Source organism: Paenibacillus sp. FSL R5-0766 (assembly GCF_037971845.1).
In the GTDB taxonomy this organism is placed as follows: domain Bacteria; phylum Bacillota; class Bacilli; order Paenibacillales; family Paenibacillaceae; genus Paenibacillus.
Genome location: NZ_CP150227.1, coordinates 5824463 through 5882133, shown reverse-complemented (window position 1 = coordinate 5882133; position 57671 = coordinate 5824463). Strand labels below are relative to the sequence as shown.

The window sequence follows — 57671 nt, the reverse complement described above, 5'->3', positions numbered from 1 at the left end:
TGATCACGGAGTGACCACATGAGCATCGAGGGTTTCATTTATACAATCCTGTTACAAACGAGAGGAGTTAACCTATGAGTTACGTAATTGGCGTCGATCTGGGAACCAGCGCGGTCAAAACCGTGTTGGTCAATCGCGAAGGAAAAGTGGCATTTGAAGCATCCGAGGCATACCCGTTGTACCAGCCCAAGGCTGGATACAGCGAACAAAATCCCGAAGATTGGGTAGAGCAGACCATTGTTTCCTTGCGTAAATTGCTGGAAGTGTCTGGCGTGCAGCCTTCGGAAATCGAGGGATTGAGCTTCTCCGGTCAGATGCACGGACTGGTCTTGGTAGATGCTGAAGGCAAACCGCTACGAAATGCAATCCTGTGGAACGATACACGTACTACGGCTCAGTGCCGTCGCATCGAAAAAGTGCTGGAAGGCAAGCTGTTAAGCATTGCCCGGAACCGTGCACTGGAAGGTTTTACCTTGCCAAAAATTCTGTGGGTTCAGGAGAACGAGCCTGAATTGTTACAGCAAGCATCCTTGTTCCTGTTGCCTAAAGACTATGTGCGTTATCGCCTGACCGGGGATTACGCTATGGATTATTCTGATGCAGCGGGAACTTTGCTACTGGACGTTGCAGGCAAACAGTGGAGCAACGAGATTGCAGAAGCATTCGAGCTGCCAATCTCCCTTTGCCCACGTCTTGTGGAATCGTTTGAGGAAGTGGGCACGTTGCTGCCTGAGATTGCGGATCAAACAGGTCTGGCGGCTGCAACGAAAGTATATGCAGGTGGCGCGGATAATGCATGTGGTGCCATTGGCGCAGGTATTCTGAGTGAAGGACAGACGATGTGCAGCATCGGGACGTCCGGGGTTGTGCTTTCCTACGAAGAGCGCAAAGATCTCGATTTCGAAGGCAAAGTACACTTTTTTAACCACGGCGAGAAAGATGCCTTCTATATTATGGGTGTAACACTTGCTGCAGGATATAGCTTGTCCTGGTTCAAGGATACGTTTGCAGCGGACAAATCATTTGATGTGCTCTTGCAGGGCATCGATCAAGTTCCGGCGGGCAGCAACGGATTGTTGTTCACACCATATATCGTTGGGGAGCGTACACCTCATCCGGATGCGAATATCCGTGGCAGCTTCATCGGTATGGATGCAGGGCACAAGCTGGAGCACTTTGGACGTGCGGTGATGGAGGGCATTACCTTCTCGCTGCGCGAGTCCATTGACATTCTGCGTGGTGCAGGCAAAACAGTTAATGAAGTCATCTCCATTGGTGGCGGTGCCAAGAACGAAGCTTGGTTGCAAATGCAGGCGGATGTTTTTAACGCCACGATTGTGAAGCTGGAGAGCGAACAAGGTCCTGCGATGGGGGCAGCAATGCTGGCTGCCTATGGCTGTGGCTGGTTCCCGTCCTTGCAGGAATGTGCAACAGCATTTATTCGTCCAGCGAAGTCCTATGAGCCGAACCCGGAAACAGTTGCCGTCTATGATGGACTGTTTGCACTGTACCAGGAAGTCTATGGACAGACACGTAGTCTCAATGATCGTTTGGCTGAATACCGTTAATTCATTTATTTCACTACATTAATCTTGTGATTACCTTAAAAAGCATCCGCGAAAGCGGGTGCTTTTTTGTCGTTCATCAAGATTAACCCCATGAAAGGTTTCTTTGGCCTGCATATCCGCATTCCGGCTCTGCATAGATTGGAAATAGAGGATTGTGATTCGTCCAGACATCGTGTGTCCGACATTTTAATAGGTTAAAGCTTGAGCATGGGGGTGAAGTTTTGGATGAACATGAGGAACATGGAAGACCACATATTACCTTGTCGATGATCGTTCGTAATGAGGAGAATCGCTATCTCAGGCAGGCATTGGAGAGACATCGTCCCTGGATTGATCGCGCAGTAATCATTGATGACGGAAGCACAGATGGGACGGTCGCGCTGTGCAGGGAACTTCTGGACGGTATTCCACTCGTATTAGTGGAGAACGCTGCTTCACGTTTTGCAGACGAGGTAAGCTTGAGAAAACAACAATGGGAAGAGACGGTGGCGACCAATCCGGAGTGGATTTTGAATCTGGATGCGGATGAGATTCTAACCAGTGACTTTGGTTTGGTACGGGATCTGCTGCTCAGTGGCAATGAAGATGCGATCTATTTCAGATTGTTTGATATGTGGAGTGAGACGCATTACCGGGAAGATGAGTTCTGGCAGGCGCATGCCTATTATCGGCCATTTCTGATTCGTTATCACCCGGGGATGAGCTATGAATGGAAGGAGACCCCCCAGCATTGCGGTCGTTTTCCGTTAACGATCCAGCATTGGTCCTATGGATGTCATGCTCCCCGGGTGAAGCACTATGGTTGGGCGCGGGAAGAAGACCGCATCCGCAAATATGAACGCTATCAAGCACTGGACCCTGAAGCGAGATACGGTTGGAAGGAACAGTACGAATCGATATTGGATCAAGAGCCACGACTGTTGGCATGGTTCGAATAAGGAGAGGGGGCGTGAGTACATTGAAGAAAGACCCTTTACGCAAATCGCAAGAAGAATCCCAACCTCAAATAGAGCCGAATTCACATGAGAAAGAGAATCAGAATGAGAAGCAACATGAGAGCGCAAATGAGAATCAGAAAGAGAGCCGGAGTAATGATCAACCGCCCAGACGTTCTGATCAATCGCAGGAAACCCATCAATCGGAAAAGCATGAAGAGCTTAGCCAGGAAAGAATACTGATCGCCAGCCCGGTTCGTCAGACCACTCCGGTGCTCCGTGAATTTCTGGATTCTTTGCATGCACTGGAACGAACCACAGTGAAGACGGACTATCTGTTTGTTGACGATAACGTGGAAGAAGCCGCATCGAATATATTACGTGAATTTGTGCTTCAGCATGAGGGGACGGTTATTCAAGCAGATGAACATGGTAGCGGTAGTCCTGACAACAAAGGGGTGTACAGCAAGGATGAGGGAGGACACTATTGGCAGGATGAGCAGATTTGGCGTGTAGCCGGTTTGAAAAATCGCATATTGCAATATGCACGCGACAATCACTACGATGCGGTTTTCCTGATTGATTCTGACTTGGTGCTGCATCCGCGGACGCTGGAGCAACTTGTATCGAGTGGCAAAGACATTGTATCCAATATCTTTTGGACCCGCTGGCAGCCGGATGCCAGGGAAATGCCGCAGGTATGGCTGCAAGATGAGTATGCTTTGTTTCGCCGCGGTGGCAAAACATTAGACGGAACCGAGACGGAGGACGAGGGCACGCAAACGACTGCTTTTCTAACTCAACTACGGATCCCGGGTTGTTATGAAGTTGGAGGGCTGGGGGCATGTACCCTTATTCGCAAAAATGTTCTGGCAGCTGGAGTTTCATATGACCAGATTCCCAATGTATCCTTCTGGGGCGAAGATCGTCATTTCTGCATCCGTGCTCAGGCAATGGGTTTTCGTTTATTCGTCGATACTCATCTTCCGGCGTACCACATCTATCGTTTGTCCGAACTGCCGGGGGTATCTGCATTTAATCGCAGGGCCAGACGAGGGGAGGAGACGATCAGTATTACCTTGTGTATGATTGTGAAAAATGAAGAAGCTTCCCTCGCCAGATGTCTGGACTCGGTCAACGGCATTGCCGATGAGATTGTAATCGTGGATACCGGTTCGACGGATCGTACCCGTCAGATCGCTTCCAGATATACGGATCGTATCGTTGATTTTGAATGGGTGGATGACTTTGCAGCAGCACGCAACTATGCCTTCGATCAGGCAAAGAGTGAATATATTCTGTGGCTGGATGCTGACGATGTGTTCGAACCGGAAGATCGGGCGAAACTGATCGCCTTGAAACGTTCGCTGGACCCGGATGTTGATAGTGTCACGATGGATTACAACCTGTCATTCACAGCAGATGGCAAGGTAGCCTACAGCCTGCGCAGGAATCGTCTGGTGCGTCGGGATCGGCAATTTCGCTGGATTGGGGCGGTGCATGAATATCTGGCTGTAGCGGGCAATCTGCTGCATAGTGATATAGCGGTTACCCACAAGAAAGATAAGGAGTATACCGATCGGAATCTTCGGATCTATCGCAAAAGGGAACAGGCCGGAGAGGAATTCGGGCCGCGTGACTTGTACTATTTCGGTAATGAGCTGAAGGACCATGGACAGCATGAGGATGCGGTGAAGTACTATGAGAAGTTTCTGGACACCGGACTGGGCTGGGTGGAAGATCAGATTGCTGCTTGCCAGAAAATTGCGGATTGTGAAGCTGCACTTGAACGTCCGGAGCAGGAAGTCACGGCGTTGTTCCGATCATTTGCCTATGATTTGCCAAGAGCCGAGATTTGCTGTCGATTGGGTGGTTATTTTGCCGACCGTGAAGATTATCGCAAGGCCTTGTTCTGGTATGAACAGGCGACTTGTGCTGTACGTCCTGATGATCCTATGGTAGTGCTGAATGAAGCAGCCTGGACCTGGATGCCGCATCTGCAACTATGTGTGTGTTATGACCGGATGGGGAACCGTGCCAAGGCCCGGGAACATAATGATATCGCACTTGCCTATCATCCAACACATCCGAGCATGTTATATAACGATCGTTACTTTAAAGATTTGGAGAAGGATAACGTATTGGAAAACGCTTAGTATTTTCAGTCGAAATGCGGCCTCTTTCGTGGAATTGAATGGGTGAATCAGCCCATGTTCCATGGAGAGGTTTTTTGCGTTGTGATAAAAGTACATCATAGAGTTGGTGACAGACGGATTCACATTGAAAAATGGATTAATGTATTTCATCCAGGAGAGGATATGCTTTACAATAATGAATAACGGAAAAGCGGTAAACATGTTTATCTGTCTTCGGCTACCGAATTGATGAAGCAAGGGGAACTGGATATGAATTTGACGGAAGTACTATTGGAGTCAAGGCTGGTCGCGATTGTGCGCGGTATAAGCCGTGAAGCGGCAGTAACTGCTGGACAAGGTATGACAAGTGGTGGAATCCGACTGATGGAAGTCACACTGAACACACCTGGAGCACATGATATTATTGCAGACTGGCGTGAGCGACATGAAGGAAAGGCTTTTGTTGGAGCGGGTACGGTACTGAATGTGCAGATGGCGAAGGAAGCAGTTGCTGCAGGCGCACAATTTCTGGTGTCTCCCAATGTCGATCTGTCTGTCATTGAATATGCTGTAGAACATGGTGTCGAGATCTGGCCTGGAGCCATGACACCTACGGAGATTGTCGCTGCTCATGAAGCGGGAGCACGAGTTATAAAGCTGTTTCCGATGGCAAGTCTGGGCATACCGTATCTGCGTGAGATCAAAGCTCCACTGAATCATATTCCACTGCTGGCAACAGGTGGTGCCACACTGGAGAATATTGCTGACTATTACGCAGCAGGCGCTGCTGCAGTGGGTCTGGGAAGTGCACTTTTGCCACGAGAAGCCCTTGCCTCAGGAGATCATGAGCAGATTGCAGCATGTGCACGGAGATTTGTGGAAGCAGCTGAAGTCTAGGATTCCAGCGTCAGATGAGGGATATGTATATTTGGGTATATATATGAAGGTGCCTTTAGATTAGTTGTTGGATTAATCTTTATCATAAAAACCCATGTCGCTTAACGTGCCGTTCATTCTATTGTTTTATGATGGATGTATGCCAGAATTCGGAGAGGAGAGATGCCCTGTGAAAGCTAAAACAATGATAGGCGGCATGCTCGCCGTGGCCGCAGTAACGGCAGGTGGATTATGGAAGGCAGCGGTAAAGAGCCAGACACCCAAGAAGATTCCAATCACACTCACACCCCCAATGCCATTTGAGGATGTGACCTTTGACAGTGGGGGAGGTCGGGTGCATGGCTGGTTCATCCCTGCCAGAGCCGACATTCCGAAACCATGGCCGCTCGTTATTATTGCACATGGCTGGGGCTCCAATCGCTCCCGTGTTCTTCGTTATGCACGGCCGATCTGGGAAGCAGGATATGCCCTGTTTATGTATGATGTCCGCAGCCACGGAGCCAGTGATCCGGTTCGTGCTGCATCTGCCTACTTGTTCCGAGATGATCTGCTCGCGGCGTTGCAGTATACGACTGCACGACCAGAGATTGATGCGGATGCCATCGGAGTGCTTGGACATTCTTTGGGTGGACTAGGTACGATTCTTGCAGTGACGGAGGGAATTCCTGTATCAGCAGTGATTACGGACTCGATGCCATCGCAATTTGAGGTAATCGTCAGTTCAGAGCTGAGACGCCGACGGCTGCCCTTGTTTCCACTGGCCCAGTTAATTCCGAGAATCTGGTTCTGGCGACTGGGTGAATCTCTGAAATCTTATCGTCAGCGTGATCCGGTGATCATGCTGAATGAACGGCGCAGGGGGATGCAACTGCCGATGCTTATGGTGCACTCCAAGGGAGATAATTTCATTCCCCCGAGTGAGCTTGAATATTTTATGTCCAAAGCCGATCCACCTGTAGAACAGCTATGGGTCAACAGCGGAGGACACAGTTGTTCCGAGGAAGATCCCGCCTTCTGGGATACCGTTATTCCCTTTTTGAAAACTCATGTCCAAGGTCAGAAGAAGTCGAACGATTCGTCTATAGCGAGTAGTTAAAAAGATAGAATCAGCCTACATAAGAGTGCAGGCTAACAGATAAAACGCCAACGTAGTTGGTGTTTTTTTGCTGTTATTAGCAATATGCAGAAATTCACATTTGTAAAATTGCCCCGAAAACGACGTTTAAAAAGGAAGCTTATGGTATCATAGAATAGACTGGCAATATTCATGCGAGGTTATTTGCTATGCATCTTTGTATGAAATTGAAGGGAGAGGTCCAGATTTGAGTTTGAATTGGAAGTTTAATGTACGTTTCAAAATGTTCACAGCGAAAGCTGCAACGGCAGCGATGGCAACACTGTTACTTGCTTCGCAAACACCAGGTTTTGCAGGCAGTGCATCAGCCGCGCAAGCAGAACAGTTGACTGAAGCGACAACGGGGGAAAATGAACAACTAGACGCAACGAGCAATGACGTGCCCGAGGGAGCGAAAATCTCATCCAGGCAAGCCAGTGAAAATATACTGAAGCTATTTCCTTTGTTAAAGAAAGCAACGATCTCATCTGCACGATTCGATTCACCTAATTCTTATCCACCGCCAGACTACAAGGCATGGGAGATCGGGTTCCAGATTACGCAAGGCAATCATACGTCAGGATTCAATGCAACCGTACATGCAGGCACAGGGGAAGTGTTAAGTGTACATTTGCCGTCGGATATCCTGGATAAACATGTCTCGGAATCAGGTGTGAAGTTAACCAAAGCTCAAGCTGAAGAAAAGGCCGTGGCACTGTTGTACCAAGCGATTCCAGGTCTTAAGGACAGTGAATATGCTCCGCTTGGAGATCTGTATTCTTCCATCGAACAAGAGTCATTGTTTGGCAGAACAGAGTATCGATACGGTTACCAGTTGAAGCATGACGGGTTATTATCTGACGCAGAGACAGTCTACATAAATGTGGATGAAAGTGGTTTGGTGACAGGTTACTCACGAGGTACTACCTCAGCGAAGTATCCTTCATCGAAACCGGCAGCTTCGGAAGAGAAGGCGAGACAGCAGTTTGAAGAACAGTTCGATGTGGAGCTGGCCTATATCTCCAAAGATCGTCTGTCTTCCAAACAAGGTCAGCAGTATTATCTTGGCTACACACCAAAGACTATCAGTATCGTTCCGATTGAAGCCAATACGTTGGAACGAATTAATACATTAACCGGTAAAGCTGTAGATGAAGATTCTTTGCAGCAGGATACGAAGTTGAAAGGTGATGTAACTCCGTTTGTCCCGACCAATGGTACGAGGTTAAATGTACAGCAGGCCGCCAATCGGGTGACTACGAACTTTGATATTCCCAAGGGTTACAAGCTGGAGCACAGCCAGTTAAGCAAGGGATTATATGCAAGTCCGAACAATCAGGTATGGAGTCTGAGCTGGAGCGATCGAAGTGCCAATATGTCCTATATGTTCATGCGGGATATCTCGGCACAGGTAGATGCAGTTACTGGACAGATCTACAGTTATACGATGATGCAACGAATCGGACCGGAGATGGAACAGGAGAAGCCGGCTGAGGAGAAGGCAGGCAAATTGGTAACCCGGAAACAGGCTGAGAAACTGGCGATGGACACAGTGATTGCGCTAGTTCCAGATGCAACGGAGCAGTTCCGCCTATCTAACGTCATTGAGGTAGATGATGCACGTATCTTTATGTTCCAGCGTTACCTGAACGGAATTCCGGTTAAGGATGACACGGCACAAGTACAGGTGCTGAACAACGGAACGATTAACGAATTCTATACGCGTATTGCCGCAACGCCTGAACAACTGCCAGCAGAGAAAGAACCAGCTATCAGTTATGAAGAGGCCAAGGCACTCTATCTGGAGGAGTTCAAGCTGATCCTCGCATATTCCCGTTATGGCGGATATGGTATGAACGGTGGTCAAGTCATCCCGGCGGGGGTGAACCTTGCTTATATACCTACACGTGATGAGAATTCGATCTATGGCAACTATGAAGCGCTGGATGCGAACACAGGAGAGTGGAAGCTTTTATACGGGGACACAAGCTCTGCAACCAAGGGCGAACCTACGGATATCTTGGGTCATGTGGCCGAAGCAGCTCTACGCAATATGACACAACATGGCGTATTGCTTGCTGATGAACAGGGACGCGTATTCCCGGATCGTGTGATCACCCGGGGAGATTGGTTTAACTATCTGGCAAGAGCGATTAATCCAAATATGGATCTGTACTACAGTGGTGACGGAGATGACAAGTTATACGCTGATGTGACACCTGACAGCCCGTATTATAAGGCAGTTCGGGCATTAATCGATCAGCGCTGGCTTGCCGGAGCGGACCCTGAACAGAATTTAAATCCGCAGGAAGAGATGACACGTGAAGAATTGGCAGTGCTGCTTGTACGTATTTTACGCTATGAGAAGCTGGCTGGATTCTACACATTGCCATCGGATCTTCCCAACATTGCGGATGCCAGTGCCATTACGAGTAAGGGAGCGGTTTCCCTGAGTTTGAAGCTGGGATTGCTTCCTTCCATTGAAGGACGATTCATGCCTGCACGCAAAGTGACGGTAGCTGAAGCGTCACAGGTATTGGAACGGCTGGCGAAGCTTCAAGGTAAGACAGATACGTTTATGAGTGGTAATCGTCTGTATTAGACGAGGAATCACACATATCATGCGCAAGCGGATCATAGGATGAAGATAACGGTTTATCGTGATTGATTGAACTGAAGATCAAAGGGACCTTCCATAGAAGGTCTCTTTTGATTTGCTTTGACAAAACTAGAAGAATGACGACAGAGCCTTTTGTGATACAATAGGGCGTGAGAACTTTGCAAAGAAGGGTGGGTTCCTTTCATGGGTAAGAACGGGAAACGAATTATCACCATACTGCTGGCAGGCTGTCTGATTGCTGTAGCATTACCACGTACGGTTGATCTGGATCAACTGTATGCTGCATCAGGAACATCAGATATATCCACGGCAACAGATTTGCGCCAGACCTTGCTTACCGCAATGTCACAGCGAACGGAGGAACTTGTTTTTACATACAAAGGCAATGTGAAAGGCCTCAAAAAACAATTACAAACCTCCATCGATGAGGCAATGAAGAGTGACCCCTATATCCAATATACCGTTAAAAGTTATGCATTTAATTATAAAGGCTCCAATGTGTCGGCTGAGGTGCATGTGACTCTCTCCTATCGGGAGACCAAGGAGCAGACCGATTATGTGAATCGTAAAGTCACAAACGTGTTGAAAGAAATCATTAAACCCGGCATGACGGATCATGAGAAGGTCAAGGTCATCCATGACTGGATTGTGCTTAACCTTTCCTACGATACCTCTCTGAAGAAATATACGGCCTATGACGGGCTTGTTACAGGCAGTACCGTCTGTCAGGGATATTCACTGTTGGCATATCGGATGCTGGAGCGAGTAGGTATCGATAACCGGATTGTGGAAGGTACAGCGGGCGGGCAGCTTCATGCCTGGAATATCGTGAACCTGGACGGCAAGTGGTATCACATGGACACGACCTGGGATGATCCTACCCCTGACCGCAAAGGGAAGGTTAGCCACAGCTATTATTTGCTGAGTGATGATGAGATGGCACGTGACCATATCTGGACAGGCAAAAGCAAGTACCCTGCTGCGCCAGCCCCATATCGGGAAGCTTTACTGAAGCTGGTGAAGGCTGGAGATAGCAAAAAGGCTGCCTATCAGAAGCTGTACCACGCTCTGGACTATTCCCTGTATGATGAACAGGACGCTGTTAAAGGCCATGCTGCGCTGAAGACCAAAGTTCAGAGTAAGCTGAAGGAAGGCGGAACCTCGCTCACGTTTAGGTACAAGGGTACGGAGGCTGGACTGATTGAAGATTTGCAGGATTTGTACCAGCTTGGCATGAAATCGATATCTTATTATGTGTCCAAAATGGAAGGTACTGCGGATTTGCGCGTCAAAATTAACTGGACACTATAACAACCATTTGAACAGGATGCTCCGCTTGAGGAGTATCCTTTTTTGTGTTCAAAAGCGAGGATTTTAGTGTTGTCTATTTTTTGTATATGTCGCTTTGCTATTCTAATCTTCGGCGTATGCCAACACTACGTACGAGGAGGATATGCAAACAATGAGGAAAAAAGTGAGCATAGTGATCATTGCTCTGTTACTGGTCACGCAAATGGTGCAGGGTTGGATATTTACACCAACAATGCATGCTCAGGATGAATTAACTAATTTGCCAGCCAGTGCAATCAGCGATACAACATCAGAAGAAGGTTTGGCAGGTTCGGAAGAGGTCAACAACGTTGACGTTGCTGCCACTCCGGAAGAAGAGGGGGAGGGAAACCTCAACCAGAGCAGTATAGCAGTGGCAGCTGCAGGTCCGGTAATTACAGATCAATTGATTACCAGTGTGCAGATGTACAATCAGGAGCCAGAAGACAATGGGAATGGCACGATCGAAGTCAAAGGAGATAAAATTGAGGATATTCGACCACGCATTCAGGATGAGGTGGCTGTAGTCTTTGCATGGGGACTTGCAGATGACAACCACAACTACAGCGATGGCTCTACGTTCACCTTTAACTTGCCCGATAAATTCATCATCGGATCGCAGCTTAAGGGTAATCTGGATGGCGGTGTAGGGGAGTATGTGGTGAATCCAGATGGCACAATCATCTTTACCTTTAATGAACTGATCGAGCATGCGAAGCTGGAAGGCAACTTCTACGTGTGGATTAAGTTCGATGAGAGCAAGATGGAAGATGGTTTGAAACAACAGATAGACTTTAGTTCCGTAGGGCAGGGCATCATTGATGTGCACTTTGCCAACACAGCCATAGATAAGTTAAAGAAATCGGGAACCGCAAACAAAAACAACTTCAACTCGGATGAAATTAAATGGACCGTAGATTTTAACCAAGGCGAGAAGGCTATGAAAAATGCTGTTCTTGCAGACACGTTCCCGGCAGAGCTAGAGCTCAAGGGCAATATCGAAATTCGCGAATTGGAAGTGCAATTGAATGGATCTGTTAAAGAAGGTTCAGGGGTACGCACAGAATCACAGTTTCCAATTCAATTGGGAGACACAGATAAGGCCTACCGTGTGACTTACACGACAAGTGTTAAAGCACCAACCACTGCTCCGTTCACCAACGTGGAGTATCAAAATCAGGTTGCGCTTACAACAGATCAGAGCGAGCACAACGAAACAGATATTGGCCGAGTTCGTGTGAGTTTTAATGAGCCTTTGAACAAGTCAGGGCAAGATAGTGCGTATGATCCGGTGACACAGACGATCACATGGAAAGTGCAATATAACTACAATCAGCAAGAAATCATGCAAACGAATGCATGGATTGAAGACCGCTTTGATACGGCAAAACAGCAACTGATCAACAATTCCGTCAAAGTGTATCAAGTGGACATTAATGCAAGTGGAGCGGCTTCGAACAGAACACTGATCAATCCGAATGAATACACACTCGAAGCGATGGGTACAGGGTTCGATGATGGCTTCAGATTACATTTTAAGAATGATATTACAAAGGCCTATGAGATCGAATATGATACACAATCCATTCATCGTGTTTATACAAACGACACCATTACGAACACAGTGAACATGTATGATGGTACTTCCAAAACAGGCCGGAGAGACATTCAGGAAGTCATTTTTGCAAAGAGTGTAAAAAGTGAAAACTTCAACACAAAAGAAATTGAATGGCAGATGGTTGTGAACCGTGATTTGCAGGACATGACGGATATCGTCATCACCGACAATTACGAAGGTAGACATATGAAACTGATTCCGGGTAGTCTTCAAGTGAGCGGTGTTAACAAAGGCGACTTTGAACTGACTACAGACCCGGCTGATCCAACGTATGAAAAAGGATTCTCACTTCGCTTGAAGGACGGGGTAACGCTCAGTACGGAGCATGTTATTACTTACAAGACAAGCTTTGATCCGACAGCAGGTATGCCAACGAATGATGAATATCGCAACTCGGCCAAGATCGATTGGGAAGAGTCTGATGTAAAACAGACTGCGATTACAAAATCTGCTGCGGTCAAACCGCAAGACTACACGATTCAAAATGGTAACAAAAAGGGTGAATATAGCGCCAAAGATAAAAAGATCACCTGGACAATCGATGTAAACTACAATTTGTTTGATATTCAGGATGCAATCCTTAAGGATGCTTACACTGGAGACCAAACTTTCGTAGACGGCTCATTGAAGGTTCATGAGTTAGAGTTACAGGGAGCCAATAATGTTACTGCTGTAGGTAGCGAGGTTCCGCTCACACCTGGTCAATTCCAGCTGAACCCGGACGGTAAAGGTTTTGTGTTAGATCTGGGTAACATGGGCAAAATGGCTTATCGCATTCAGTACCAAACAAGTCTGGATGGACCATATTCTGTCGTAGGCGCATATGCCAACCAGGCTGTTCTGACGGATGGTGAGGGTGGTGCAATACGATTTAATAGATCAGCCAGTGTTACACCTGCCAACGGTGGTGTATACGTCCGCAAAACAGGAAAGCAAGAAGGTACAACGGACAAAGCATCATGGACGGTAAATATCAATCCAAGTCAATCTTTCATTCCTGCGGGTAATCAATTAACAGATACCTTGTCAGAGAACCAGATTCTATTGGCTGATTCATTGAAATTATATGCAACCAATTTACCTGCCAGCAATTCAGGCAATGTATCCACCAAAGCTGGACTTGTTGATCCGGCTGATTATGAATTGGACGTGGAGGGCAATACATTTACCTTCACCTTCAAGAAAGATATTCATACTGCATTCATTTTGGAATATCAGTCTTATATTAATGCCGATCATGGCGCTCGAATTGAGAATAAGGTTGAATTTGCAGGCCAATCTTCCTCGGTAATCGGAGAAGGTAATCAGTCGGGAATCAAAGTTTCCTTGGCTGGAGCAGGTGGAGGAGCCTCTACCGGTCTGGGGAAAATCAGAATTCACAAAGTCAGTGATACAGGAGTTCCGCTGGAGGGTGCAATATTTGCAATCTATAATGCGTCTGGAACTACGCTTCTGGAAACATTGAAACCAACGGACGAGAATGGTGTGGTCGAAAGCTCCAGAAACTATCGATTAAACAATCTAACCAACGGTATACCTTATAAGTTAAAAGAATTATCTGCACCGGCAGGATACTTGGTTGAGCCTGAATATGGCTCTGCCTCAGGTAAAATGATTGAATTTAAGGATGCGGATATCGCTTTTGAAATTGAAAATAAAAAGATTCGTCAAGGCTTTGAATTAACCAAGGTAGATGCGGTGGACTCCTCCAAGACACTTAAGGGTGCAACTTTTGAATTGTACTCCAAGGACGGCGCAACGCGAGAGAAAATCGATGAGTTAACGACAGGGGAAGATGGGAAGATCGCCAAAGGTGGACTGTCGCCAGGGGATTATGAGCTGGTAGAAGTCGTGGCACCTGAGTTTTATCAATTGGATGCTACACCAATTCCGTTTACCATTGTAGAGAATCAGACGGAGAGTATTACATTGACGAAGTCTAATGCAATGGGTACAGGTGGTAAACTTGTCGTTACCAAAGTAAATGCCAAGGGTCAGTCCGTATTAAGCGGAATTGAATTCGAATTGCGTGATCGTTCCAACAGTGTCATCGATACAAAAGTAACCGACCTAAATGGGGTCATTGAATTCGATGGTTTGGATTATGGTTCATATACATTGGTAGAGACCAAGGCAGAAGGCTTTGTTATTGAACAGCCGGAGACCCTTGTATCTATTATCAAACCGGAAACTCAAATAACCATTGAAAATAAAAAAAATGATCGTTCTGTGAAATTGATTAAAACCAATGCGGGGCGAACTCAGTACCTTCAAGGAGCTGTATTTGAATTACGGGCCCAAACTGCATTGATGGATGCAAATGGGAATTGGGAGTTCCACAAGGTAACAGGTCTGGATGAAGCTACATTGACAACTAATCAACAAGGTGAAATTGTACTTGAAGGCTTGGATATCAATAAGTATCAGTTGGTTGAAATAAAAGCGCCTAACGGATACATGTTGGAAACAACACCCGTACCATTTGAAATTACGAACATACAAACCGAAGCTGTAGTTGTGGAAAAAACGAATCAAGCTATCCCGGTATCGGGTGGTGGGTCTAGTGGACCTTATAATCCGGGAACACCTACTACGGGTGTAACACCAGATCCAGAGAAACCAGTAACTCCGGAACCAGGAAAACCAAATCCGTCGGTTCCAGGCACGGTTGTAACTGAACCTACAGAGTCTGGGGGAGGAAGCGAAAGTCCGACAGATGAAGATTCCGGGGTAGTGACACCGACACCAGGCGATTCGAACGGTGACGATACTGCACCTCCAGTTGGGGATACAGATGCACCGGATGGGGATGGTGCACTTGCACCTCCTGCTGGAACGGATACAGATGGATCACAGGGCAATGGAAATTCTGCATCACAGCCAAACGGAAATTCTGGATCTCAGGGAATGCTGCCACAAACAGGTGAAGAGAGCACAATGGCTTACACTGCTGTGGGCATGATGCTGATGGCGCTAGGTAGCGCGGGATTCATGTACTTCCGCCGCAGACAACAGCTTCATCGCTAGATCGAAACACGCAGTATCTAAAATTCATCGTGTGAGATAGAAATACCCTTTAGCAATCACTACGAAGACTTAGCGTCGACGTGTGAATATGCTAGAGGGTATTTTTTGGTGATATTTAGGGAGGATCAGGTCCCCGTAACATTTGGTTTCACTGCAATAGCTCTTACAATTAGGCGATGTGTTGGATTGACGAGTGGATCACAGGTAATCAAGGTAAGGACCTGTCCAAGCCCGGGATCCTCCAGCACAGATAAGTCAGTTGGCTCCACAACGGATATCTGATCTACCTTGTATTGGATAATCGTTCGATCTGCCAGGGTGACTTCCATAGAATCACCAATCTGGAGTTCTCCCAGACGATTGAACAGCCGTCCTTTTTTGTGGGCGCGATGAGCGGCTATGGCAGCATTACCTTTGTTACCGATACTAGTGGTTTCGACAAGATGGGTTGCAGCTACCTTCATGTTGTCCTCCGTTGCACCTTCCAGAATCGGTAAGCGGACATCAATCTTGTCAATCGATAGTATCCCCAACGTATCCGAAGAGGCGTCTTGCACTGTATCTGTACTATCCGTAGTCGGCTCGGCGGAAGCTACATCCTGTATGCCTTGTTCGAAGGAGTGATTAAGCTTAGACAAGCCGTTTTGCAATTGCTCCAGATCGTTCATGACACGGGTTTGCTGCCAGTCATAATACGTTTCCCGCAGGAAAGGAAAGCTGATGATCAGGATGCCCAGTAGAACGAGCAGAATAGAGAATTTTTTCATTATACATCAACTCCCGTTGTCCAAGAAAAATAGTATACCTTTCTCTATTCTACTTACGGATCTATACAAAATATGGACAGGGACGAAAGGACGTACAGAAATGTTCGAAGGGGGAGCCGATCCAACACAAAACCTCCCCGTTTCGCTACAGTAGGAAGACTGCAACGCCCCGGGGAGATATTATTATATAGTGTCAATTGTATCAGCTGTATAAGTTAAACTAACCATTTACATGAGAACGTAAAGGACAGAAACAACCTGATTCTTCGTTAGTGCTTATCAGTTGGTGAATCCGTAGGTGTGAAATCACATTCCTGCAGCGGCACCACTTTGGTCTTTTTGATCCATTTGTAACCGAGCCACAATACCAGGAACAGGGGTACGCTCAAGTAGGCAACGATGGCTCCACTCCAGTCGATCTGATCACCTGTGAATGCCTGATAGTTCTGTCCGATGATCACGATGATACACAGGACAAAAGCAAAGATCGGCCCAAACGGGAACCAGCGTGCACGGTAAGGCAGATCGCTCAGATCCCTGCCTTGTGCAACGTATGCACGACGGAAGCGATAATGACTGATAGCAATACCCAGCCAAGTGATAAAACCACACATACCGGATGCATTCAACAACCAGGTGTACACAATCCCATCGCCGAACAGGGAGGCAAGGAATGCCAACATACCAACGGCTGTTGTAAGCAAAAGTGCATTCATTGGAATGCCTTTTTTATTCAGCTTGCCCAGGAAACGCGGGGCTTTACCGTCACGGGCAAGGGCATAGAGAACCCGGCTCGAAGCGTACATGCCTGAGTTACCTGCAGAGAGTACAGAAGTCAGAATAACGGCATTCATGACGGAAGCTGCAATGGCGAGGCCAGCTTTCTCAAATACCAGTGTGAACGGGCTGACACCGATATTTTCCAGATCACCTTTGAGCAGATTCGGATGCGTATACGGGATGATCAGACTGATCACGGTAATCGCCAAAATGTAAAAAATCAGAATGCGCCAAAATACCTGACGAATTGCACGAGGTACATTTTCGCGCGGGTTTTCACTTTCACCGGCGGCTACCCCGATAAGCTCGGTACCCTGGAATGAGAATCCCGCAGCCATGAACACACCAAGCACAGCGAAGAATCCGCCATGGATGGGCGCATCACCGATGGTGAAGTTGCTGAAACCAACGGCCTCTCCGCCCATAATACCAAAGATCATGAGCACACCAACGGCCAGGAAGATGATAACAGTAGCGACTTTGATAATGGCGAACCAGTACTCGGACTCTCCGTAGCCTTTGACGGACAACACGTTCAAGGAAAAGATCAGCACGAGGAACAGTAAGCTCCATAACATGGACGAACTGTCGGGGAACCAGTATTTAATGAGTACTGTAGCGGCAGCAAGCTCTGCTGCAATGGTTACCGCCCAGTTGTACCAGAAGTTCCAGCCCATGGCGAACCCGAGAGCAGGATCGACAAAACGTGCGGCATACGTATTAAATGAACCGGAGTCCGGCATAAAGGTAGCAAGCTCACCAAGGCTGGTCATTAGGAAATAAACCATGATGCCAACGGCCGCATAGGCAATTAATGCTCCACCAGGGCCTGCGGTTGAGATGGCGGTACCACTTGCGAGAAACAGCCCGGTACCAATCGAGCCACCGAGGGCGATCATCGTCATATGGCGTGCGCGTAATCCTTTTTTCAGGGAAGGTCCAGTTGTTGTTGGGTTGCTGCGGTCTTGCATGGAAACACTCCTTCATTCGATATACTGATGTTTGCGATACTTGAATTCATAACCAAAAAGACCACAGGCATCAGCCTGCGGTCTTTAATATTTCAATGTCCGCACCATGTCCCAGATGATTAAGATAGCTCAACACAGAAGAATTCATACCTCCATAAAAGGAAATGTACTTCCGTGACAGTTCTGCGCCTTTCGACAGCAGCCCCAGCTCACCGGACCGTATAAGGAACGTCCAGTAAGCTTCGGCGGGTACACCTTTCGGCTGATCTCATAAGCGGCTCCTTAGCGCCTCCATCAGCGTACTGATCGCACCCGCGACCTCTACCTCACCATCAATGGATGAGGTGTATCTATTGTCTATGAAATTATGAACAACACAACTTAACACCGTGTGTCCTGTTTAGTAAACAGACAATCAGTATAACGCGCATGGTTTTCCAGTGCAATAACAATTGTTGGATGTGAGGTCTGAGAGACGACTATTCCTCTTTTTTGTTACGACCAGCCATCTGCTGCCATACCGTTCCAGCGGCCTGTTCGCCCGATTCGATCCGCTCCAGAGCCATCTTGGCCTGCAGGCTGACTTCAAATTCGGGATCATCGGCTGCCACTCGCAACGCTTGCTCTGCTTCTTCAGTTCCGACCTCATAGAGAAAACGTGCTGCACGCCAGCGTACAAGTTTACTTTTATCGGATAACGTAGCTGTCATGGCTGGAGTGGCGGCAGGATCACCGATATCCGACAAGGTATCCCCGGCAGTACGGCGTACCGCAGGAGAACTGTCCTGGAGTGCTTCATACAGCAATTCCATCGCTTCCGGTGTACGAATGTCACCCAGGTATACGACAGCCAAGCGGCGTATCTGCATTTTGTTGTCATGCAAGGCATGGGCTACGAGAGGCAGTCTTTCTGCCGTAGGCTCCATGCCGTCAAATGCCGCATAACGAACATTCCAGTCCTCGTTTCGCAGAGCCTCTTCAAGTTCGGCTCCATCCAATTCACGGCGGCGCTCGACGAACTCTTCGGATTTGGTACCATGTTCAATCGCCTGTTTGATGACCTGCTCCAATCGTTCCGGCGGGTAAGCGGCTTCCAATTCCTGCTCGACTTCACGTGCAATATCAGGCAATTCACCATATCGAACACCGTAATCACTCAGTTTGCGTTCTTTGATCATCGTTGCACTGGCGACTTCTGTTACGGCTTTGACAAAACGATCTGACAACGAGATTCGTTCTTCCTTGACCCCGGCCTTGACTCTAATTTGCATCGGTACGCCTCGGAAGAATTGTACAAATACCTGTGCTTCTCCGAAGTGCTCGCCTGAACCATCTTCGGATTCAATCCAGTCCAGATCAATGCCTTGCTGTCCAAGGCGATTTTGGACTTCGCCCAAGATAACGGACCAGTCGGCATTTCCTTTACGATCAAGTGCGACAAAGTCTGTTGTGTGGAACACACTCTTTACACCGGGAATATGAAGCATCTGGCGAATGAACGCCGGAGCAGATCGTTCGTTGTCCAGTGTATATGTTTTGCGAATTCCGTCCTCCAGACGTTCATCGAGATGTAACATCATCGTATTTGGACTCGGTGTTGGTTCAATGGAAACAATATTCATCAGTGTAACCTCCTATAGTACCAGATTCATCTATAACTTCCCGTAAATTAAATCACACGGGTATTTCTCTATTTTACATCAATGTGAGGAATCTGCGAAATCATCCAGAAGTGAAGGGGACCTTTCTAACACTTAATGTGAAGAAGTACGAAATTTGTTAACACTTCTTTCATGTTCACGCACAAACATTTTTAAACGAAAATTGGCACAATAAAGATAAGAATCAACTGGAGGTTATACCTATGGAACCCATTACCGTGCTCTCGGATGGAAAACGTCGTATTGCATATGAGAATATTATTCAATTGTTCAGGAACTGGTTTGAGGACTCAGCATCTGGTTCTGCGATAGAAACACATCGGGGAAGTTGGGAAAATGCCCGTTACTGTATTGTTGATTATCAAGTTGCCGAAGAAGCGGTGTCAGCAGCAAACGCCATTCGGGCTTTTATGCCACAACTTCCGTTACTGGTCATTACGGATTTCCAATCCCTTATTCGGAAGCGTCACCTGCAAGAGATTACAGGTACAGGTGAGATGAAGATGATTCTCTGGAACGAGCAAGACCCGAATCAACTAATCAAGGATATGGAAAGTTGGTTGCTTTCTTCGTCTGTTCACAAATCAGAAATAGCCATACCACCCATCTTATCCATGAGATAAAAGAGGGATATGGCCAAAGATGTTTAACTTTTTAATCGTTACGATCGTATTAGATCACATATTTATAGCCTGTTCCCCAAACCGTTTTAATATAACGTGGGTTCTTGGGGTCAGGCTCAATTTTTTTACGCAGACTTGAGATATGAACATCAATGGTACGATCCAGATAGGCGCGTTCAGAGCCTTTGATCCGATCCATCAGTTCATTTCGGGTGAACACTTTACCGGGATTGCGGTACAATTCCTTCATAATCTCAAACTCAATATGAGTGACCTCGATTTCAACGCCATCCACAAACAGAGTTCTTCTGTACTCATTCACATTCACATGTCCAGTAACCTCTGCCTGCTTGTCTTCTTTTACCGGTTTATCCTTATAGGAAATGATTGATCTTCGCAGCAGTGCTTTAATCCGGGCATCCAACTCTTTCAAACTAAATGGTTTGCACAGAAAGTCATCCGCACCATTATGCAATGCGCGAAGTCGATCATTCAGCATGGTGCTTGCCGAGATCATCAGAATGGGCACAGTGGAGTGCTGGCGAAAGGCTTCTACGAGATCATTTCCATCCATTTCAGGAAGCATGAGATCCGTTACAACAATATCCGGCTGGAATTGTGGAAACAGTTGAAGTGCCTCGCGGGCATGATGAACCCGTTCAGTGATGTATCCCTCCTCCTCAAGAAAGAAAGCAATCATGTCGGCCAGATTTTTCTCATCTTCTATAAGAAGTACTTTGATAGTCATAGGGTCACACTCCTGGTGAAAATAATATGTTAAGAAAATGCTAAAAAAACAAGGTGAATTGCGAATAAATGCCGCAAATTTTTTAATGTTTCTATCCCAAAATATAGGATGTATATGTAGAGAAGAAATAAGATTTTGAAATGAACTTCAATATTCTAGCATGAATGCAGTTTGGTTGCCGATCAATCAGAATTTCCCAAAGCTACACCAAGTATTAATTACAGTATAATGGATCAGAACGATTTGAGGGGAAAAAAAGTAGATTGTATCCGCTTAAGTTTATAGGGGGAACCAACGTTGTTGTTGAAAACAGAAGAAAAAATGATCCATGAGGGCAATTGCTTATGGATCTTATAAAGGCAAAACAGCTGCTGGAGTGGGTCGTACTGAAGCTAAGGATACCATGGTTTGGAACCAGCATACTGATCATTCTTGGCTCACTAAGTACTATTTTTCCACTTACCTTATTTTATGGTGTGCAGTTTATGATTGGTAGCGCGGCAGCACTCGTTGCTCTTCGTTTGCATGGGGCCATCTATGGTTTTGTCACCCTTACAGTCATCCATCTGCTGAATACCGTTTTTGTCGGCTTTGTGCCGCACAATTTAACTGTAATGCTTGCCCACTTTTTGGAATTAATCTGGATGCTCGTTTGGCAGATCCGCTGGAAGAATGGCAGCTTAATCAAGGCTAATGCTGTCTTTTGGGTAGTCATGTTACTTCCTGTTATCTATGCCGGGCATTTTATGTTGGGTTTAAATATAGACGATTTGAAGTATGAGTATATGTATATTGCTGTGATTGGTATGGTGAATGCGTTGATCGCGGGTATTGTGGTGGACTTCTGGATTACTACGGGTGAACACAAATCCAAGCTGATGGGAACCATTCCACTAACAAGAATTGCGTTTAAATACGTAGTCGCCTTTGTCGTATTTGTTTCTCTCGTACTGTTATCCGCAGATAGCCGCAGACAATTGGGTCAAATGAATGATGCCATATTACGTGATATGAAATATGCAGCGACTGCGGTTGTTCAGGACATTGATGAAGAGTATGTAACCTCCGAGAATATGGATCAAAATATGGCGCGTTATCATCATCTACTGGGTGTGAATGTGATTCTGCTGGATCGGAATGATACAGTCGTCGCTTCTGGATTGAATACACTTCAAGCAGGCGATTACCTGGACATGGACAGATTCCGTCTTCTGAAATCAAGGGAGAACCTTTTTCTGTTAAGTTCCGCAAATATCCATTACAGTGATGTATTGAATCACTGGAAACAGGCATCTTTCATCTATGAAGCGGAGATGACAGCTGTAACACCTTATCGGGTATTCATTGAGACCAGCTCAACCAAGTATTATCCTCGAATAGAATCGATCTATCTTACCACGCTGCAATCCCTGTTCATCATCATTGTGGCTTCCATGATCGTAGCGGCTCCTCTCAGCAGTAAGGTTGTTAGTCCACTGTTAAGACTAACCAGGATGACAGGTTCTCTTCCGAGGTTGCTGTTTCGAAATGGGAAGATGGAGTGGCCAACGAGCCATGTAACTGAAGTGCAGATTCTTATTGGTAATTTGCGTAAAATGGCTGATGTACTGCTGGAACAATTTGAACAGATTCGTCACGATAAGTTAACGCTGGAGGACAGGGTCATAGAGCGGACCAAGGAACTCAAGAATAGTGAAGAAGTCAAACGTGCCATTATTGAATCGTCGATAGATGCGATTATCGCTGTGGACTCCAATGGGCTGATCGTTGAGTTTAATCCGGAGGCCGAAAGAATGTTTGGATTGCGTCGGGAAGAAGTGATCCTGCACAAGGAAGCACCATCTCTTTTTCAAGGGGCCAGCTGCAAGGAGATCAAGAATTTGCTGGAGCGATATGAATATGTTGAAGGTAAAAGATACACTATCGTTGAAGAAATTTCAGGTATCCGAAGGGATGGTTCCGTTTTTCCCATCGAGTACAAAATTGTTGAGATCCAGTTGGGCAAAAATGAGACATTATATAACCTATTCATTAAGGATATTACCGAGCGGACCAGAGCAGAAGAAGATCGTGTACGTCATGCCCTTGCGCTGGAGAAGCTGAACTCGGAGTTGTTCAATGAGAAGATTGCCATCCAGGAACAGCGAGATATCAGTGAGCAATTCATTGAATCCGTACGGGAAGGGCTCGTGATGTCTGATCGATCAGGGACCATAACCATCGTCAACCGAAGGATAGAAGAGATGTTTGGTTTAGGTGATTTTATGGGCAGATCCATTGAGGATTTGGCGCAGGCGATTGATACGATGGTATTAACGGACAACTTCAATCTGATGGAACAGACGAGAGCATTCCTGAATGGAGAAACGGCGTTTATCGAGACCGAATTTATATTCAATAATGTGGATAAAAGTGTATTTTCCTTGTACATGAAGCAGATGGATGTCCCGGGTAAAAATCATGGGTTTCTGTTGGTGTTCCGTGACCGGACAGGAGAAGAACGGCTGGATCGGATGAAAAATGAGCTGATCAGTGTGGTATCTCATGAACTTCGAACGCCTGTAGCCACCATTATGGGATATGTGGAATTAATGATGATGTATGACCTTCCGGCAGCTCAACAGCGGGAATTCATGCAGACCATCTCTTCGGAGGGCAAGCGGCTGAGCAGTTTGCTCGATGATGTACTCGATATTCAGCGCCTCGACAACGAAGGTATGACTTACCACATGACGTATGTACCGCTGGTGGAGTTGGTAGAAGGGGTTGCCGAACAGTGGAATATGAAGTCTGCCCAACGGATCTACGTGCATACGTTTAATGGAGACTTCTTTGCTTATGCTGACCAGAACAGGATGGTTCAGGTTCTGCATAATCTGGTGGGCAATGCAGTTAAGTATTCTCCGGGAGCCGATCGTATTGATGTTACGTTATGGGAAGAAGAGGAATGGTTATGTCTTGATGTGCGTGACTACGGAATAGGTATTGCGGAGCAAGAGAAGGACATGCTGTTCAACAAATTCTATCGGGTTGATAATTCGGATCATCGGCAGATTGGTGGAACAGGAATCGGGTTGTACATTTCCCGTAAAATTGTAGAGGATCACATGGGTACGCTGACTTTTATATCTGCACCGGACAAAGGAAGTACGTTCAAGGTTCGACTGCCCAAGCAGGACGTATTGGTGTAAATCTATTGATGGATGAAGCAATGTATTTCACTTTTTTATGAATAATGTTTATGTACGAGACCTACGGATAGAGCCTTTGCCCTTCAACGCGTGAGCGTGATAAGGGGAAAGGCTTTTTTTGTTTTTCAATTTCCCCGGATAAAAAAACAACTTCTTTTGCAAACTGTCTATAGAGCCATAATTTGCATCCCATGCAAAAGGAGGACGGCAGGTATATGTTCCGTAAACAAGAGAAAACACTCATTATCGTCTGTCTGGTTGCAGCTGTGGTTGTGCTGTATGCCGTTGTGAAGAGCATCATCCGAATTATGAGTTATTGAGATACGTGTTCAAGCAGAGTAACTGCTGTCGTACATAACGATTATGTGAAAGAGGAGTGTAACCATGTCATCCCTGGACCCTGTTTTGCTCAGCCGGATACTAACCGGCCTTACCCTGTTTGTGCACATTATTTTTGCCTCTATTGGTGTAGGTGTTCCACTTATGATTGCCTTGGCCGAGTGGCGAGGACTCCGAACCAATGATATGCATTACACCTTGCTGGCACGCCGATGGGCACGAGGTTTTGTCATCACTGTTGCCGTTGGCGTCGTTACAGGCACCTCGATCGGATTACAGCTTAGTCTGCTGTGGCCGATGTTTATGCGGGTAGCGGGTCAGGCAATTGCCCTGCCACTGTTCATGGAGACGTTTGCCTTTTTTATAGAGGCGATCTTTCTAGGGATTTACCTCTATACGTGGGATCGTTTCAAAAAGAAATATACGCATATGCTGCTGTTGATTCCGGTAGCTCTCGGCTCATCTGCATCTGCGATTTTCATTACAACGGTGAACTCCTTCATGAACCAGCCTCAGGGATTCACCCTGATTAATGGCATCATGAAGGACATTCATCCAATTGCTGCCATGTTGAATCCGGCAACGCCAACCAAAGTGTCCCATGTACTCGCTTCCTCGTACACCTTGAGTGCCGGTGTCCTGGCGGGCATAGCCGCCTTCAGTTTGCTTCGGGGACGAGATCATGTGTATTACAAAAAAGCACTGAAACTCACGACGGTATCTGCGCTCGTATTTGCCATCAGCACTGTCATGATCGGCGATTCCTCGGGTAAATTCCTGGCGAAGTATCAACCTGAGAAGCTGGCTGCTGCAGAATGGCATTTTAAGACGATGAAAGAGGCACCACTCGTCTATGGGGGGATTCTGGATGAGAACAATGAGGTGAAATACGCCATTGAGATTCCTTATGCTCTTAGTATTTTGGCAGGTAATCGTCCCGATACAGAAGTGAAAGGTCTTGAAGAGTATCCTGCGGATCTGAGGCCACCATTGTCTATTCACTATATGTTCGACCTGAAGGTCACAACCGGAGTGATCATCCTGATGATTCCTGTGTTATATGTACTGCGGCGGTGGTTACCAGGGCGCAAGCCCTATCCCAAATGGCTGCTGCTTGGCATTGTCCTGCTGGGGCCTCTGGCCATGATTGCCATCGAGCTGGGGTGGATGTTTGCTGAAGTTGGCAGGCAGCCTTGGATTTTGCGCGGGTATATGAAGGTGTCGGAAGCAGCCACGACGTCAACTTCGGTAGGATGGATGTTAGTGTTGTTCATCTTGCTGTATCTGATCCTGTGTTTCTCGTGCATTCGCGTACTCAGCAAGCTGTTCCGCAACAAGGAAGCAGAGAAGGAACTGGAGACGCTGGGGCTTGAAGGAGGGATCGTGCATTGAGTTTCGAAATTGCAGGCATCGCAATATTGTGGACGTTTTTATTCGGTTACCTGATCGTTGCTTCGATTGATTTTGGCGCCGGGTTCTTCAGCTTTTACAGCATATTGACCGGGCACGAGAACAAAATTCATAACATCATTCAGCGCTACCTGTCTCCCGTGTGGGAAGTGACGAATGTGTTCCTGATCTTTTTTGTGGTTGGACTGGTCGGATTTTATCCGGACAGCGCCTTTTATTACGGGACAGCCTTGCTGGTGCCGGGTTCCTTGGCCATTGTACTACTTGCGATCCGAGGCGTGTATTACGCCTACAATACCTATGGAAATCATGGGCAGAACAGCCGGATCTATATGGCATTGTACGGAGCGACGGGATTGCTGATTCCGGCGGTATTTTCCACCATTTTGGCGATATCCGAAGGCGGGATCATTGAGCAGGTGGGCGATCAGGTGTTTTTTCGCTGGCGTGAATTTTTGACGAATCCCTATACCTGGTCGGTTGTTTTGCTTGCACTGGTCAGTGTGCTGTACATCTCGGCGATGTTTCTATCCTATTATGCAAAACGGGCAGGGGATGAGCCGGCATATGAGGTGCTTCGAGAGTACGCGCTGCTCTGGAGTTTGCCTACCATTTTTGCAAGCTTTCTGGCTTTTCTGCAGATTAACAAACAGAATCCCGCACACTTTGAGCAGATGGTGAATATTTCGTGGATGTTCATCGCTTCGTTTATTTGTTTTGTCATTGCCGTGTCGCTGGTGTGGAAAAGTAAATATCTAGGTTGGTGCTTTGTTGCTGTCATGCTTCAGTTTGCCTTTGCCTGGTATGGTTATGGGCGATCCCACCTCCCGTACATTTTGTATCCTTACATCAATATTTACGACAGCTTTACGAATCGTACGATGGGGATTGCGCTCATTACAGCGTTTAGTCTGGGGTTACTCGTGCTCATTCCTTCGCTTGTGCTGATTATGAAGCTGTTCCTGTTTGATGCCAATTATGTGCGCGGTAATTCTGGTAAAAAGAAAGGATGAGTCTGTTCATGGTCATTACTGAGGGAGTCACGGGGATACCCGGTATAACCGGATTGAGCTTTTTTGAGACATTCACCATTATGTACGCCCCTCCACTGATCATAGCGGCTGCTATTGTCTTTCTGTTTGTATATCTGGCCGTATATAAGAACCCAAAGGATTGATTGGTACGTCCATTCCCGTTTGGGGTAATCTTTTGTTAAGAAATGAGGAAGGGAGGAGGGCCCTTTCATGCCGAAAATCCGTTATAACAATATCGATAATGTAAGTACGGACAAAACGCTGAAGGAATTCAAACAATGGAGGGAGCAGCGGCGCAATAAAGTAAAGGACTACTCCTACACCGTGCCCAAACACCCGCCTGAACTGGATTATCTCCATGCCAACCGGGATGACACAAGTATTACCTGGATTGGTCACTCCACGTTTTTCATTCAATATTATGGATTAAACATCGTGACTGACCCGGTGTGGGCCGAAAAAATGGGATTTCAACGAAGGCTCGGTGCCCCCGGCATTCCGATTCAGGATATTCCACCTTTGGATGTGATTCTGATATCCCATTCCCACTATGATCATCTGCATCTGGCTTCCTTGCGTAAGCTGATTACAGCCAAGACGTTGCTCATCGTACCCGATGGTCTCAAGCGCAAGATGATTCGCAAAGGATTCCATCGATGCCAGGAGATGAAATGGTGGGATCATATGACACTTGGCGGAGTCAAAATAACTTTTGTTCCTGCACAGCACTGGACGCGCCGAACGTTGTTTGACACTAATACATCCCATTGGGGCGGTTATGTATTGGAATCGAACCATTCGGCAACGACTTCAGCAGCGGAAAGTGCTGCAACAACGGGCAATCAGGATGAATCATCCAAGGAATCAGGGAAGAACGAAACATCCAAAACATCAGGCGGTCCGCCTGTGTTGTATTTTGTGGGTGATACAGGTTACTTCAAGGGTTTCAAAACGATTGGAGAACGCTTTGACATTGGTGTTACCCTGATGCCCATCGGTGCCTACGATCCGGAATGGTTCATGACTTCTCAGCATGTGACACCTGAAGAAGCGCTGCAGGGGTTCGTTGAATCCGGTTCACAGCTCATGGTGCCCATGCATTACGGCACATTTAAGCTGGCGGATGATACGCCCAAGGAAGCACTGGATCGGCTGGAAGTTGAACGTGAACGTTTAGGCATTGGTAAAGAGCGGATTCGGGTGCTTGGTCATGGCGAAACACTCCGCATTCACCACGAGGAAGGTAAACGGGGCTAACAAAAGTGAGCCAAATATGTTAATGTAGGAATATGCCTGCATGAACAGTACATTTACCAAATCTTTAATAAGTAAAAAGCGGCCAATTTTCGAATTTGCCGCTTTTTTGTGTTATAATATGGTGCCAGAATAGGCATCGGGATATTGAATCCATGATTTACGCAACTTGCTATTCATGCAGTATGCAGATTAACCAATAAAGGATGGTATGCTTAATGATCAGTACAAGCGGCATCACGCTCCGCTACGGAAAACGTGCACTTTTTGAAGATGTAAATATCAAATTCACACCAGGAAACTGTTACGGCCTCATCGGCGCCAATGGAGCCGGTAAATCAACATTCTTGAAAATTTTGTCCGGTGAAATTGAATCAAACTCGGGAGAGGTGCACATCACCCCGGGCGAACGTATGGCCGTTTTGAAGCAAAACCACTTTGAATATGATGAGTATCCGGTTCTTGAAACGGTAATTATGGGTCATAGTCGTCTCTATGCCATTATGAAAGAAAAAGATACGCTGTATGCCAAAGCGGACTTCACGGAAGAAGACGGCCTGCGTGCAGGTGAGCTTGAAGGTGAATTTGCCGAGTTGAATGGCTGGGATGCTGAGCCGGATGCAGCGGCACTCCTGATCGGTCTGGGTATCGACCGTGACATGCACGATAAAAAAATGAATGAACTAAGTGGTAACGAAAAAGTTCGTGTCCTGCTTGCACAAGCATTGTTTGGTCGTCCAAACAACCTGTTGCTCGATGAGCCTACCAACCACTTGGATCTCGAATCCATTCAATGGCTTGAGAACTTCTTGATGGACTATGAAGGTACTGTTATTGTGGTATCCCATGACCGTCACTTCCTGAACAAAGTATGTACACACATTGCGGATATCGACTTTGGTAAAATCCAGCTGTACGTAGGTAACTATGACTTCTGGTACGAATCCAGCCAATTGGCACTTGCGTTGCAACGTGATGCCAACAAGAAAAAAGAAGAGAAGATTAAAGAGCTTCAAGCCTTTATTCAACGTTTCTCGGCGAACGCCTCGAAATCGAAACAGGCAACTTCCCGGAAGAAACAACTCGACAAAATCACGCTGGATGACCTTCGTCCATCGAACCGTAAATATCCGTTTATCAACTTCAAACCTGAGCGTGAAGCTGGTAAACAATTGTTGACCGTAGATCGTATCAGCAAATCCATTGATGGTGTGAACATGCTGAATGATATCAGCTTTGTCGTGAACAAAGGGGATAAAATCGCATTTGTTGGCCCGAACGGGAATGCCAAGTCACTCTTGTTTGATATTCTTATGGGTGAAACGGAGTTGGATAGCGGCGAATATACTTGGGGGGTAACTACAACTCAAGCTTATTTCCCGAAAGACAACTCCAAATATTTTGACGGTGTAGACATGACTCTTGTGGATTGGCTCCGTCAATATTCCAAAGATCAGGATGAAACGTATCTGCGTGGATTCTTGGGACGTATGTTGTTCTCAGGTGAGGAATCCTTGAAAAAGGCAAGTGTACTCTCCGGGGGCGAGAAAGTTCGTTGTATGCTGGCGAAAATGATGCAGACTGGTGCTAACGCATTGATTCTGGATGAGCCTACGAACCACTTGGATCTCGAATCCATTACAGCGCTGAACAATGGTATGATTGATTTTGACGGCACCATGCTGTTCACTTCCCATGACCATCAGTTCATTCAAACCATTGCTAACCGGATTATCGAAATTACGCCGAATGGCATCATTGATCGCCAAATGAGCTATGACGAATATCTGGAAAGTGATGAAATCAAAGAACTGCGCAATAAAATGTATCCGGTAGAAGCTTAAACCAAGCATCATCTACGGCACATTATTATAGGAACACCAAAGAACCGCAAGCCTCTGTGAAGAAGGCTTGCGGTTCTTTTTGTAATTCAATGGGTTTCTCTTCGGCTTTAAGACCTAAGATCCACCAGTACGGCGACGTTGGTTGTTAGGCTTCTTGTTGTTTTGACTCTTCATCGCTTTAGGTCCGCCTTCAAAGTAGGCGCTGGATTGGTTACCGGAATTTGCTTGTTCTTTCTTTTGCGCCAGCTTTTGGCGTATAGCATCCTGCAAACTGACCTTTTTCGGTTCGTTATTTTCGCTCATCGTTATTTCCCTCCCGGTCTTACAGTGAGCCGTCCAAATTGGACGGGATGTACCTATTTTATACGTTTTACAAAAGCCCTACAAGGGCAACCTGATAAAATGCTCAAAACCTTTGGTTTTACCCGGGCCAACATTTTTTCTCATTAACTACAGCCCTGCCGTCTGGCAACTTTTTTTCGGCTTGCCTACAGCAATGCAGCTTGGCAACACTGTTTCTGTAGACCCACACGCTCCACATTTGTTAACATGGAAAAACCGTAATACGAAACGTTAAAGGGGTGTCGCCCGGTTTGAACGCTTATGAAGAAATTCGAAAAGGGGAGCGAGGGGCTTGGGTTAGTATTGCAGCCTATCTCGTCTTGTCCGCTTTTAAGCTGATCTGTGGATATTTATTTGCTTCCAGCGCCTTGCTGGCCGATGGTTTTAATAACCTTACGGATATTGTGGCATCCGTTGCTGTATTGATCGGGCTTCGGATCTCCCAGAAACCACCTGATTCGGATCATGCCTATGGTCATTTTAGAGCGGAGACGGTTGCTGCCTTGGTGGCTTCGTTTATTATGGCTATGGTTGGGCTGCAAGTATTGGTTGAAGCCGTTCGCTCCTGGTATGAAGGAGCCTTTGTTGCTCCAAATCTGTGGGCGGCAGCGGTGGCTGTAGTCTGTGCCGTTGTGATGTTAGGTGTATATCGTTACAATAACCGTCTGGCTAAACAAATTAATAGTCAGGCTCTGATGGCTGCGGCGAAAGATAATCGATCGGATGCCTGGGTCAGCATAGGTGCTGCAATTGGAATTATAGGTGCGCAGTTCGGACTTCCATGGCTGGATAAAGTAGCTGCCATTGCTGTAGGTCTGTTGATCTGCAAGACGGCTTGGGAGATTTTCCGGGATTCTACACATCGTCTTACGGATGGATTTGACCAGAAGGAACTGACGGATCTCAGATCCTCCGTAGCACGCGTTCCCGGTGTTGAGATGATCAAGGATGTGAAGGCACGTGTGCATGGCAGTCATGTACTTGTGGATGTAGTCATTGAAGTGGACGGAGGCCTGAGCTTGATTGAAGGCCATCAGATCTGTGACCGTGTTGAAGAGCGGTTGAAGCGATCGCATAACATCATGCATGTACATGTTCATGTGGAACCAAAGACGGAAGAAGTCACAAGGAACTCATGAACAGAGAGTGAACATCTTGGAAAATCAAAAGAGGACAGCCGCGATTGTGCGTGCTGTCCTCTTTACTTATCATTAGAACGATTATACGATGTTATTGAATGGCAACGTGGATCCACGCTTTGCCTTTCCACGTGTATACTTGTACCCACTCGCCGCCATCGAATCCATCAACAACTTCACCTGTTGTATCGATGACTTGGGAGCCTAATGCACCGATTGGCTTACCGTTAGGTGCATCATAGAACCAAGTGCGCTCCAGAAGGTTCAGCAACATCGTTGGTGCCAGTACTTCATCGCCTGGTTTTACGAGTGGCTCTTCAAACATTTTGTCATCTGTAGTTGTAGCTGGCGTTTCAGTTGTAGTTGAAGTACCTTCTGCACCTGTAGTGTCTGTTGTTGTGCCTGTTACAGTCTCAGCAGTACCTTCTACTGTTTCTACAGCAGGTTTGTTCACTTCAACAGCTGGAGTTGTTGTGGTCGTTGTCGTAGCTTCTGTTCCTTTTTCCGGATTCACCGTTCCAGTAACCGCTTCCTCAGCACCCGCAGCAGCAGCCATCGAACCCATCAACGTTAAAGCAGCGGCAAAACTTACGATTTTTTTCATTTTGTTTTTCCTCCTCGGTAGGTATGTAAAATGTTGTCCTGATTACAAGTAACCAAGCAAGCACCCTTATGAATCACAAATTATAACAATATTTTCTTGCATTCTCCAGTGTCAAGTGGCTTATATGTGGGTATATAGCAAGCCTGTAAATATCATACTTCGGTGGGATAAAACCGGGTTGGCTATCTCAAAAAGGTCCTGATTTTTTGGGATTCATACGAGAGCGGATTGGAATAAAGCAGAAGGGAGTGCAATACATAGTATAGAAAAGTTGAACTATGCCTGAACGCACAAAAGCCAATCGGCTTGGTAGCACGATCGGCTTTTGTATGTATTCGTTTAGTAAACACTCAGTCATATCAGAGCCTGAGGTTATCGCATTCGGCTGCGTCCCGTAATCAGGGAGATTACGAACAGTACAACAAATATGAAGAAGAGTACTTTCGCGATTGAAGCAGCTGCTTCAACAATACCGAAGAATCCAAAAATACCTGCTACCAGTGCAATAATTAGAAATAATACAGACCATTTCAACATAAGTATTCATCCTTTCGTTACTTGATTGTGCAGTGAGTTGTGTTCACCTCACCGCCTTGTGTAGTCTAACTTTAACCGAGTGCTAACCGCTTGAAACATTGGTTTTTTTTCCAAGCGAAGGCATATATGAAGGGATATATAATATTGTTTCGTCCGGGAAATCGCCGGGTAACTATAGCAATAACAAACTGATGCACATATGGAAAGAGAGGTTCTTCTATGATCTATCAAATTAGCGTGGCCCTGATTGCAGTGGCATTTGCAGTACTGGTATTCTTTTTAATTCGTACCTTGAAATCCGCTCAGGGTTCTCTGGACAATGTCTCACAGACATTGCAGGAGGTACAGAAAACCATTGATGAACTTAGTTATGAAGTGAAGCAGACGGTAAGACATGCCAATGATATTACGGTGGATGTACAGCACAAAATGAAAAAAATTGATCCTGTTATGGAATCTGTTGAGAATCTGGGTGAAGTATTGAATGAAGTGACGGCAGCAGCCAAACAAGTCTCCACAACACTGATGGCGAAATTTCAGACCAAACGTAACAACGCTGAACAGACCAAGCATGCTGAATCGGTTCATGTAACTGCACCGCCTGCTACATCAACGGATCGTACCCTGCAATCCTATGAAGCTACATATAATGGTGAAGCTAAGGGCGGGAAAAACTGGATGAAGTATATTGATCTTGCAGCGAATGTATGGCAACGGATGCGTAAGTAACATGACCGCTTTGTAACCCATGAAGAAGCCTTCAGAGCGGTGATGAACCTGATGAAAGGGTGAGAATCATGATGAAACTACTGCTTGTGATGTTTAGCGTAATTTCTCCCTTTTCCGTTCAACCGGCAGCGGTACCCGCTGCTCACGATATGCAATGGACGGCAATGGAAGAGAAGGCGTCAGAGGTAACTCTGGCTGTTGATCGATCCGAGACTTTCCAGCATTTTCGGACTCTGAATGGCATTTCTCTGGATGACACCATGGATGATTTGTTGGCCAAGAAGGGCCAGCCGGGGCATAAACAGGAAGATCCTTATCTGGGGTGTCCTGAATATCACTTTCATGATGTGAAGGTTGGTTTGTGTGAAGATACGGATGTTATTCAATATGTGCATATCGATGCATCTGAGAATCACATCATGTTAAACGGAAATAGAATTGAGATGAGTATTGAAGCGATCCATCATGCTCTTGGGAAACCTTATTATGTGGCAGAGGACGGAGAAGTGTTTCTCCGTGGAGACCAGGCTCTGAAGGTATATATGAAGCCAGGATCTCAGCAGATTGAAGGCATTGATCTTTTTGATGATACAGTTTCCTAGGATTGGTAATTACCAAATCGTTTCAACCCTATATAGTATGGTTATATACTAAGTAGCGCAATACAGAAGATTAAATCAGAGGAGAGTGGAAACGATGAATTCAACCAATGAGCAAGCTTATGCAAAAGTGGTAGAAAACGGAGTCCAGGCGGTAGAAGCGGTGAAAGAATTGCAGATTACCGGATACCTTCCTGATCAAATCTTTGTTCTCGCCCATGAGAAGGATCGTACAGATCGAATTGCCGATACAGCAGATGCCAAAGAAATTGGCATAAAGGAAGAAGGCGTATTTGATTCCTTGGCGAATCTGTTCCGCTCACGTGGTGATGAACTCCGAGCCAAAATTGTTTCGATGGGCTTTACCGAAGCCGAAGCGGACTTCTACGAGAGTGAACTCGACAAAGGTAAAGTACTCGTTATTGCTAAAAAGAAAGATTAACCAAATATACTTGCAAGTTGAAGTTTGCTGAACATGGACAAGCTTGTGAATCATTTATGTAAAATGCTTAATCAAAAACATAGATAAGGAATGGGGCTTTCCCCATTCCTTATCTATGTTTTTGCAAGTTTGGAAGCGGGATCAGGACGCTGCAAAAACAGGGTAACGAGCGGGGGATTTCCCCTGCGATGGTGCCATTTACTGATAAAGGATGTTCATAAAGTCCGCTTTTGATTACGAAGGATGCCTATCGGCATCATCAGCATCGAATATGGAATTCAGCCGAAATGTCCGTTGCTCACGTAGTTTTCCCTACGCTCCGCTACTCCATTTCTAGCTTTATCCCATCTTCTCGGTACTGAAAACCGGTCTTTTTGAACACGTATTGATAGAGTTTTGTTGTTTTTACGATTATAGTTATACTAGGAATTATTATGTCTACTGCCGTTTTGTATGCAAAATTTGTATAATCAACGTTTGTTTTAACCTAATAAGAATCGACAAACCCGGACGCCACAGATAAGGAGATATCAATGAGAATACTTATTGTTGACGACAATCCGACGAATGTCATTATCATTCGAGAAATTCTGAAAAAAGAAAACTATCGTGACATTGTAACGGCGAGTTCCGCCATGGAAATGTTTGAAGTGTTAGGAATTGGGGAGGAAAGCAACGAACTTCGTCCAAGACCGTCGGATATCGACCTGATTTTGCTAGATATGATGATGCCTGAGATGGACGGTATCGAAGCCTGCAGTATTGTGCAGAAATTTGAGAATCTGAAGGATATACCGATTATTATGGTGACTGCCATCGGAGACTCCAAGAAACTTGCCGAAGCATTGGATGCAGGTGCATCCGACTATGTGACCAAACCGATTAATAAAGTCGAACTGATGGCCAGAATTCGACTCGCACTTCGTTTGAAACAGGAGAAGGATTGGCATAAAGAGCGTGATCAACGTATTCAGGATGAGCTTAAGTTGGCAGCAATGGTCCAAAATGCTGTATTAAGTCCGGCAATTAGGGACCCGTTGTTCCAAGTGCATGCCATCTATAAACCATCCTTTGAGCTTGCGGGTGATCTCTATTCTTGGTACCCCCTTGGGGAAGGCCGTTACGGAGTACTGCTGCTCGACATGATGGGACACGGGATATCTTCATCCCTGTTTACCATGTTTATCGCTTCTGTGTTGAAAGATACGGTTACCACTTATGTGGATCCAGAGAAGGTCATTCAGGAGTTGAACCGTCGTTTTAACCAGCTTCATCTGGAAAAACAATTGGTGCAGTATTATTTCACGGCCATTTATCTGGTCGTTGATACACGGATGAAGCGCATTGATTATGTTAATGCAGGGCATCCACCTGCTTTATTTTTCCGAAACGACGGCAGTGTCACCACATTTGACAGCGTCTGCTGTCCTGTTGGTTTATTTGACAAGATGGATATTGAACCACAAACGATCCATTACGAGGGTGACGGGCATATTGCACTCTATACGGATGGATTATTGGAAGCTGTTCAGGGTGGGCAGGAGGAACAACATGAATTCCTGATTGAAAAACTGACCGGCTCACATCAATGGAATGAAGCTGCCATGCAGGCCATGTTTTTTGACGACGAAATTCCCCAGGAGCGGGATGATGATAAATGTCTGGTCTGGATTACTTTGGATAAAGGAGCGGGGGATGAATGAAGATCAGGAATAAACTGCTGATTGGTTTTACCGCTCTGATGGCGATCTTGATTGTGCTCACATTTGTGAGTTATGAACGGCTGAACAGCAGTAATCAACAGGTAGATCAGATGTATCAGGAACGATATCTCAAAGTAAGATTCACTTCTGCTGCACGCGGAGAGGTTAATGATATCGCTAAAGTGCTGGCTAACTTGTTATTGAATCCAAACAACTCGACTGCAGCAGCAGACGCTGACCTGAAGGAGATGAAGGATCGAGGCGATCGCAACCTCGTAGAAGTGAGAAACCGAGCAGACAGTGCACCTGAACATCAACTGGTAGATCGTGTGAATACTGCGTGGACCGCTTATACCTCCTATGCAACGAGACAGATTAGCCTGATGTCCCAAAGCAGGGTAGAAGATGCGAATAACTACCGCAATTCAACAGGACTTGCGGTGCAAAAAGAAGCTGTGGATAGTTTGAATGCTCTGTCCCGTTATCAGGACCAAGAGATTGATGCCGAGATCAAGAACGCTAATGCAGCGTATACGAGAGCCGTACAGATCACGATAAGTATCATGATTGCAGGGTTGTTGCTTGCATTGGGTGTCATAATGTGGGTGCTGCCGAGTATTACACGGGGTCTGAACACTGTATCTATGATGATTACCAGCTTTGGTAAAGGGCGTTATCGAACCATTCGGCGCATTCAGGTCAAATCCAAAGATGAGATTGGTCAGATTGCCAGTGTGTTCAAAGATGTATCCAGTGATCTCGAAGAAAAACTGGAAATCGAGAGGGCTTATGTACAGGCTCAGCAGGATCAAAACTGGATGAGTTCGAACATCGCAAGAGTCCCTGAGCTGCTTCGGGGGATTGGCTCCATTCGCCAAATTTCACAGATGTTTATCAGTGAATTCACACCTGTGCTTGGCGCTCAGTTGGGTGTCGTCTATCTGATCGATGAGGAGAAACATCCCGACGAACTGAGACGCTACGGTGCATACGCATTTGAAGAGAACGAAGATGTTGGTAAAGAAATGTATCGCATCGGTGAAGGCCTAATTGGTCAAGCCGCGCTGGATATGACACCAATTATTCTGGAAAATACGCCTGAAGATTACGTGCATATTGGTTCAGCTTCAGGCTCAACACGTGCTGCGGGTATCATGATCTATCCTGTCGTGTTTGAAGATGAACTGATTGGTGTAGTTGAAGTGGCTTCCTTTGAAGGTTTCAATGAACTTCACAAGCAGTTGTTCACACAACTGATTATGAACCTGGGCGTAATTTTGAACAACGTTCGACGTCGTTTGCGTGTGGAGGAGTTGCTGCGTGAATCCCAGGCACTGACTGAGGAACTGCAGGTTCAATCGGAAGAATTGCAGACACAGCAAGAAGAACTTCGTCGTTCCAATGAGAATCTGGAGGAGCAGACAGAGGCGCTTAAACGTTCCGAGGAATTGCTGCAGCGTCAGCAGGAAGAACTGGAGCATTTCAATACGGAGCTCATTGCCAAGACGCGGGCGCTTGAAGAGCAGGTACGTGAAGTTGAAGAGAAAAATGACGAAATTGAGAAAACGAAGACACAGTTGGAACAGCAAGCTACACAGTTGTCGATGACAAGTAAGTACAAGTCCGAATTTTTAGCGAATATGTCACATGAACTCCGTACACCATTGAACAGTCTGCTCATTTTGTCCCAGTTATTGTCGGAGAACAAGGGTGGAAATCTGACTGACAAACAGCAGGAATATGCGCAAACCATCTACATGTCAGGCGCGGATCTGCTGAAGATGATTGATGAGATTCTGGATCTGTCCAAGGTGGACGCAGGTAAGATGGATATCAATTATGAGACAGTTCGAATGGAAGAGCTGACCAGCTTTGTTCAGCAAAACTTTGGACCGATGGCGAATAAGAAGGAACTGAACTTGAATATTGAGTTCGACAGCGATCTACCGGAATGGGTATACACTGACAGTCATCGCGTCAAACAGATTTTACGGAATTTGTTGTCGAACGCATTTAAGTTTACCAATCGAGGATCGGTTAGTCTGATTGGACGACGGATGAAACCGGAAGAGCTGCCGGGTTATATGAACACCAATCAGGAATATCTCGGATTTAGTGTGAAAGATACGGGCATTGGCATTCCATCGGACAAGACTGATCTGATCTTTGAAGCGTTCCAGCAAGTAGACGGGACCACAAGTCGGAAATACGGTGGAACTGGCCTGGGATTGTCCATTAGCAGAGAACTGGCACGTTTGCTTGGTGGCGCAATCCAGGTGGAATCATCCGAAGGGGAAGGTAGTTGCTTTACCTTGTACCTGCCGGATAATCATGAAGAGGAAGCCTTGGCAGAGGAAGGTGCTTCAAGAGAAGCGGCTGTTTCCTCAGAGGATCTTTATGAACAGTCCATCGAAGCACGGACCATGTTTTCAAGTCATCAGTCCATTCTCTCTCCTGATCCGGAGCGTAGCGTGGGTACAGATCTGTCTCCTACCCATACTCCAGATGTCACGCAGATCGAAGATGATCGGGAGAATATCATGGAGAGTGACAAAATCCTCCTCATCATTGAGGATGATGTGAACTTTGCACATATTTTGATGGATATGGCGAGAGGAAGAGGCTTCAAAGCACTTGTTGCCCTTCAAGGTGATAAAGGACTAGAAATGGCACGTCAGTATCTGCCGGATGCCATTATCCTGGATATTCAATTGCCGGTGATGGATGGTTGGACCATTCTGGGCGAGCTGAAGAGCAGTTCGGCAACACGCCACATTCCGGTTCATGTGATTTCAGTCATTGATGATATGAAGCAAGGTCTGATGATGGGCGCCATTGCGTATCTGAAAAAACCTTCGAGCAAGGATTCACTGGATAAAGCATTCTCGCATATCAAATCATATACCGAGAATCAATTGAAACGACTGTTGATCGTCGAAGATGATGAAACTCAGCGTAAAGCCATTATTGAATTGATTGGTCATGATGATGTTGCAATCACTGCTGTATCGACAGGTAGTGAGGCTTTGAATGAATTACACAGCCAGCGTTATGACTGCATGGTACTGGATCTGATGTTAACGGATATGACCGGGTTTGAGTTGCTCGACCAGATTCGCGATGATGAATATCTGAACGATCTGCCGATTATAATTTATACAGGCAAAGAACTGGATTCCAAGGAAGAAATGAAGCTGCGCAAATATGCGGAATCCATCATTATCAAAGATGTGAAGTCACCGGAACGTTTGCTGGATGAAACTACATTGTTCCTGCATCGGGTAGAAGCCAATTTGCCGGAAGACAAGCGTCGAATCTTGCAGAAACTACACAACAAGGAAACGTTGTTTGAAGGCAAGAAAATATTGCTTGTAGATGACGATATTCGTAATGTATTTGCCCTTTCAAGTGTTCTTGAAGGCTATCGGATGGATGTGACGTTTGCTGAGAACGGACGAGAGGCTTTGGAGATTTTGGACAAAAATCCGGAGTTTGATCTGGTACTGATGGATATGATGATGCCAGAGATGGACGGTTATGAAGCGATGACACGAATCAGACAGATCCCGCAGTTTGAAAAGTTGCCGATTATTGCGCTTACGGCCAAAGCCATGAAAGAGGATCGCGGCAAATGTATTGAGGCCGGAGCATCTGATTATGTGAAAAAACCGATCCAGACAGATCAATTGTTATCCTTAATGCGCGTTTGGCTGTATTCGTAAGTTCATTATTCGTATGTTCATTGTTTGGGTAATGAAAGACAATACAACGAATACGCAAGTAACAAATGAAGAAGTGGAGAGAACTTATGACACCGTGGGAACCTACCGAGACGGGGGCAGATTTGGTCCGTATGCCGCAAGATGAAGAGCGCGAGCTGATCGAGATTGAGTTGCTGTTGGAAGGCATGCACCGTTTATATGGATATGATTTTAGAAACTATGCACTGCCATCCCTGAAACGAAGAATCTGGCATCATGCACATGCTGAAGGTGTTAAGAGCATATCCGGCTTACAGGAACGTGTTCTTCATGACCGTTCCGCGTTTGACCGTTTTGTACAGAACTTATCCATCCCTGTAACGGAAATGTTTCGAGATCCTTCGCTTTTCCGAATGTTTCGGGAGCAGATTATTCCTATCCTGAGAACCTATCCGTATATCCGAATATGGCATGCGGGATGCTCTACGGGAGAGGAAGTTTATTCCATGGCCATCATGTTGCATGAGGAAGGACTGTATGACAAGGCGAGAATCTACGCAACGGATATGAATGATCGCTCTTTGCAACAGGCCAAAGAAGGCGTATACGGTATTGAAAAAATGAAACTATTTACTACAAATTATTTGGAGGCAGGGGGTACCAGAGCCTTCTCCGAGTACTATACAGCGAAATACAATTCGGTGATATTTCATCCTTTTCTACGGAAGAACATCATTTTCGCCGAGCACAACCTGGCAACAGATCGGTCATTTAACGAGTTCAATGTTATCTTTTGCCGTAATGTCATGATTTATTTTAATGATGAACTGCGGAACCATGTGCATGGGCTGTTTCATGAGAGCTTGAGCCACTTTGGTATTCTGGTTCTGGGGTCGAAAGAATCGATACATTTTACAGAGTTCAGTGATACCTATGAGCCGTTAGACCGGACCGAAAAAATATACCGGAAGATCAAATAGGGGGTTAGGGTTAGCCATGGGGCTCAATGAACCAATCCACATATTATTGGTAGATGACCGCCCTGAGAACTTGCTTGCTCTTGAAGCAGTTCTGGAATCGGAACAATATAAACTCGTTAAGGCAACTTCCGGAGAAGAGGCACTCCGCTGTCTGCTAAAAGACGAATTTGCGGTTATCGTTCTCGATGTGCAGATGCCTGGAATGGACGGAATTGAGACAGCAAAGTTAATTAAGGCACGGGACAAGTCCAAGGATGTGCCGATTATATTCATCTCTGCCAATAGCAGAGAAGCGGAGCACTTGTTTGCCGGATATTCAGCCGGGGCCATTGATTACATGGTTAAACCATTTATTCCTCAGATTTTGAAATCCAAAATCGAGGGCTTTGTGGAGATGTTTATCACCAATAAACGTTTGAAGACACAGACCATGCTTCTTCACCAGAAGACACAGGAATTGGAGAAGATGAATCAACAACTCATTCAGGCCAAGGAAGAAGCAGAAATTGCAGCCAATGCAAAGACCGAGTTCCTGGCAATGATGAGTCATGAGATTCGTACACCGATGAATGGAGTTATCGGCATGGTTGATCTGCTGATGGAAACGGAACTGAGGGAAGATCAGAAGGAATATGCAGATATCGTTCGTCGCAGCGCGGATGCACTTGTCACGGTCATCAACGACATTCTTGATTTTACCAAGATGGAATCCGGCAAAATGGAACTTGAAGAGCATCCTTTTGAAATTGTCTCCTGTATTCGGGAAGTGCTGGGATTGTTTGCTGCAGAAGCAGGCAAAAAGAATCTGGAACTGGATTATTTCCTGGAAGATTCTGTCCCTGAATTAATCTATGGAGATATGGCAAGGCTCCGTCAGGTTCTCTTGAACCTTATTGCAAATGCGATCAAATTTACCGATCAGGGTGGAGTGTATCTGATCGTGTCGGTTAAGGAAGAAAAGGATGGGCAAATGGCATTGGAGTTTGCCGTTAAAGACACCGGGATAGGTATCGCTTCAGACAAAGTGGATCGCCTGTTCCAGCCGTTTTCCCAGTTGGATACATCCATGACACGTAAATACGGTGGAACTGGCTTAGGACTGGCAATATGCAAGACTCTGGTTGAAATGATGGGTGGACAGATCTACCTGGATACAACAGAGCAACGGGGAGCAACGTTTGTATTCACAATTCAGGCGAAACGTTATGTAGAAACTGAACTGGTCCAGAGGAACGGGGAAGAGAAGGCAACGGATGTTAAAAATGAGAATAAATATCCTACGGTATTAATCGTGGATGATCATCCTATTAACCAGAAGTTGATGGCGATTATGCTCGGTAAGCTTGGGTTGCTCTCAGACATTGCTGAAGATGGGCAGAGCGCACTTGATATGGTAAACGGCAGCCGTTATCCCTATGACTATGTGTTTATGGATCTGCAGATGCCTGTTATGGACGGTTTGGAATGTACACGACGGATTCGAGAGAGCCTGTCCCAATCCAATCAGCCAATCATTATAGCGATGACTGCTAACGTGATGGAAGGTATTCAGCAACGCTGTATTGCTGCCGGCATGGATGATTATATTAGTAAACCGGTGAAAATGGGCAATGTAAAACAGAAGATAGCCCAGTTTCAGAAACAACGACAAATGTTAGACCCAGCTCCCTCAGCAATGAATCAGGCCAATTGAAACATTTGCCAAACTCCTTTCTGTTTCACTTGTGCTGAAGTTGGGTTATTAGGTAAGGAAACCATTGATCAGGAGAGAGATGTCTAATGAATACAAATAAAAATGAAAAATTCAATGCAAGAACTGAAACTCAGGACGGCGTGTGCACGGTGTATCTGACTGGCGAACTGGATTTGTCGGTTGCTCCTGACTTCCGCTTGGTGATGGAGCCGCTCGTGGATAACAAGGAACAGGATCTTGTGATTAACATGAAAGAATTGAAGTATATCGATAGTACAGGGATTGGTATCCTGTTATCAGTTCTGAAGGCAAGACATGGAATGGAAGCTCGCTTTGAAGTACAGGAAGTTCCTGCGCAGATTCAGAAACTTTTTGACATGACGGGCATCGCCAAATTCTTTGTCACACAGAAGAATTCCCAATAGGAAAGGATCGAAAAAGGAATGAATGCAGAAGTTCAAAGAGTCACCCTTAATTTACCGGCGACAGCTGATTACGTTGATATTGTAAGACTTAATCTTTATGGAGTAGCATCTAAAATGGGATTTTCTTATGAAGACATTGAGGATATGAAAGTTGCTGTATCCGAGGCCTGTAACAACTCTGTACTGTATGCCTACTCACACGAAGGTGGCATGGTTGAAGTTGTATTCGAAGTGGAAGGCGAAACATTGTCCATTACTGTCAAGGACGAAGGTGCCAGCTTCGAGAACATGAATCCTGCTGTGTCACGTGCTGGTCTTCACGACAAAGAACTGACAGAAGCACAGATTGGCGGACTTGGGTTCTACCTGATGCAAGCCTTGATGGACGATGTCAGTGTGGAAAGTGAGACGGGCAAAGGTACGAAAGTAGTACTCGTAAAACGTCTTGCAAGAAGTGAGGAGAAAGTATGAATGAAAAAGTGACTCCCCCAGAGTCCATGTCTGAAGCTATAGGTTTGATCTGGGAATACCAGCAGACCCAAGATAATGAAATTGCAACAGTTCTCATCCGCAAATATGAACCAATGGTTAAGATGGCAGCAGGTAAAATTGCTCGGAATCGCCCCGATCTATACGAAGATTTGTATCAGACCGGGCAGATGGCCTTGATTCGATTGCTTAAGCAATACGATATCAACCTGGGTATTCCGTTTGAACCTTATGCCATGAAGAGTATGATCGGTCATATGAAGAACTACTTGCGTGACAAATCCTGGTATATTCAGGTGCCCCGGAGGATTAAGGAAAAGGGAGCCCTTGTGCAACATGCCATTGATGAGTTAACCGTCAAGTTGGAGCGCTCACCCGGTGTGAACGAAATTGCTGAATACCTTGATTTGACTGCAGAAGAGACGATTGAAGTTCTGGCTGGTCGGGAGTGTTACCATTATGTATCACTGGATTCTCCTTTATCTCAGGATGACAGTGCAGCAACATTGGGAGAACTGATCAGTGCAGATGTTAATGACTATGATTCGGTCGAAAAACGGATGGACTTGCAACAGGCATTGGGACAATTGAAGGAACAAGAGCAGCAGGTACTTATTCTAGCATTCCAGGATGGCCAATCTCAGCGGGCAATTGCCCAGAAGCTTGGTGTTTCACAGATGAGTGTATCTCGGATTCAGAAGCGAGCTACAGAGAAATTGAAACAGATCATGTCGAATGCTTCAATGTTATGAAAAATGGAACCCAAATGTTGTTGAGTACGGCATAGAGAAGGACACGTAATTCCATTGGAATACATACGTGTCCTTTTTGGGATTAAAAAGGTTGTATGCAATAAACATATGTGCAGGAGTGGATATTGTGATTGTGAACCAAATCAAGCTGGAAGCTCGTCGCGACAAGTTATCTTGCTCAGACCATTGGCAATGGTGGGATTGGGTTGCACCTGATACGGATAGCATGAAAAATGCCTTGGAGGAGCTGACCGAGTCATTTCCCGATATGCAGTATTGGCTTCATAAAATTCCGGAAGTGGAATCGAATTATCTGTCCGTCCGTTTCGTGAATGGTACTGAGCCCGTCATATTTGGCTCCTTGTTGTATGCGATTAAAAATGAGAGAGATGACAAAAGAAAAGATAATCAGATGTTCTTTTATGTCGATCGCACCAACCTGGTTACCTTGAATATGGATGAAAATACAAGAGGTATTATGAAGACAGATGAACGTGCGAATATGTTGCAACAATGTACAGTCGCGAGGGATGGCATGTTCGTACTTTTTCGAGCAATACTGCATTACTATCATGTGGGTATGGATCACTTTGAGATGAACCTGCGTGATCTGGAACGGAAGATGGAGTCTCGTAATGCACGTACCTTGATGGACCAGATTCTCGCTGCCCGATTTGAATTGTTATACTGGAGCAATCTGTTTATCCCGTACTCGGAACTCATGGCCGCTGCCCATGAAGCTTACCTGAGTGAGATGAAAGACAATCGTTTCTTTCTACAGCTTCAATATCGTGTGGAACGTATGGAGCGTCTGTTCAATCATTACGAGAAAGAGATCGATACGTTAATTTCCATTGATAATGCGATCTCAGGAGTTCGTGGGAATGAGATTATGAAGACGCTAACCATAGTTACCGCTGTGTTCATACCTGCCACGGCAGCTGGCGCGATATGGGGGATGAACTTTGAGAACCTGCCCTTTATCGACAAATCATGGGGAGTTGTACTGGTCCTTGTCGTTATTATCTTAAGTATGATCAGCATGTATGTATGGCTGATGATGAAAGGATGGACAGGAGACCTGCTCAAAGTGAAGTCTTCACAGCCTTCCGCTGAAGAGATCGAGAAAAAAGGAGCAACTGAAACGCGTAGGGGATAGCCTATTGGCTAGTCCTCTTAGTTTTTGTAATCTTCAATGTAACCAAGTAAATCAGCAATGTATTGTCCAACAATCGGCATATTGACAAATTGACTGAGAATGAATGCCAGCAAACCCAGAACAACAAAGGTACCTACAGTTAGGCCGAGTCCTCTTGCCATTCCTGCTGTAAAGTTAGTAATGATCCGCTTCTTGGGACTGCTGTAATTCTCAATAATATCCTTGATCTGTGCTCTCTCCAGACTGTCCGCAATCTGGTCCAGACGGGTGTTCAATCGTTTTACCTCATGACGCAATTCAAAAGGATGCTCGCTTGTATCATACTGCTGTTCCGGTGTTCCTCCCGTAATTGGAGTATTACCATTGATTGTAACTTTACTCATATTATTCGTCCTCCTCAACTCGCATTGGATAAAAAATAGCCAGCTGAAGTGCAGCTGGCTATTGGTCTCTCGATCTGTATCGCCTTACAGGCTGGTCGAGTTAAGTTCTTTACGTGCATCTTCCTTCGCTTCAACGGAAGCGGCAGCCACTTCATCAGATGCACGGGATGCTTCGTTAGCCACATCAGCGGACGCTTTTCTCACAGAGTCCATTACATCATTGCGGCCTTGATTTACCGTTTTTGCAATGTCGGAAGTTTTGGAAGAGACCGTTTTAGCCAGTTCAGTTGCTTTGTCACTTACAACAGTTGCCACTTCTTTGGTTCGGTCAGTAACGATGCCCACTTTCTCGGAAAGGTCACCACGCAATTCACGTCCCGGTTTAGGCGCAAAGAGTAGTGCTGCTGCAGCTCCCAGCAAACCCCCGATGAAAATACCTTTTGCGAAAGTTGAACCCGTCTGTACAGGATATTGCTCTTCTGCTTTATTCATGTCTAATCACTCCTTCTTCAATTTAAGAAACAAATACGAAACAACGAACACCTTGTTGCCCGAATCAGGCAGCCTGTCTTAGCAGTCTGGACACAAGCCCCAGCAAGAAAACAAAGAGCGCTGTACCAATGATGGCAGGGATGATGGCAAAGTTACCGATAACTGGTCCCCAGTTACCAAGCAAAAGTGCTCCCAGCCAGGCTCCGGCAAATCCGGCGATCATTGCACCGATTATGCCTCCAGGCATGTTGTGACCGGCAAGTGCATCTCCGATCAAACCGATGATGACAGCCATCACAATGCTGATAATGATGCCCCACATAACAACCGCCTCCTTTAAACTTGATGTAGGATGTTGTCTGTTCGCGTTTGCTTACTTCGTATATAAACCCCGTGCAACCCTGTGAAACAATAAAGATCAGGATGAATGAACTGGAAATCAGAGGAATTCATTCTTTAGCGACTTTGTTTAATACCTTTAACCATGCAGAAGATCCATGCCAATCCAGCAGTAAATCCAGTAAATACATCCGTAGGATAATGAACGCCCAACATGATTCGGCTGAGGCCAATCAAGAAAATAAAACTGATACCACATAGAACAGGAAGCCACACACCGAAAGAGTTATGTCGCTGTCGTTCAATGGCCCAGATTACAAAGAGCATGCCGTAGAAACCCATGGAGATCATGGCATGTCCGCTCGGAAAGCTGTACCCGTGAACGACCAGCAGATGATCCAGTTCAGGTCTGCTTCGTCTGAAAAATTCCTTCAATAACGTGTTCAGAACCCACATCATGGCAAAACTTCCTGTGAGCGCATATCCATATATAACAAACCTTGGACTGCGTTGTATGAAGAAAAGAAGAGCAAAACCTCCGGTAGCCACAGCAGAGATTTTGAATGAGCCCAGTGCGGTTATGAATGCAGTGTAAGGGAACAGATAAAGACGTGAATCTGAATTCAGATAAAATAATTGCTGAATTTGATCATCCAGACGAATAATAACATCAGCACCCAACCAGGCACCCAGACCTGCCAGGATGAATACAACCGATGCGCTGAGGGCCAGACCAGTCAAACCCCAGTTGAGGAGTGGACGTAATAACGTGCCTGAATTTGAACTGAATGAGTCTGCTGAATACGTTTTGCGCGGCATAATGAGTTTCTCCTTCAGTTATTGTAGTAGATGAACATAGATGATAAAGCTATACCCGAAATGCCTGTCGAAAAAACTGTAAAAACGTCGTTTTTGTACTATACTATTTAAGATATCCCATGCGGCGTCGTGACGCAAAGCAGAGATGAAATCGGGAGTACAAAGGAGAGAACTCGCATGGAGAGTGCCTTGTTAATTAAAGAATACCGTGCAGGCGTTATGGAATGCGCCCATTACGGACACATAAGTATTACGGATGAGTATGGCCGAATCGTATACTCGGCTGGTGACCCTCATTTCAGAGCGTTCACTCGCTCATCTGCGAAACCTTTTCAAGCCATTCCAGGTATTCGGGCAGGAATTGCCAGTCACTATGGCCTATCAGCACAGGAGATTGCTATTATGTCCTCTTCGCATCGTTCGGAACCGGAACACATTCGGGTGCTGGAGCAGTTATCCGGTAAGATCGGATTGGGAGAAGAATGTCTGATCTGTGCACCAAGTTATCCGCTTAATGAAGAAAGCCGTAATCAATGGTTACGTGCACAAGGAGAGAAACGGCGCATCTTGCACAACTGCTCCGGCAAACATCTGGGAATTCTGGGGTACAGTCAGATGAAGCAGGTTGATCTGGGCAGTTACGCTGAACCGGATCATCCGGTGCAACGAGAAATTCTTGAAACTTTTGCCGACCTGGCAGGTATTGAGGAAAAAGAAATTGAGCTTGGGACGGATGGCTGCGGCTTTCCGGTATTTTCTTTGCCGTTGTCGGCATTGTCGAATGCTTATCTGAAGCTCGCTTGTCCGGATCTTATTGCTGATCCTTCCACAAGAACAGCTGTAGAGACCATAACATCAGCTATGAATGAACATCCGTTGATGGTAGGTGGCACGGAGCGTGTAGATTCAGTGCTGCTGGAAGACGATAACATTGTAGCGAAGGGTGGATTCAAGGGGGTATTTGGTTTTGGCCTGAAAAAAGAAAGACTGGGAATCACCTTCAAGGTGCTTGATGGTTCCGAGGAAGAATGGGCCTTCATTACCCAATCCATCTTGAAACAGATTGGTTATTCCAATGAGAGAACCATTGCACGTTTGGCTGAAGTGTTCCCTTCGGACATCCGAAATGATGCGGGTACCCTTGTAGGTCATGCAGATAGTGAATTCATTCTCCACTCACTTGAAGATAGCGTATAACCTTAAGAAGGGGCGTGATTAGAGTTGCCGGACCCCGGGTAAAGATGACATACCAACTGGTATTCATCTATACAATTCATATACACGCATGGACTGCCGCGGTAATGTGGCAGCTCTAAACCCTTGGAGGTGGATGAACATGATTAAAGTGGTGACATCGGAAGAAAGGCACACGTCGGATCGAGGTTGGATACACAGTGAATTCAGCTTTTCCTTTGCGGATTATGATGATCCAAGCAACGCCCATTTTGGCTGTCTGTTGGCTCATAATGAAAACACGCTGATGCCGCAAGAAGGCTTTAAGAAACATCCACATCATGATCTTGAACTTGTTAGTTATGTCATATCAGGTACACTCAAACATACGGATAGTATGGGAACAGAACAATTGCTTGAACCGGGTACGGTCCAGGTGATGAGTGCGGGTACGGGAGTGGAACACTCTGAAACCAATCCGTCAGCGGATGAACCGGTACGTTTCCTTCAGATGTGGTTCTTGCCATCGGAGCGTATGCTGAAACCATCTTATGCGAATCGGAGAATAGAGAGGCAGGAGCATTTGAATCGTCTATGTCCGATTGTATCCGGGCAAGGGGGCGAGGAAAGCGAAGGCGCATTGTCTATTTCCCAGGATGTCACCTGTTACTTGTCGCATTTGGAGTCCGGGAAAAAGTTGGTGTACCCGCAACACGAAGATCGACGGACACATCTTTTTCTGATCAGTGGCCATGTAGAGATTCATTGTTCAGATGGCAACTTCAACCTCAAGCCGGGGGATGCCGCACGAATTCGCAAAAGCTGTGATCTGCAGATCACGAGCACAGACAGCGAACCTGCCGAATTTGTTTTGGTTGACCTGCCTTAAGGATGGGATGTATTCCGTAAAAGATAGTCTGGAAATATAAATATGTGGAAAAGGACCTGTTCCCACGGTGATGTGGAAACAGGTCCTTTTTAGGCTTGCTTTTGAAAGGACTTCATAGAAGTCGCAAATGATCAAAAGCAACACTTTGCTAAGATTTACGAAGATTACCCAGTTCCGAAGCGACAGCTTCCACTTCAGAGATACTGAGATGTTCCTTGCTCAAAATCATTTCATACAGGTCAAACAGATCTTCATATTTCTCAAGTGGGAATGAAGAAGCTTGCATGGCGGCACCGCTTGCCATACGAAGTTTGGTTTTGATCGCTTCAATCATATATTCCATATTGGCTGCTGTTGCTTGTGTTAAATCCATCGTTAAGTTCATCCCTTCCGTATCGGAAACTCTTGTTATTGTATCATGATTGGAAGCGCTCAGGCTAATGCTTTTGCGGGGAAACCAAGCATCGGTTACAATGATGGATACAACAACAGGGTTTCATGGAAACTTAAGTGTACTGGAGGGAATACAGCTTGGCAGTGTATAAGCGAGAAATGGTTCGCCATCAGGGAAGGGAAGTCCGCAAAGGCGTGCCCGCAGAGAGTCTGGTATTATTTTTCAAAAACATCGTTCAACTTCATTCTCCAGCTGAAATCACGTTTGTCTGCATTGGTACGGATCGTTCCACCGGGGATGCTCTGGGTCCACTGACAGGAAGTTTACTGCAAGAGAGTGGAATGGAGAACGTGATTGGCACGCTGTCTTCCCCTTGTGATGCAGATACGCTGGAAAAGAAATTGGCACTAATTCCTGCACACCATGCCATCATAGCGATTGATGCATGTCTGGGTCCAAAGCATGCGGTAGGTACATACTATCTCTCGAATAACCCACTCATTCCGGCCCAATCGGTTGGAGGCAAGCTACCTCCTGTTGGACAATACAGTGTAGCAGCGGTGGTTAATGCGAATGGACCAAGGCCCTATTCCATTTTGCAGATGACCTCGCTTCACCTGGTCATGGGGATGTCCCGAACGATTGCAGACGCCGCAATTGAAGCATGGAAATGGAGACAAACGTTTCATTCATGATATGTAGGCTTAATAATATACAACCTGAATTATATCATTCGCGCAGAGAGAGGGATTTATATGGAAAAAGTGATGTGTGATGGAACGACGATTTGTTATGCCGAACAAGGTAAGGGAGAAGCACTCATTTTGCTCCACGGATACTGTGGCAGTTCATCGTATTGGGATGAGGTCGTACCTGAACTGGCACGTAGCTATCGCTGTATCGTACCTGATCTGCGTGGACACGGAAAAACAGATGCACCTGTAGGAAGTTATACCATCGAACAGATGGGCAACGATGTATTACAGTTGATGGATGAGTTGAATGTGGAAAAAGCGGTCCTTCTGGGACACTCGATGGGGGGATACATTGCGCTCTCGATTGCACAACGTCACCCGGAGCGTTTGAATGCATTTGGTCTGATTCATTCGACAGCCTATCCGGACAGTGAAGAAGCCAAGGAAAAACGCCTTCGTGCTGTATCCACCATTCAGACCGAAGGTATCGTGAATTTTGTAGATGGACTGGTTCCCGGACTGTTTGCACCGGAACATGTGGAATCGTTATCTAAGCATGTAACACGTGTGAAGGAAATTGGATACCAGACTGCTCCTCAAGGTGCTGTTGGTGCTGCACTTGCTATGCGGGAACGCCCGGATCGCCGTGATGTGTTATCGGCTACACCGTTACCTGTATTGCTGGTTGCAGGAGAGAAGGATGCTGTTATCCCGCCAGAACGTACATTTACAAGTGACAAGCCACATATCGTGCAAGCCGTGATTGCGGGTGCGGGTCATATGAGCATGTATGAAGCTCCTGAAGAGTTAATTCAGGTCATTAAACAATTTATGGCTGGATTATCGAAGTAATTGATGAAGTGATTTATGTTGATTTTATTAAAATATAGTTTGGTTTCTGGATGATTCAACCTCTTGTGGAGGAGGAGTACCCAGTTCCATTTCAACCGAGCCCCTGCCACGTCCCTTTGGGATAGGCAGGGGTTTAGTGTGTTCATGGCCAGAGCAAAGACACGTGTGTCTTGTTTTTGGCTTTTTGTCATGGCATGAATTAAAATAAATATAAAGGAACGATATGAGAACGATTGAATGTATAGGGTCGAAAGATGAGGGGGCATACAGCATGTTCAGAAAAGATTATCTGCTCCGCATGATGGAGGAAATGACTGAAGCAATAGGCAAAGTGTTCACGCTCAAACAGCAGCGTAAGCACACCGAGGCATTGTCTGAACTGGATGAGTTGATGCGCAAGCAGTTTGGGTTGAACTTATCTCTACTGAACTCATTGCCAGCAGAGGATGTTATTGAAATGTTCCGTTTTCGCGGAATGATTGAGGTAGATAATCTGCAGCAAGCCGCGAGGCTGATTGAAGAAGAGGCTTACATTTATCAAGAGAAGGCCAAAGTGGAAGGTATCGATGATCAGGAGAGAATGGACGCAGAGGATGAGGCTGTCATTCGATTGATGAGATCACTTCATTTTTACCTGTATGCATTGAATCATGGGGCTAATCCCAAGTTGTTGGACGCACCGGAACGGGTGGAGGGTGTGTTGGGGCTTACGAAAGAATATGAACTTCCTGCTCGAACTGAAAGACAGCTTGCCCTGTATCGTGAACAACAAGGACGTTACGACCAAGCAGAGAACAGTTGGTACAGATTGCTCCAGCTTGGTGCTGAATTCCCGGTGAGCTACCGAGATGATGTACAGACGTTCTATGAAAGGTTGAGCCAACTCACAGATGAACAGCTGGAGCATGGTGGTTTGCCGCGTACCGAAGTTGAAGAGGGGTTAGCTGAACTAAGTCGTCAAGAGATGAACTCCTAAATATGGATAGGATCAAGGCCTGTTACATGCCTTTACTTGGAGAGGGAACGTAATTGTGGTATGGTAACGGTTGACCAAACCAAACCGAAAGTGAGATGTACCCCGTGGATTCATTGCGAAAGCTTATACAAGACATCTTTGAACAGAATTCGCTGATTACAGCGACCTGGAGCCAGCTGCGCAGACGGGACAATGTCTCGTATACCAAAGTGCAAGTCAAGCCGGTGACACTGAAGAATCAGCTGCATTATCAATTTGCATTTCATTATAACAACAAAGTGCTGCACGAGAATTTGACTCCGGCTGAAGCGGCAGAGCGCATGACTTTGTTATGCGAAGAGACGTTTCGTCAAGGGCTGCTCTGTACGACCGAGGCAGACTATCAAATTTTGATCAGCAAAAAATATAAAGTATCCATTCTGACCAAATCTGCTTCCAAAACTGCAGTGGATCTGTCGCATAATCGCAAGAAGCAATATGTATTGGAGGAGGGAGTGCCCGTATCGTTCCTCGTTGAACTTGGCATTATGAACGAAGAAGGTCGTGTGCTGGCCCGCAAGTATGACAAGTTCAGACAGATCAACCGTTTCCTCGAAATGGTGCAGGATGTCATTCCGCATCTGCCGGAAGGACGTCCACTGACCATCGTTGATTTTGGTTGCGGCAAGTCTTATCTGACATTTGCGTTATATCATTATCTGTCTGTACAACAACGTCGTTCACTCAAGATTATTGGGTTGGACTTGAAGGCAGATGTCATTGAACATTGTAATGACCTGGCTAATCGATTGCATTATGGCGATCTGAAGTTTCTGGTTGGAGACATCGCGGACTACGATGAATTAAATGAAGTGGATATGGTTGTCACACTGCATGCCTGTGATACAGCTACCGATGCTGCTTTGGAGAAGGCAGTTCGTTGGGGGGCTTCTGTTATTCTGTCTGTTCCTTGCTGTCAGCATGAACTGTTTGATCAAGTAGAGGCTTCGGTGATGAATCCGTTATTGTCCCATGGCATCCTCAAGGAACGTTTTTCCGCACTGGCTACGGATGGGATTCGTGCCAAGTTGCTTGATCTGATGGGATACAAGACACAATTGCTTGAATTCATCGATATGGAGAATACGCCTAAAAACATATTGATTCGTGCTGTTCGTGGTCAGGCCGGCGAAGTGACGGAGATGTGGAATGAATACACAGCTTTCCGTGATTTCATTCATGCCGATCCATATTTGGAGCGGGCTTGTGCCGATTTGCTTCCTGGCGATGGCAAGCAGGCCGGCGGGAAATCAAAATCGAGCAAAGAAACCGTTCAAGATTCCGCAAATTGCGACCTTTGCTGAGTGTGCCAATGACAATCAAGGGACATACTGCAATTAGGGTCCCTGGATGTAAAATGATATTCAATGCACATACTTCGTAGCAAGCCACATCATAACTGTCAGATGTATATCAGGCAGAAGGACCCGTTATCGGGATCTTCTGTCTTTTTGTTATGCATACGGAGCGGTGGAAGGAGGGTGGAGATGAAGAATGGGACAATGGATAAGGGAGTTGTAAGGAATACAGAATATGTAGATAACAGGGACTTGTGTAATGGGGACAATACATGTAATAGGGAAGATACATACAACAAAGATGATACGTATAAAAAAGGTGATACACATCAATCAAATGGAGCTATCCAGACCGATGCGTCAGGGAGTTTTTCTCAAAGTTTGAGGTGTAAACGTTATTCAGGATCGGGGTGGACTGTTGGGTTAGGCATACTCTCCATTGTCTTGCTGCTTGCAGGATGTCTGAGTCGGGGACTGTACTATTCGGCTGATCTGTATCCTGTCCTTTTGATCGCAGCAGGAAGCATATTGATCATGTTTTTTCTTTTCCTTGTAGGTATTTGTCCACAGAAGGCGAGTGAACGAATACCCATGTCATTGGTACAGGATCAGGGGAACATCGAACGAATCGTTGAGAATATATTTCGATTTCCGGGAATGTGGCGGGTATTGTGGCCGCTGGGGATGATGACATGTTTTGGGCTACATGCGTGGGCAGGCTCGGTGAGTAAACAGGGCAGCATGGATGAGATGCTGCGATGGAGCCTGCTTGCGATGTTTACTCTGCTCACTGCAATACTGGCTGCGCGCACGGATGGTGCGCGTTGGTTAGCCTGCGGTTGGCAGATGGCAGGCGGCTTGCTTGTGCTAAGCGGCATCCTTGCCGTGTGCGGGATATTGCCGCTGCCCTTCGGGGTAATGCGGACTGCTGACCCCGAGATCAGCTCCGCCGGAGCAAGGCTCGGCGGATTATTGCAGTACCCGAATGCGTACGGTGCCGTTGTTGGCATGTACGCATTGGAGCGGCTGACAGCCGCCGCGCGAGTCATAGCCCGGCCTGTGCCGGCCGGGCGACTCATCGCGGCAGTGCTGCCGCTCATGCCTGCGCAAGCCGCGCTCCTGCTGAGCGAGTCGCGCGGCGCTTGGCTGGCGACCGGCTGCGCCGCGGTCGCCGCCTTTGCTTTGCAGCGGCGCGGTGCCCGCCTGCCGCTGCTGCTGGCCACGGCCGCGCCAATGGCGTGCGCGGCCTGGCTGTACCGCCAGCTGGCTGCTGCTCAGCTGGCGCCTGCACCAGTGCCCGGCCTGCTGGCACTGGCCGGGGCATGGGCAGCTGCGCTGCTCGGCACGCTGCTGCTGTGCCGTCTATGGCACAGCGGCGCCGCCAAGGCTCCGCGCGCCGCTGCCCTGACGGCCATTGTGCTGGCGGGAGCCGCCGCCGCACTGATGGCCGTGGCCTCCACCGCCGATCGCCTTGCGGCGGGTGTCGGCACTGGGGTGTCCCGCCTACAGATGTGGCGGGATGCCCTCCAGCTGTGGACCGAGGCCGCATGGCTCGGCCACGGGGGGGATACATGGCGCAACATGTTCCGCGCCATTCAATCCTCGCCTTATGTTGGAGGCGAGGTTCACAACGGCCTGCTCGATCTCGCCCTGGACACAGGCATGATCGGCATCCTGCTTGTCGCAGGGTGGTTTCTCCTCACCCTGCGAAGCATCTTTCATTTTGCACCGCAGCTCATGCCATCTGTGCTTGTTTTTGGCCTGCATGGGGTGATGGACTTTGACTGGAGCTTCACATTATTTTGGATGCTCTTCATCTGGCTCGGTGCTTGGGCAGTCGCATTGAAGACGGAAACAGAGGGGGTCCAGCGATCCAGCGTAACTGTGAAATACACTCCTATCAGATCCAAATCGGGATCTAAATTGAGATCTAAATCCAGATCTCTTTTCTTGCGATATTTACCAACCCAATCCCACCCATCAGCTATCCCGATGCGTTCCTTCTTTCATATTTTTCAGCGAGTAACTGCTCGGCTAATAAGGGTATCCACAGTGATGATCATCCTTTTCTGGCTTGGTGGAACAGTGTGGGTGACCTCCCGATATGCTGTAGCAGAAGTGCAGTACCGTCAGGCGATGTCTGAACCGGATGGCACTCCAGCACAGAAGGTGCATCTTATGGCTGCTTTTCAATCGAATCCGAATCGACCGGATATCGTGATATCCTTTGCACGATCTCTACTGGGACGAGAAGCAGAGTCACTCCTTATGAGCAGCCTGTCCCATTTCCCGATGCACCCTCAGATTTACATCGAACTGGGACGATTGGCAGCCCAATTCGGCGAAGGACAGCAGGCTGGAGAATATTTTGAACAAGCGATCTCATTGAATCGGTATGATGGCATTAGCCAATCCACGGCTTTGTATTGGATGGAGCAGGCAGCGAGGCGGGAATGGAAGGCAGGATATAGAGATCGAGCCCGACAGACTGCCGCCGCTGGTGTCCGGATGTATGAACGGTATCAACTGCTGGCTGAGGAAGTGGAAGGAGGAGACGTTCATAATGATCGTCGTTTTGTAATGGAAAAACATGCTTCAGGCTATGGAGAGAACCTGCGCAGGCTTGCTTCGGCTTCTTCTCCTCTCTTTACTCCAGAGTTGACCAAACGGAGCCCTTGAATCACTGCTGGATCTTGACGTTTACCCAAGTTATATGATGATGGATGTCAGCGTCCAAAAGTCTGGAAGTCCAAGCTGGCTGCTCCTGGCGGATGGATATACGATTTTCTAAGGAACACAGAACGTCTTATTTGGCTTTCCGCTCCTCCTTTTAAATTCTAAGGAACATCAGACACGTTATTTCCCGAAACTCCTTAACAAAAAAGTTAAAAAGGCCAAAAATCCCGAGATAACGTGTCTCAGATTCTTTAGATTTCTAAAAGTGCTTCAAATCCTTGAATAAGACGCCTCAGATTCGTTACCGCTCGTGGGCTTGAGTATGAAAAATTACTCGGTGTTTTTTGTTCATACTTTCCAGCTCATATTCATACTCACAGCTTATGTTCATGCTCCCCGTGGTGGTCGGCTCCATGCTCTGCTCGATCCGCAAGCCAGAGGACGACCCTGAACTCCGCCCAGAGCGAAGCTTTACATCATAAGTGAGCAATTCCCATTTATGTTGTCTCTATCGCTTGTTCGACGTGAAGGAGGCATTAACATCACACGAGAAGGACTCAGTGCCCTTGCCTGTTCCTAACATGTTCAGATTCGCTTCAGCTTTGCTGCGTCTTTCAGTAGGTTTGAAGAAACAGCTACCTGCCTCATTCCTCCATATCTACAGACGATACCCGCCAAATGCATGCTGAAATGCATCTTTTAATGGTTCAACCTCAACTTCCCACATCACGGCGATCTCTGCACTGACATCCGTGTTCCACCACTCACATAATTTCTTGCGGTTGTCGCGATTCTCCCCAATCCAGAGCAGATTTGTGATCACCTTACCGTAATAATATTCTTCCGCCTGCTTCATCCGTTCGGGAGAGACATATACTTTTAGCCTTTTGGCTGTCCGGTACAATTCCTTGCTGCATGCCCGGCGAATTCCTCTGGCGGAAGGAAGGTTTTGACCAGATTGCGTATGTTTGACCGGCGGAGAACCGGGTATTGACTTGTGTGACATCTTCTCACGCTCCTCTCCCCATACCATATGCGGACTGCTGCGAACGGGACACTATCCCAACCTCGTGAAGTAGCAACGTCCACAGCCCTGTGATAAAATAGGGACGAACATCCATGGTGCGGAGGGGCACCGCCAATCAGGATGGAGAAAGAGGGTTGAGATGGACTTTATTCATAACCTTGTTGGCCAATTGTTCGATTGGATTCAAAGTCTTGGGTACTTTGGAATCATGCTTGGATTAATGTTGGAAGTTATCCCAAGCGAAATTGTGCTGGCGTATGGAGGTTTTCTCGTTTCACAAGGTAATATCAACTTCTTCGGTGCTATGATTTTTGGTACGGTGGGCGGTGTGATTGCCCAGTTATTTATTTACTGGATTGGCCGTTATGGCGGCAGACCTGTGCTTGAACGCTACGGTAAATACATACTCATCCAGAAAAAACACATCGACCATTCCGAGGAGTGGTTCCGCAAGTATGGT

At 46.4% G+C, this 57671-nt stretch carries 48 protein-coding genes and 1 riboswitch (1 of these 49 cut by a window edge); of the genes, 35 read left to right on the top strand and 13 right to left on the bottom strand.

Features of this window, described 5'->3' with window-relative positions; translation table 11 throughout:
* Positions 1 to 74: 74 nt before the first annotated feature.
* The 8 genes from xylB (at position 75) to MKY66_RS25565 (ending at position 15243) form a co-directional block, all read left to right on the top strand.
* Positions 75 to 1568 carry a xylulokinase gene (gene xylB / locus MKY66_RS25600; protein WP_076212699.1) on the top strand — a complete coding sequence of 498 codons (1494 nt, stop codon included), beginning with the start codon at positions 75 to 77 and terminating at the stop codon, positions 1566 to 1568.
* Between the two features lie 221 nt (positions 1569 to 1789).
* Positions 1790 to 2506: a glycosyltransferase family 2 protein gene (locus MKY66_RS25595; protein ID WP_256704270.1), complete on the top strand. Its 717-nt coding sequence runs from the start codon at positions 1790 to 1792 to the stop codon at positions 2504 to 2506.
* An 11-nt stretch (positions 2507 to 2517) separates the two neighbouring features.
* On the top strand, positions 2518 to 4659 hold the full coding sequence (locus MKY66_RS25590; protein ID WP_256704269.1) for a glycosyltransferase: 2142 nt from the start codon (positions 2518 to 2520) through the stop codon (positions 4657 to 4659).
* 249 nt (positions 4660 to 4908) lie between these two features.
* A complete protein-coding gene (locus MKY66_RS25585) occupies positions 4909 to 5535 on the top strand; it encodes a bifunctional 4-hydroxy-2-oxoglutarate aldolase/2-dehydro-3-deoxy-phosphogluconate aldolase (RefSeq protein ID WP_076212696.1) in 627 nt (208 codons plus the stop codon).
* Positions 5536 to 5704: 169 nt separating this feature from the next.
* A complete protein-coding gene (locus MKY66_RS25580; RefSeq protein WP_256704268.1) occupies positions 5705 to 6631 on the top strand; it encodes an alpha/beta hydrolase in 927 nt (308 codons plus the stop codon).
* A 226-nt stretch (positions 6632 to 6857) separates the two neighbouring features.
* Positions 6858 to 9251, top strand: a complete 2394-nt coding sequence (locus tag MKY66_RS25575; RefSeq protein ID WP_076212693.1) for an S-layer homology domain-containing protein — start codon at positions 6858 to 6860, stop codon at positions 9249 to 9251.
* A gap of 201 nt (positions 9252 to 9452) precedes the next feature.
* Positions 9453 to 10580, top strand: coding sequence for a transglutaminase domain-containing protein (locus tag MKY66_RS25570; protein WP_076212690.1), 1128 nt, complete (start codon positions 9453 to 9455; stop codon positions 10578 to 10580).
* A 151-nt stretch (positions 10581 to 10731) separates the two neighbouring features.
* Positions 10732 to 15243: a collagen binding domain-containing protein gene (locus tag MKY66_RS25565; RefSeq protein ID WP_076212688.1), complete on the top strand. Its 4512-nt coding sequence runs from the start codon at positions 10732 to 10734 to the stop codon at positions 15241 to 15243.
* 125 nt (positions 15244 to 15368) lie between these two features.
* On the opposite strand, the gene MKY66_RS25560 is transcribed toward MKY66_RS25565, so the two are convergent.
* From MKY66_RS25560 to MKY66_RS25550, 3 genes are all read right to left on the bottom strand, one after another.
* A complete protein-coding gene (locus MKY66_RS25560; protein ID WP_076212685.1) occupies positions 15369 to 16010 on the bottom strand; it encodes a class D sortase in 642 nt (213 codons plus the stop codon).
* Between the two features lie 269 nt (positions 16011 to 16279).
* Complete coding sequence (locus MKY66_RS25555; protein WP_076212683.1) at positions 16280 to 17761, bottom strand: amino acid permease; 1482 nt, start codon at positions 17759 to 17761, stop codon at positions 16280 to 16282.
* Positions 17762 to 17878: 117 nt separating this feature from the next.
* A riboswitch (Lysine riboswitch) is annotated at positions 17879 to 18093 on the bottom strand.
* Positions 18094 to 18240: 147 nt separating this feature from the next.
* Positions 18241 to 19383 carry a virulence factor gene (locus MKY66_RS25550; RefSeq protein WP_047841582.1) on the bottom strand — a complete coding sequence of 381 codons (1143 nt, stop codon included), beginning with the start codon at positions 19381 to 19383 and terminating at the stop codon, positions 18241 to 18243.
* A gap of 242 nt (positions 19384 to 19625) precedes the next feature.
* On the opposite strand from MKY66_RS25550, the gene MKY66_RS25545 reads away from it, so the two are divergent.
* Entirely contained in the window at positions 19626 to 20045 is a 420-nt protein-coding gene (locus MKY66_RS25545) for a hypothetical protein (protein ID WP_076212680.1), read from the top strand.
* A gap of 49 nt (positions 20046 to 20094) precedes the next feature.
* Here the strand turns inward: MKY66_RS25545 and MKY66_RS25540 are convergent, their stop codons facing one another.
* A complete protein-coding gene (locus MKY66_RS25540; protein ID WP_036668013.1) occupies positions 20095 to 20793 on the bottom strand; it encodes a response regulator transcription factor in 699 nt (232 codons plus the stop codon).
* Between the two features lie 344 nt (positions 20794 to 21137).
* Between MKY66_RS25540 and MKY66_RS25535 the strand changes: the two genes are divergently transcribed.
* From MKY66_RS25535 to MKY66_RS25510, 6 genes are all read left to right on the top strand, one after another.
* On the top strand, positions 21138 to 23984 hold the full coding sequence (locus tag MKY66_RS25535) for an ATP-binding protein (protein ID WP_076212677.1): 2847 nt from the start codon (positions 21138 to 21140) through the stop codon (positions 23982 to 23984).
* A 384-nt stretch (positions 23985 to 24368) separates the two neighbouring features.
* Entirely contained in the window at positions 24369 to 25715 is a 1347-nt protein-coding gene (locus tag MKY66_RS25530; protein WP_076212674.1) for a cytochrome ubiquinol oxidase subunit I, read from the top strand.
* A complete protein-coding gene (locus MKY66_RS25525) occupies positions 25712 to 26746 on the top strand; it encodes a cytochrome d ubiquinol oxidase subunit II (protein WP_076212671.1) in 1035 nt (344 codons plus the stop codon). Before MKY66_RS25530 ends, MKY66_RS25525 begins: the two co-directional genes overlap by 4 nt.
* A gap of 8 nt (positions 26747 to 26754) precedes the next feature.
* Positions 26755 to 26910 carry a hypothetical protein gene (locus MKY66_RS25520; protein ID WP_179088544.1) on the top strand — a complete coding sequence of 52 codons (156 nt, stop codon included), beginning with the start codon at positions 26755 to 26757 and terminating at the stop codon, positions 26908 to 26910.
* Between the two features lie 67 nt (positions 26911 to 26977).
* Entirely contained in the window at positions 26978 to 28024 is a 1047-nt protein-coding gene (locus MKY66_RS25515; protein ID WP_076212669.1) for an MBL fold metallo-hydrolase, read from the top strand.
* 215 nt (positions 28025 to 28239) lie between these two features.
* Positions 28240 to 29865: an ATP-binding cassette domain-containing protein gene (locus tag MKY66_RS25510; protein ID WP_062836460.1), complete on the top strand. Its 1626-nt coding sequence runs from the start codon at positions 28240 to 28242 to the stop codon at positions 29863 to 29865.
* A 114-nt stretch (positions 29866 to 29979) separates the two neighbouring features.
* Here MKY66_RS25510 and MKY66_RS25505 read toward each other — a convergent pair whose 3' ends face one another.
* Positions 29980 to 30168: a hypothetical protein gene (locus tag MKY66_RS25505; protein ID WP_017692261.1), complete on the bottom strand. Its 189-nt coding sequence runs from the start codon at positions 30166 to 30168 to the stop codon at positions 29980 to 29982.
* Between the two features lie 290 nt (positions 30169 to 30458).
* Here MKY66_RS25505 and MKY66_RS25500 point away from each other — a divergent pair, with 290 nt between their 5' ends.
* On the top strand, positions 30459 to 31346 hold the full coding sequence (locus MKY66_RS25500; protein WP_076212666.1) for a cation diffusion facilitator family transporter: 888 nt from the start codon (positions 30459 to 30461) through the stop codon (positions 31344 to 31346).
* A 91-nt stretch (positions 31347 to 31437) separates the two neighbouring features.
* Here MKY66_RS25500 and MKY66_RS25495 read toward each other — a convergent pair whose 3' ends face one another.
* Together MKY66_RS25495 and MKY66_RS25490 are read right to left on the bottom strand one after the other, a co-directional pair.
* Positions 31438 to 31950, bottom strand: coding sequence for a hypothetical protein (locus MKY66_RS25495; protein ID WP_083657173.1), 513 nt, complete (start codon positions 31948 to 31950; stop codon positions 31438 to 31440).
* A gap of 372 nt (positions 31951 to 32322) precedes the next feature.
* Positions 32323 to 32487, bottom strand: a complete 165-nt coding sequence (locus MKY66_RS25490; RefSeq protein ID WP_017692264.1) for a DUF1328 domain-containing protein — start codon at positions 32485 to 32487, stop codon at positions 32323 to 32325.
* A gap of 219 nt (positions 32488 to 32706) precedes the next feature.
* Between MKY66_RS25490 and MKY66_RS25485 the strand changes: the two genes are divergently transcribed.
* The 11 genes from MKY66_RS25485 to MKY66_RS25435 all read left to right on the top strand — a co-directional run bounded on the left by MKY66_RS25485 (position 32707) and on the right by MKY66_RS25435 (position 45159).
* Positions 32707 to 33216: a DUF948 domain-containing protein gene (locus MKY66_RS25485; RefSeq protein ID WP_076212664.1), complete on the top strand. Its 510-nt coding sequence runs from the start codon at positions 32707 to 32709 to the stop codon at positions 33214 to 33216.
* Positions 33217 to 33284: 68 nt separating this feature from the next.
* Positions 33285 to 33818: a hypothetical protein gene (locus MKY66_RS25480; protein WP_076212662.1), complete on the top strand. Its 534-nt coding sequence runs from the start codon at positions 33285 to 33287 to the stop codon at positions 33816 to 33818.
* Between the two features lie 94 nt (positions 33819 to 33912).
* A complete protein-coding gene (locus MKY66_RS25475) occupies positions 33913 to 34257 on the top strand; it encodes a general stress protein (protein WP_076212661.1) in 345 nt (114 codons plus the stop codon).
* Positions 34258 to 34790: 533 nt separating this feature from the next.
* A complete protein-coding gene (locus MKY66_RS25470) occupies positions 34791 to 35960 on the top strand; it encodes a fused response regulator/phosphatase (RefSeq protein WP_047841574.1) in 1170 nt (389 codons plus the stop codon).
* Complete coding sequence (locus tag MKY66_RS25465; RefSeq protein ID WP_076212659.1) at positions 35957 to 39682, top strand: response regulator; 3726 nt, start codon at positions 35957 to 35959, stop codon at positions 39680 to 39682. Before MKY66_RS25470 ends, MKY66_RS25465 begins: the two co-directional genes overlap by 4 nt.
* 86 nt (positions 39683 to 39768) lie before the next feature.
* Complete coding sequence (locus MKY66_RS25460) at positions 39769 to 40641, top strand: protein-glutamate O-methyltransferase CheR (protein WP_074096446.1); 873 nt, start codon at positions 39769 to 39771, stop codon at positions 40639 to 40641.
* A gap of 16 nt (positions 40642 to 40657) precedes the next feature.
* On the top strand, positions 40658 to 42334 hold the full coding sequence (locus MKY66_RS25455; RefSeq protein WP_076212656.1) for a response regulator: 1677 nt from the start codon (positions 40658 to 40660) through the stop codon (positions 42332 to 42334).
* An 86-nt stretch (positions 42335 to 42420) separates the two neighbouring features.
* Positions 42421 to 42759, top strand: a complete 339-nt coding sequence (locus MKY66_RS25450) for an STAS domain-containing protein (protein ID WP_036606989.1) — start codon at positions 42421 to 42423, stop codon at positions 42757 to 42759.
* 18 nt (positions 42760 to 42777) lie between these two features.
* Positions 42778 to 43230 (top strand): anti-sigma B factor RsbW, encoded by a 453-nt coding sequence (gene rsbW / locus MKY66_RS25445; protein WP_076212654.1) that lies wholly within the window; start codon positions 42778 to 42780, stop codon positions 43228 to 43230.
* Positions 43227 to 44000 carry a sigma-70 family RNA polymerase sigma factor gene (locus tag MKY66_RS25440; RefSeq protein WP_047841571.1) on the top strand — a complete coding sequence of 258 codons (774 nt, stop codon included), beginning with the start codon at positions 43227 to 43229 and terminating at the stop codon, positions 43998 to 44000. The genes rsbW and MKY66_RS25440 overlap by 4 nt, the downstream gene beginning before the upstream one ends.
* Positions 44001 to 44127: 127 nt before the next feature.
* Complete coding sequence (locus MKY66_RS25435) at positions 44128 to 45159, top strand: magnesium transporter CorA family protein (protein ID WP_256704267.1); 1032 nt, start codon at positions 44128 to 44130, stop codon at positions 45157 to 45159.
* 17 nt (positions 45160 to 45176) lie between these two features.
* Here the strand turns inward: MKY66_RS25435 and MKY66_RS25430 are convergent, their stop codons facing one another.
* The 4 genes from MKY66_RS25430 to MKY66_RS25415 form a co-directional block, all read right to left on the bottom strand.
* Positions 45177 to 45542, bottom strand: a complete 366-nt coding sequence (locus tag MKY66_RS25430) for a DUF5665 domain-containing protein (RefSeq protein WP_076212652.1) — start codon at positions 45540 to 45542, stop codon at positions 45177 to 45179.
* 84 nt (positions 45543 to 45626) lie between these two features.
* Positions 45627 to 46034, bottom strand: a complete 408-nt coding sequence (locus tag MKY66_RS25425; protein ID WP_076212649.1) for a YtxH domain-containing protein — start codon at positions 46032 to 46034, stop codon at positions 45627 to 45629.
* 64 nt (positions 46035 to 46098) lie between these two features.
* Positions 46099 to 46356 (bottom strand): GlsB/YeaQ/YmgE family stress response membrane protein, encoded by a 258-nt coding sequence (locus MKY66_RS25420; RefSeq protein WP_017692278.1) that lies wholly within the window; start codon positions 46354 to 46356, stop codon positions 46099 to 46101.
* Between the two features lie 134 nt (positions 46357 to 46490).
* Positions 46491 to 47192, bottom strand: a complete 702-nt coding sequence (locus MKY66_RS25415; protein ID WP_076212647.1) for a phosphatase PAP2 family protein — start codon at positions 47190 to 47192, stop codon at positions 46491 to 46493.
* A 177-nt stretch (positions 47193 to 47369) separates the two neighbouring features.
* Here MKY66_RS25415 and MKY66_RS25410 point away from each other — a divergent pair, with 177 nt between their 5' ends.
* Complete coding sequence (locus MKY66_RS25410; RefSeq protein WP_076212644.1) at positions 47370 to 48389, top strand: asparaginase; 1020 nt, start codon at positions 47370 to 47372, stop codon at positions 48387 to 48389.
* A 139-nt stretch (positions 48390 to 48528) separates the two neighbouring features.
* On the top strand, positions 48529 to 49254 hold the full coding sequence (locus MKY66_RS25405) for a pirin family protein (RefSeq protein WP_076212641.1): 726 nt from the start codon (positions 48529 to 48531) through the stop codon (positions 49252 to 49254).
* A gap of 148 nt (positions 49255 to 49402) precedes the next feature.
* Here MKY66_RS25405 and MKY66_RS25400 read toward each other — a convergent pair whose 3' ends face one another.
* Complete coding sequence (locus MKY66_RS25400) at positions 49403 to 49627, bottom strand: DUF1128 domain-containing protein (protein ID WP_017692283.1); 225 nt, start codon at positions 49625 to 49627, stop codon at positions 49403 to 49405.
* Positions 49628 to 49785: 158 nt separating this feature from the next.
* On the opposite strand from MKY66_RS25400, the gene yyaC reads away from it, so the two are divergent.
* From yyaC to MKY66_RS25375, 5 genes are all read left to right on the top strand, one after another.
* On the top strand, positions 49786 to 50343 hold the full coding sequence (gene yyaC / locus MKY66_RS25395) for a spore protease YyaC (RefSeq protein WP_083657171.1): 558 nt from the start codon (positions 49786 to 49788) through the stop codon (positions 50341 to 50343).
* A gap of 60 nt (positions 50344 to 50403) precedes the next feature.
* On the top strand, positions 50404 to 51195 hold the full coding sequence (locus MKY66_RS25390) for an alpha/beta hydrolase (RefSeq protein ID WP_036607004.1): 792 nt from the start codon (positions 50404 to 50406) through the stop codon (positions 51193 to 51195).
* 271 nt (positions 51196 to 51466) lie between these two features.
* On the top strand, positions 51467 to 52171 hold the full coding sequence (locus tag MKY66_RS25385) for a DUF6483 family protein (protein ID WP_076212638.1): 705 nt from the start codon (positions 51467 to 51469) through the stop codon (positions 52169 to 52171).
* 95 nt (positions 52172 to 52266) lie between these two features.
* Positions 52267 to 53514, top strand: coding sequence for an SAM-dependent methyltransferase (locus tag MKY66_RS25380; RefSeq protein ID WP_076212635.1), 1248 nt, complete (start codon positions 52267 to 52269; stop codon positions 53512 to 53514).
* Positions 53515 to 53697: 183 nt separating this feature from the next.
* Positions 53698 to 56187: an O-antigen ligase family protein gene (locus MKY66_RS25375; RefSeq protein WP_076212632.1), complete on the top strand. Its 2490-nt coding sequence runs from the start codon at positions 53698 to 53700 to the stop codon at positions 56185 to 56187.
* Between the two features lie 655 nt (positions 56188 to 56842).
* Here the strand turns inward: MKY66_RS25375 and MKY66_RS25370 are convergent.
* A complete protein-coding gene (locus MKY66_RS25370) occupies positions 56843 to 57190 on the bottom strand; it encodes a dehydrogenase (RefSeq protein WP_076212629.1) in 348 nt (115 codons plus the stop codon).
* Positions 57191 to 57350: 160 nt separating this feature from the next.
* On the opposite strand from MKY66_RS25370, the gene MKY66_RS25365 reads away from it, so the two are divergent.
* Positions 57351 to 57671 carry the 5' portion of a DedA family protein gene (locus MKY66_RS25365; RefSeq protein ID WP_036607012.1) on the top strand. It continues 294 nt past the right edge of the window, so only the first 321 of its 615 coding nucleotides appear in the window; the start codon lies at positions 57351 to 57353; its stop codon lies beyond the right edge, outside the window.

Bases quoted from the DNA above. Each gene is read 5' to 3' on its own strand.
- MKY66_RS25390 (WP_036607004.1), top strand. From the start codon at position 50,404: ATGGAAAAAGTGATGTGTGATGGAACGACGATTTGTTATGCCGAACAA.
- xylB (WP_076212699.1), top strand. From the start codon at position 75: ATGAGTTACGTAATTGGCGTCGATCTGGGAACCAGCGCGGTCAAAACC.
- MKY66_RS25515 (WP_076212669.1), top strand. From the start codon at position 26,978: ATGCCGAAAATCCGTTATAACAATATCGATAATGTAAGTACGGACAAA.
- MKY66_RS25545 (WP_076212680.1), top strand. From the start codon at position 19,626: ATGGAACCCATTACCGTGCTCTCGGATGGAAAACGTCGTATTGCATAT.
- MKY66_RS25440 (WP_047841571.1), top strand. From the start codon at position 43,227: ATGAATGAAAAAGTGACTCCCCCAGAGTCCATGTCTGAAGCTATAGGT.
- MKY66_RS25415 (WP_076212647.1), bottom strand. From the start codon at position 47,192: ATGCCGCGCAAAACGTATTCAGCAGACTCATTCAGTTCAAATTCAGGC.
- MKY66_RS25535 (WP_076212677.1), top strand. From the start codon at position 21,138: ATGGATCTTATAAAGGCAAAACAGCTGCTGGAGTGGGTCGTACTGAAG.
- MKY66_RS25465 (WP_076212659.1), top strand. From the start codon at position 35,957: ATGAAGATCAGGAATAAACTGCTGATTGGTTTTACCGCTCTGATGGCG.
- MKY66_RS25550 (WP_047841582.1), bottom strand. From the start codon at position 19,383: ATGAATATTGTTTCCATTGAACCAACACCGAGTCCAAATACGATGATG.
- MKY66_RS25455 (WP_076212656.1), top strand. From the start codon at position 40,658: ATGGGGCTCAATGAACCAATCCACATATTATTGGTAGATGACCGCCCT.
- rsbW (WP_076212654.1), top strand. From the start codon at position 42,778: ATGAATGCAGAAGTTCAAAGAGTCACCCTTAATTTACCGGCGACAGCT.
- MKY66_RS25400 (WP_017692283.1), bottom strand. From the start codon at position 49,627: ATGGATTTAACACAAGCAACAGCAGCCAATATGGAATATATGATTGAA.
- MKY66_RS25530 (WP_076212674.1), top strand. From the start codon at position 24,369: ATGTCATCCCTGGACCCTGTTTTGCTCAGCCGGATACTAACCGGCCTT.
- MKY66_RS25380 (WP_076212635.1), top strand. From the start codon at position 52,267: ATGTACCCCGTGGATTCATTGCGAAAGCTTATACAAGACATCTTTGAA.
- MKY66_RS25510 (WP_062836460.1), top strand. From the start codon at position 28,240: ATGATCAGTACAAGCGGCATCACGCTCCGCTACGGAAAACGTGCACTT.
- MKY66_RS25405 (WP_076212641.1), top strand. From the start codon at position 48,529: ATGATTAAAGTGGTGACATCGGAAGAAAGGCACACGTCGGATCGAGGT.
- MKY66_RS25555 (WP_076212683.1), bottom strand. From the start codon at position 17,761: ATGCAAGACCGCAGCAACCCAACAACAACTGGACCTTCCCTGAAAAAA.
- MKY66_RS25460 (WP_074096446.1), top strand. From the start codon at position 39,769: ATGACACCGTGGGAACCTACCGAGACGGGGGCAGATTTGGTCCGTATG.
- MKY66_RS25370 (WP_076212629.1), bottom strand. From the start codon at position 57,190: ATGTCACACAAGTCAATACCCGGTTCTCCGCCGGTCAAACATACGCAA.
- MKY66_RS25425 (WP_076212649.1), bottom strand. From the start codon at position 46,034: ATGAATAAAGCAGAAGAGCAATATCCTGTACAGACGGGTTCAACTTTC.
- MKY66_RS25420 (WP_017692278.1), bottom strand. From the start codon at position 46,356: ATGTGGGGCATCATTATCAGCATTGTGATGGCTGTCATCATCGGTTTG.
- MKY66_RS25565 (WP_076212688.1), top strand. From the start codon at position 10,732: ATGAGGAAAAAAGTGAGCATAGTGATCATTGCTCTGTTACTGGTCACG.
- MKY66_RS25495 (WP_083657173.1), bottom strand. From the start codon at position 31,950: ATGAAAAAAATCGTAAGTTTTGCCGCTGCTTTAACGTTGATGGGTTCG.
- MKY66_RS25470 (WP_047841574.1), top strand. From the start codon at position 34,791: ATGAGAATACTTATTGTTGACGACAATCCGACGAATGTCATTATCATT.
- MKY66_RS25485 (WP_076212664.1), top strand. From the start codon at position 32,707: ATGATCTATCAAATTAGCGTGGCCCTGATTGCAGTGGCATTTGCAGTA.
- MKY66_RS25385 (WP_076212638.1), top strand. From the start codon at position 51,467: ATGTTCAGAAAAGATTATCTGCTCCGCATGATGGAGGAAATGACTGAA.
- MKY66_RS25505 (WP_017692261.1), bottom strand. From the start codon at position 30,168: ATGAGCGAAAATAACGAACCGAAAAAGGTCAGTTTGCAGGATGCTATA.
- MKY66_RS25410 (WP_076212644.1), top strand. From the start codon at position 47,370: ATGGAGAGTGCCTTGTTAATTAAAGAATACCGTGCAGGCGTTATGGAA.
- MKY66_RS25475 (WP_076212661.1), top strand. From the start codon at position 33,913: ATGAATTCAACCAATGAGCAAGCTTATGCAAAAGTGGTAGAAAACGGA.
- MKY66_RS25375 (WP_076212632.1), top strand. From the start codon at position 53,698: ATGAAGAATGGGACAATGGATAAGGGAGTTGTAAGGAATACAGAATAT.
- MKY66_RS25560 (WP_076212685.1), bottom strand. From the start codon at position 16,010: ATGAAAAAATTCTCTATTCTGCTCGTTCTACTGGGCATCCTGATCATC.
- MKY66_RS25540 (WP_036668013.1), bottom strand. From the start codon at position 20,793: ATGACTATCAAAGTACTTCTTATAGAAGATGAGAAAAATCTGGCCGAC.
- MKY66_RS25585 (WP_076212696.1), top strand. From the start codon at position 4,909: ATGAATTTGACGGAAGTACTATTGGAGTCAAGGCTGGTCGCGATTGTG.
- MKY66_RS25450 (WP_036606989.1), top strand. From the start codon at position 42,421: ATGAATACAAATAAAAATGAAAAATTCAATGCAAGAACTGAAACTCAG.
- MKY66_RS25570 (WP_076212690.1), top strand. From the start codon at position 9,453: ATGGGTAAGAACGGGAAACGAATTATCACCATACTGCTGGCAGGCTGT.
- MKY66_RS25490 (WP_017692264.1), bottom strand. From the start codon at position 32,487: ATGTTGAAATGGTCTGTATTATTTCTAATTATTGCACTGGTAGCAGGT.
- MKY66_RS25430 (WP_076212652.1), bottom strand. From the start codon at position 45,542: ATGAGTAAAGTTACAATCAATGGTAATACTCCAATTACGGGAGGAACA.
- MKY66_RS25480 (WP_076212662.1), top strand. From the start codon at position 33,285: ATGATGAAACTACTGCTTGTGATGTTTAGCGTAATTTCTCCCTTTTCC.
- MKY66_RS25520 (WP_179088544.1), top strand. From the start codon at position 26,755: ATGGTCATTACTGAGGGAGTCACGGGGATACCCGGTATAACCGGATTG.